The sequence below is a fragment of the Ruegeria sp. CF2 genome (assembly GCF_056537385.1).
Genome location: NZ_JBQFRL010000007.1, coordinates 1 through 55286, shown reverse-complemented (window position 1 = coordinate 55286; position 55286 = coordinate 1). Strand labels below are relative to the sequence as shown.

Below are 55286 nucleotides of genomic sequence, written 5' to 3'. Positions count from 1 at the left end.
AGCCGAAGCCGAAGCCGAAGCCGAAGCCGAAGCCGAAGCCGAAGCCGAAGCCGAAGCCGAAGCCGAAGCCGAAGCCGAAGCCGAAGCCGAACGGGCTACGGCAACCGATCAGCAACATGAGGCCAAGCGAAGCGGGTTCATGCCTGCGCTGATTGGTGGCGTCATCGCGGCGGCGCTGGGGTTCGCCGCCGGGCGCAGCGACCTGCTGTGGCCCGCGGGGTCGGATCCGTCCGAGGCGATTGCAGCGCTTGAGACCAAGGTGTCCGGCCAGGCTCAGCAACTGGCTGACCTAAGCAAACAATTGTCTGAAGTTACCGATCCGTCCGCTGAAATCGCGGCGCTGAGCGCCAAGCTGACACCGATCGAAAGCGATCTTGGCGTGCTCAAATCCAATGTCGACGATCTGTCCGGCAAGCTCGACCCCTTGACGCAACGCGTCGCACAGCTTGAGGCACGTCCGTTGACCGACGCCGCCTCGCCCGAAACCGTTGCGGCCGTCGAGGCCGAGCTGAAGAAGCTGCAGGAGTCGCTGGCCGCCCAGCGTGCCGAAGTCGAAAAGATGGTCGCCGAAGCGCAAACCCTGGACGCGCAGGCCCAAGCCCGGGCACAGGCGGCAGAGAACCTGGCCGTGCTGTCCAAGGTTCAGGGTCAATTGGATGCCGGCGCACCCTATGCTGATCTGGTGGCCCAGTTGCAGACCGGCGGCGTGCAGGTGCCGGAAGCCCTGTCCGCTCCGGCCGGCGAAGGTGTGCCGACACTGACGGATCTGCGCGAGAGTTTTGCGCCTGCCGCCCGAACTGCGCTGGCAGATGCGCGCGAAGCCGACAAGGGAACGGGCCTTGTCGCCTTTCTTCAGCGGCAGACCGGTGCCCGGTCCGTCTCGCCAAAAGACGGCAATGATCCCGACGCCATCCTGTCACGAGCGGAGGCCGCGTTGGGCAAAGGTGACATCGGCACGGCCTTGACCGAGCTGGGCGCGCTACCGGAAGCGGCGCAGCCAGCCATGGCCGAATGGATCACGGCTGCCAAAACCCGCCAATCCGCGGTCGAAGCCGCCAATGCGCTTGTGACAAGCGTGAACTCGAACTGAGGGGCCTGCCATGCTCTGGTCATTGTTGAAGATCCTGGTTTTTGTCGCGATCGTCGGCCTTCTGGCCATGGGGGCAGGCGTTCTGATGGAAACCAGCGGTGGCATCCAGATCACCGCGATGGGAACCGAGGTCACGCTCAGCCCGCTGCAGTCGGTGATCGCGCTGGGCCTGCTGGTTCTGGCGGTTTGGCTGTTCTTCAAGCTGCTCAACCTGCTGATTGCGACCCTGAAATTTCTCAACGGTGATGAAACTGCCCTTTCGCGCTATTTCGACCGCAGCCGCGAGAAACGGGGCTATCAGGCGCTGGCTGACGGGTTGATGGCGCTGGCCTCGGGCGAGGGGCGGACGGCCATGACGATGGCGCACAAGGCAGAACGGCTGCTGAACAAGCCGGAACTGACGAACCTGCTGGTGGCCCAAGCGGCCGAAATGGTCGGTGACACCAGGAAGGCCTCGGAAACCTACAAGAATCTGGTGACGGATCAGGCCACACGTTTCGTCGGCGTGCGCGGAATCATGAAACAGAAGTTGGCCGAGGGAGACGATGAAACCGCGCGCAAACTCGCCGAAAAAGCACTGGCGCTGAAGCCGCGGCATCAGGAAACGCAGGATGTGCTTCTGAAACTGCAGACCAAGGCGCAGGACTGGGCCGGCGCACGGTCGACCCTGACCGCCAAGTTGAAGTCCGGCGCGCTGCCGCGTGATGTGTTCAAGCGACGCGACGCAGTTCTGGCCCTGTCCGAGGCCAAGGGAATTCTGGATGAAACCGCCAGTGTCGAACAGCAGGAGCGCGCGATCGAGGCGAACCGCCTCTCACCCGACCTGGTGCCGGCGGCAGCCATGGCCGCACGGGCCTACATCTCCAAGGGCAAGCCGCGCGCCGCGACAAAGATTCTCAAAAAGGCATGGGAAGCGCAGCCGCATCCGGATCTGGCCCATGCCTTTGCCGAGATCGTGCCCGACGAAACCGCCGAGGAGCGGGTCAAGCGCTTTACGGCATTGACGCGCATTCATCCCGAACATCTGGAAACCCGCTTGATCCTGGCCGAGCTGAACATTGTAGCCGAAGACTTTCCCGAGGCCCGCCGGGCGCTTGGAGATGTGGTCGAGAAAGGTGCCGATGCCCGAGCCTATACCCTGATGGCTGCCATCGAGCGCGGCGAAGGGGCCTCGGACGCGGTGGTTCAAGGCTGGCTGGCCAAAGCGTTGAATGCGCCGCGCGGGCCGCAATGGGTCTGCGACAACTGCCATGACATCCAGGCTGAATGGGCGCCGGTCTGCCCCAACTGTCACAGCTTTGACACGCTCAGCTGGCAGACCCCCAAAACCCCCGAGATCGCCACGGCGACGGGTGTTCACATGATGCCTCTGATCGTAGGGACTCTGGAAGACCAATCGGATATGGCCGAGGACGCCGAAATCGAGGATATCCCCGAGCCTGAGATTTTCGACGCCAGCATGGTAGACCAGGCCCCCGAAGAGCCTGAGACCGAAGACGCCGGACCAAAATCCGCCTAGCGGGCGGTTTCGACGTCAAACGCGTCGTTCCACAGTTTGAACAACTCTGCCCTGCGGTTCGGGTCGCTGGCCACCAGAAGGGCCGGCGACAAAGGGATGAACCGTCGTGCGCTGGGCGTCAGTCCGGTCTCGGCCGAGTCCATTCGGGACACAAGCCCCGAGGTTGCGAGCAAGTCCTGCGCCCGGGCAGAGAGCAGGAAATCCAGCAAACGGGCTGCGGCGGCACTGTTGCCTGCATTCTTCGGGATCAGAAAGGCGCGGGACAGGACGAGGGTGTAGTCCTCGGGCAGGATCACCCCAACTGCCGGGTCCTGTGCATTCGCGACATAAGAGCCAAGCACGTTGTAGGCGATCAGGAACCGGCCCTCGGCAACGTCGCGAATGATCTCGGCGGAACAACAGGTGGCGATGGCATCTATGCGCGCGAAACCTTCGATCAATGACCCGAAGGTGGTCGCCTCGAGACTGTCTCCATAGGCAAACAGATACCCCAGCCCCGAGGCTGCGATGTCATAGGTCGCCACCCGGCCGCGCAGCAGGTCGGGGCGGGTGCGCATCGCGTCCAGCAGGGCAAAGCGGCTGCGCGGCACCTCCAGATCGTCCAAACGGTCCTTGTTGTAGACGATGACCGCGGGTTCGGTGGTGATCCCCCACAGCTCGTCCCGCCAGCGCCGGGCCGGGGGCAGCGCCTGCGTCAGGGCCGAGCTGTAGCGATGGGCGCAAGCGGCATTGACCAACCAGACCATCTGCTGAACGGCCGAGGAAAACACCGCATCCGCCGGGCTGTCGCCGGTCTTGCAGGCCGTCTTGCTGTGCTGGAACAGCGCGTTCGAGCCCCATTGTTCATAGGTTATGGTCAGGTCTGGGTTCTGCGCCGCGAACTGTTCCATCACCGGGCGGATAATGCCGATATCCGTGGTCGAGCGCACCAGCAGTGGGTCGGGCCCGGTGCCGAATTCGGTGACTGCTTCCTGCGCCGCGGTGCTGGTACCCAACGTCAGCAGGCACAGGGCCAGCGGGATCAGAAACCGTATCATGCGCCTGTTCCTTCGGTGGCCGCCGGAAAGCTGAGCGATACGCGAAACCCGTCATCGGTGCGGGTCATCTCGACGGTGCCATCAAAGGCTTCGGCGGTGGATTTGACGATCGACAGGCCCAGCCCGCTGCTGTCCTCGCCCGAGCCTGTGTTGCGGTTGAACCGGTCACCCAGCCGGGCAGAGACCGACGTTTCCGGCCCCGGGCCGCTGTCTCGCACCCACAGCACGGCGCGGCCACCATCCAGGCTGGCGCCGATGCTGACCGGGGCCTTGCCATGGCGCAGCGCGTTGCCCAGCAGGTTCTTGGTGGCCTCGCCCAGCGAAAACGCATCGCCCCGCACCCAGACCGGGTCTTCCCCGATTTTCAGATGCACCTCGACGCCGGGGGCGATCACCTCGTGGTCGCTCTGCTCCAGCGCCTCGAGCGCCACTTCGCGCAGATCGACCGGCAGGCGCGGGGCGCTGTCGATGCGGTGGATGACCATCGCGCGCGACAACAGCTGATCCAGAAGTGTCCCGAGCGACCGCGTACGGTTCAGCAGCCGGTCCAGCGCGCGGTGGCGAGCCGGGGCATCCGGATCCGCCTGCGCGATTTCGGCCTGGACCCGGATCGCCGCGACCGGGGTGCGCAACTGATGCGCGGTGTCGGCGATCAGGTTGCGCATCGACAGAACCTGCCGGTCCAGCCGCCCCATGAACCGGTTCATCGCCGCGATCATGACCTGCAATTCGCGCGGCAGACCGTCGCTGGCCACGGGCGTCAGGTCATAGGGGTCACGGCGGATCAGGTCGTCCGACATCGCCTCGAGCGGGCGCAGCGCCGAACGGGTGACGAACCAGGACATGATCAGCAGCAATGCGCCCGCCACCGCCATCGGCAGCAGGGCATCCAGCATCAGCCCGGCGGTCATCGCGCGCCGCGCAAGCAAGGTCTGCCCGACCACGATTTCGACTTCGCCGGAAAAGTCGCGCTCGGCGAACAGGCGGGGCAAACGGACGAACCGGGCTGGTTCCCCGTTCAGGTCTGCCGCGAAATATTGGGCCGACTGGCTGACGGGCTGCGGGGGCGCGATCACCGTGTCCGGGTCCAGCCCGGTGATGAAGCGCCCGTCGGACCCGCGCACCGCGTAGTAGATCCGGTCATCCGGGGCCTGGGCCAGCAGTTCAAAGGCCGAAACCGGCAGGTCGACGATGGGCTGGCCGTCCTGGATGCGCAAGGATTCGGCGATGTCGCTGGCAGCGCCCAGCAGCAGCCGGTCATAGGCCTGACGGGCCGCCAGCCGGCCGTTGGCCCAGATCGACAGGCCGACCAGCGCGCCGCCCAGAACAAGGATCAGCATCACCGCGCTCAGCACCCGGGCGGTCAGGCTGTGGGGCAGGGGCGGCTTAACCATGCAGGCCGATCCGGTACCCGACCCCGCGCTGGGTTGTGATGGTCACACCGCTGCCCGAGAATTTCTTGCGCAGCCGGGCGATATACAGCTCGATCGCGTTCACGCCCACATCGGCATCCTCGAACCCGTAAAGCGAGTCGTACAGCCGCGCCTTGGACAGGAACTGCCCCTCGTGCCGGATCAGAGCGTCCAGCACGGCGGCCTCGCGCGCGGTCAGGTTCAGGCGTTTGCCGCCCAGCGTGGCGCTGCGGTCTTTGGGGGCATAGACCAGCGGGCCCAGCGTGATCTGTTCGCTTTTACGGTCGGCATCTCGGCGCACCAGCGCGCGCAGCCGCGCCTCGAGCTCGCGCTGGTCGAAGGGTTTGCCCAAGTAGTCGTCGGCCCCTTTGTCCAGCGCGGCGACTCGGTCCTCGACCGCAGTCAGTGCGGTCAGCATCAAGACCGGAATGCGGTCACCCCCGCCACGGATTTCGTCCAGAAAGCCCAGGCCCGACCCGTCGGGCAGGTTGATGTCCAGCAGGATCGCGTCATAGCCCTGGACCGCGCGGAAATCGCGCGCGGCCTCGACCGAGGTCGCCAGATCGCAAACGACACCGGACCGGCCCAGATGGGCCACGACGCCCTCGGCCAGATCCTCGGCATCCTCGATCATCAATACGCGCATTGTCCCCCCGAACGCCCGTCGCAACATGACAGGTTCGTGACAGCATTATTCGTTAAAGAAAATCAACCTGCAAGGAAGGGCTGCGCGCCCGACTCCCTGCAGGGACCGGTTTCGTCTGCGTAACAGCAGGCCAAGAAGACACTAGGAGGAGAACCAAATGAAACTGTTTGGAACCGGCGGCGTCGTAGCCGCTGCCGTATTCGCCCTGACCGGCTTTGCCGCCAGCGCTCAGGAATGTATTGCACCGGCAAACCCCGGTGGTGGTTGGGACTTTACCTGCCGTCAGGTGGGCAAGTCGCTGCAGGATCTGGGCCTGATCGACCAGACCATGCAGGTCGTGAACCTGGCCGGTGGCGGCGGTGGCGTGGCCTTTGCCGAGGTGGTGAACAAGCGCAATGACGACAACAACCTGATTGTCGCCGCAAGTGCCGCAACTGCAACCCGTCTGGCCCAGGGCGCCTATCCGGGCAACACCATGGATCAAGTCCGCTGGCTGGCCGCGATCGGCGCCGATTATGGCGTGATCGCCGTGGCTGCCGATAGCCCCGTCAACACCCTGCCCGAGCTGCTGGACCAGATCAAAGCCGACCCGGCTTCGGTTTCGGTTGCTGGCGGTTCGGCCGTGGGCGGCTGGGACCACCTGAAGGTGCTGATCGCGGCCAACGCCTATGGCATCGACGATGTCCGCTCGGTCAAGTACATCGCCTTTGACGGCGGTGGCGAGGCGGTGACCCAGCTGCTGGCCGGCTCGGTCCAGGCCTTTACCGGTGACATTTCCGAAGCCAAGGGTTTCGTGGATTCCGGCGACATCAAAGTGATCGCGGTTCTGGCGCCCGAGCGTTTGCCCGGTGAATTCGCTGACTTCCCGACCGCCAAGGAGCAGGGTGTGGATGCCATCGGCGCCAACTGGCGCGGTTTCTATGCACCGGGCGGCATGTCGGACGAGGCCTACAACGACTGGGTCGCAAAAATCGGTGACCTGTATGCGTCGGACGAGTGGAAAGAAGTGATGGCCGCCAACGGTCTGGCTCCGCTGGACCTGCAGGGCGAGGACTTCCAGAACTTCGTTGCCGAGTCCGTCGGTCAGATCCAGACCATCTCGAAAGAGATCGGGATCATCAAGTAACCGCACCACTCACGTGCAGGCGGGTGCCGCGACAGCGTGGCGCCCGCACTGTTTCTACCCGAACAACAGGAGACACCGATGAGTGACCGCATCTTCGGGGTTGTCGGACTTCTTCTTGCCATTGGTTTCGCGATATCCGCGCTGGCGATCGAAGAAAGCTTTCTGTCCGATGCCGTTGGGCCCAAGGCCTTTCCTTTGATCATCGCCGCCATTCTGGGCGTGTCCAGCGCGGTGATCGCCCTTCGCCCGGACGCCGAGCCGGAATGGCCGGCCCTTGGCCGTCTGGTCGAGATCGCCGCCGCGGTGGTGGTCATGATCCTGTATGCCGAATTGCTGCCCGAGTTGGGCTTCGTCATCGCCACGGCCTTTGCCGCGGCCTACCTGGCCTGGCGATTGGGGTCCGGTCCGATCGAAAGCGTTCTGGTCGGCGTGGGCACCTCGGTTGGGATCTACGTCATTTTCCACCTGGTTCTGGGCCTGTCGCTGGCCAAAGGGCCGCTGGGTTTCTAGGGGGCGATCATGGAAACTTTTGCATCCTTGGCCGATGGGTTCGCCATCGCGCTGACTTGGCAGAACCTGATGCTGGCCCTGTTGGGCTGCTTTCTGGGCACGGTCATGGGCGCGCTGCCGGGCCTTGGCCCGTCGAACGGCGTGGCCATCCTGATCCCGCTGGCCTTCACGCTGGGGCTGGGCGCGACGCCGTCGCTGATCCTGCTGACCAGTGTCTATTACGGGGCGATGTACGGGGGGCGGATCTCGTCGATCCTGCTGAACATCCCCGGTGACGAGCCTGCGATGATGACCTGTCTGGATGGGCATCCCATGGCCAAAAAAGGCCTGGCGGGTGAAGCTCTTTCGCTGTCGGGTATCGCCTCATTCGTCGGCGCGTTCCTGGCGACCTGGGGCCTGATCCTGCTGGCGCCTCAGCTGGTCAAAGTGGCATTGCTGTTCGGCCCGGCCGAATATTTTGCCCTTTTTGCGCTGGCGTTCATGACGCTGGGCGGTGTGTCGTCGACCAACCAGGCCAAATCGGCTTTTGCCGCCGCGCTGGGGCTTGGGCTGGCGACCATCGGCGTTGATACCCAAACGGGCGTGCCGCGCTTTACCTATGGCGAAGTGCATCTGTACGACGGGATCGATTTCCTGGTGGCCATCGTCGGCCTGTTTGCCCTGTCCGAGGTGTTCATTTTCCTCGAACACCGGCATGGCGGGTCTGACGCCGAGGGCAGCAAGCTGAAAATCGGCAAGCTCTACCCTCCGATGTCGATGATCAAGAGCTGCACGCCGACGATGCTGCGCACCTCGTTCCTGGGCTTCATCGCCGGGGTTCTTCCCGGGGCCGGGGCATCACTGGGGTCGTTCATTTCGTACTCGATGGAAAAGCGGCTGGTGGACAAGAAAAACACCTTTGGCACCGGTGATCCGCGCGGCGTGGCCGCGCCCGAGGCTGGCAACAACGCCGCCGCCGGAGGCGCATTGGTACCGATGCTGGCGCTGGGCGTTCCGGGGTCGGGTACCACGGCGGTACTGCTGGCGGTGCTGCTGGCGCTGAACATCACGCCCGGGCCGCTGCTGTTCACCCAGAATCCGGATGTGGTTTGGGGCCTGATCGCGGCGCTGTTCATCGCCAACTTCATGCTGCTGGCCATGAACATCCCCATGGTGGGCCTGTTCACCCGCGTGCTGATGATCCCGTCGCGCATCCTGATGCCGATCGTGGCCATGGTCAGCTTTGTCGGCATCTATGGCATTTCCGGGTCCAGCTTTGACCTGCTGGTGATGATCGGGTTCGGCGTGATGGGCTGGGTCCTGCGCAAGCTGGACGTGCCGCTGGTGCCGATCATTCTGGGTACCCTGCTGGGCAACGCGATGGAGAACAACCTGCGTCGCGCCGTGACCATCGACAATGGCAACTGGTGGACCCTGATCGACAGCCCGCTGTCCATCGGGTTGTGGACAATCGCGATCATCGGCTTTGTCCTGCCCCTGATCGTGGGCGCCCGGGTCAAGGCCAAGATGCACCAGCGTCGTGACGAAGAAGGCGCGATCAGCGATTGATCTGCCTGTCCGCCGCCCGCCGAAATGGTCGGGCGGCGGATCGTTTGCCGGCCCGTGACCCGCAGGGTTCGGCTGAAGATTGTCCCAGACACCTCGCTTTGCTAACGTCACTCTCGCGTCGGGGAGGGCGTGCAAACCGAAATGCTGGATTACTCGCATAACGCTTGGCTCGTAGCGGCCTCGTTGGCCGTCGCACTCATGGCCGGTTTCACCGGCCTGTATCTGACGCATGGTGCTTCAAAGCTGGATGACCAGAGGCGGAAGTTCGTCGTCGCCCTGGCTGCGGTCATTCTGGGCGGCGGCATCTGGTCGATGCATTTCGTGGCCATGCTGGGCCTGCAACTGCCGATCCTGTTTTACTATGACGCGTTGATCACCCTGATCTCAGCCCTGGTTGCCATTCTGATGGTCGGGCTGGCGCTGCTGCTGTTGCATTTTCGCGCGCGTAGCCCGGGCACGATTGTCGGCGCGGGCGTGATCGTGGGTCTTGGTATTGTGGTGATGCACTATATCGGCATGGCCGGGATGGAGCTGTGCCGCCCCGTCTACACCGCATCAGACGTTGCGATCGCCACCTTGGCTTCGGTGGTGCTGTCAGTGCTGGCGATCTGGGTTGCCTACGACAATCGCACCCAGCGCAATATCCTGCTGGGCACTGTCTGTTTCGGCCTGGCTGTGTTCACCATGCACTTTGTCGCCACGGGCCTGACCGATTTTACCGCCAGCGACAATGCAGGTGGCGCGGGCCCAGCTTTGAACAATCAGGTTCTTGCGATGGGGGTGACCGTTGCGGTGTTCCTGATTTGCGGGGCATTTCTGCTGACCGGGATCACCTTTATCGGGCCCGAGCCGGCGGTCGAAGCGCCGCAGCCGGAACCGGCTCTGCGCGCCGGCGTCCCGTTCGAGCGCGAGGGCCAGACCTTTTTCACCGAACCAGCGCGCGTCGCCGCCATTCGGGCCGAGGGGCACTACACCGTTTTGTACATGGGCGCCGAGAAACTGTTCTGCCCTTGGTCGATCACCGAGGCCGAAACCCGCCTGAAACCAGACGGCTTTTTGCGGGCCCACCGAAGTTACCTTGTGAACCCCAGACACGTTTCCCGGTTTGAGCGGCACAAGGACAACGGCACCTGTTATTTCGACCAGGTCGATGCGCTCAGCAAGGTGCCGGTCAGCCGATCCCGCCTGACGGACATCCGCGAGGCGCTGGGCCTCTGATCGCAACTCGTGCAGCCCAATCGCATTTCGTGAAACAACCCGCGCCCCCCGTTCCTGCGCGATAGCCTGCGCACGCCCTCAGGACTTTGCTTGATCCCAAGGCCCCGACGTGAACGGGCCAAGGGAGGAAAACATGATACCAGCCGGTTTCGAGTATCACCGGCCAGGCGACATCGCCTCGGCCATCGGCATTCTGCAGGAACACGGGGACGAAGCGCGCGTGATCGCAGGCGGGCACAGCCTGATCCCGATGATGAAGCTGCGCATGGCCGAGATGGGCCATCTGGTCGACCTGCAGGCCATCGAGGAACTCAAAGGCATTGAGGTCGGGTCCGATACTGTGACCCTGGGCGCGATGGTCACGCAGCACGAGTTGATCACCCACGACGGTCTGGCCGACGCGATCCCGCTGATCCGCGAAGCGGCGCTGCAGATCGCGGATCCGCAGGTGCGATACATGGGTACGGTCGGCGGGAACGTGGCCAACGGGGATCCGGGCAATGACATGCCGGGTCTGATGCAGTGCCTGAACGCGTCGTTCGAACTGTCCGGCCCAGACGGCACCCGCAACGTCCCGGCCCGCGATTTCTACGAGGCGGCCTATTTTACCGCCCGCGAGGACGAGGAGATCCTGACACGGATTTCCATCCCTGTTCCCGGCCCCGGTATCGGGCAGGCCTATGAAAAGCAGAAACGCAAGATCGGCGACTATGCAACCGCGGCCGCCGCAGTGATGGTTGGAAACGGTCAGGCATCTGTGGCGATGACCAACCTGTCCGACACGCCCGTCTGGTCTGACGCGGCCAGTGCGGCAATGGCTTCGGGCGATGTCGACGGCTGCGTGGCCGCGATGCTCGAGGCGATCGACCCGGTGGCCGACAACCGCGGCCCCGTCGAATTCAAGAAACACGTGGCCGCCGTGATGCTGCGCCGCGCCATCGACCGTGCGCAGAGCCGCGCGGGCTGAGGGGAGGAACACAGATGTCGAAGATGCATGTCAAACTCACCGTGAACGGCAAGCAGGTCGAGGGCCTGGCCGAGCCGCGCACGTTGTTGATCCACTTCCTGCGGGAAGATCTGAAAATCACCGGCCCGCATATCGGTTGCGAAACCAGCCACTGCGGAGCCTGCACCGTGGATATCGATGGCAAGTCCGTCAAATCCTGCACGACCTTCGTGGCGCAGGTGAACGGGGCTGATATCACCACCGTCGAAGGGCTGACCAATGACGACGGCAGCCTTGGTGTGCTGCAGGAAATGTTCCGCGAGCATCACGGGCTTCAGTGCGGTTTCTGCACGCCGGGCATGATCACCCGCGCGCATCGCCTGCTGCAGGAAAACCCCAACCCGACCGAAGAAGAAATCCGCTTTGGCATGGCCGGCAATCTCTGCCGCTGCACCGGGTACCAGAACATCGTCAAGGCGATCTCGGCCTCGGCTGACATGCTGAACGCGCAGAAGGAGGCCGCGGAATGAACGACCAGACCATGACCCCCGAAGAACGCGCCGCCAACCTCAAGGGGATGGGCAGTTCTCGCAAACGCGTCGAGGACGTGCGCTTTACCCAAGGCAAGGGCAACTACGTCGATGACATCAAGCTGGACGGAATGCTGTTCGGCGCCTTTGTCCGTTCACCCTATGCCCATGCCCGCGTTGTCAGCGTCAACAAAGAGGCCGCTCTGGCCGTGCCTGGTGTTGTGGCCGTTCTGACGGCCGAGGACTTGGCGCCGCTGGGTCTGCACTGGATGCCCACGCTTGCTGGCGACAAGCAGATGGTGCTGGCGGACGGCAAGGTCCTGTTCCAGGGCCAGGAGGTGGCCTATGTGGTTGCCGAAGACCGCTATGTCGCGGCGGATGCCGTCGAACTGGTCGAAGTCGAATACGAGGAACTTCCGGTTCTGACCGACCCGTTCGAGGCGCTGAAGTCCGACGTGGTGCTGCGTGAGGATCTCGAGGGTCAGACAGAAGGCGCCCACGGGCCGCGCAAGCATCACAACCACATCTTCACCTGGGAACAGGGCGACAAGGACGCGACCGAAGCCGTTCTGGCCGAAGCCGATGTGGTGGCCGAGGAAATGGTCTACTACCACCGCACCCACCCCTGTCCGCTTGAGACCTGCGGCTGCGTGGCCAGCATGGACAAGGTGACCGGCAAGCTGACGCTGTACGGCACCTTCCAGGCGCCGCATGCGATCCGCACCGTCGTGTCCCTGATTTCGGGCCTGGCCGAGCACAATATCCGGGTGATCAGCCCCGATATCGGTGGCGGTTTCGGCAACAAGGTGGGCGCTTATGCGGGTTATGTCTGTTCGGTCGTGGCCTCGATCGTCACCGGTCAGCCGGTGAAATGGGTCGAGAACCGGATGGAAAACCTGATGTCCACCGCCTTTGCCCGCGACTACTGGATGCAGGGCAAGATCGCCGCCACCAAAGACGGCAAGATCACGGGCCTGTGGTGTCATACAACCGCGGACCACGGTGGGTTCGACGCCTGCGCCGACCCGACCAAGTTCCCGGCCGGGTTCATGAACATCTGCACCGGGTCCTACGACATCCCGACCGCCTATCTGGCCGTGGACGGCGTCTACACCAACAAGGCTCCGGGGGGTGTGGCCTATCGCTGTTCCTTCCGCGTGACCGAGGCCGCCTATTTCATCGAGCGGATGATCGAGGTTCTGGCCATCAAGTTGAACATGGACGCGGCCGAGCTGCGCCGGATCAATTTCATCAAGGCCGACCAGTTCCCCTATCAGTCCGCGCTGGGATGGGAATATGACTCGGGCGATTACCACACCGCCTGGGACAAGGCGCTGGCTGCGGTTGGATACGAGGATCTGCGTGCCGAACAGGCACAGCGGGTCGAGGACTTCAAGGCCGGCAAGACGCGCAAGCTTCTGGGGATTGGTCTGACGCATTTTACCGAAATCGTCGGGGCAGGGCCTGTGAAGAACTGCGATATTCTGGGCTTGGGGATGTTCGACAGCTGCGAAATCCGCATCCACCCGACCGGGTCAGCCATCGCGCGGCTGGGGACGATCTCACAGGGCCAGGGTCACGCCACGACCTTTGCCCAGATCATCGCCAGCGAGATCGGTCTTCCAGCCGACGACATCACGCTGGAGGAAGGAGACACCGACACCGCGCCCTATGGCTTGGGCACCTATGGTTCTCGGTCCACGCCGGTTGCGGGGGCTGCAACGGCCATGGCTGCACGCAAGATCCGCGCCAAGGCGCAGATGATCGCGGCCTACCTGCTTGAGGTTCACGACGACGATGTCGAATGGGACGTGGACCGGTTCGCGGTCAAAGGCGCGCCCGAGCGGTTCAAGACGATGAAAGAGATCGCCTTTGCCGCCTACAACCAGGCCATCCCGGGGTTGGAGCCGGGTCTGGAGGCCGTCAGCTACTATGACCCGCCCAACATGACCTATCCGTTCGGCGCTTATGTCTGTGTCATGGAGATTGATGTCGATACCGGCGAATGGGAAGTCCGGCAGTTCTATGCGCTGGACGATTGCGGAACCCGGATCAACCCGATGATCATCGAAGGTCAGGTTCATGGCGGTGTGACCGAGGCGCTGGCCATCGCGATGGGTCAAGAGATTTCCTATGATGAGATGGGCAACGTCAAGACCGGCACGCTGATGGACTTCTTCCTGCCAACCGCGTGGGAAACGCCCAACTATACGACCGATCACACGGTGACCCCCTCGCCGCATCATCCGATCGGCGCGAAGGGTGTCGGCGAAAGCCCGAATGTGGGTGGCGTGCCGGCGTTCTCGAATGCGGTGCACGATGCGTTCCGGCCCTTTGGCCTGGTTCAGAGCCACATGCCGCATGACCATTGGCGGATCTGGAAGATCGCCAACGGTTTGGGGATGCACGGGTAGTCGGTTTCGGACCGGCGAGGCCCGGTCCGACCGAACGGAGGGGGCGCTGACCCCCTCCAACCCCCTCGGGATATTTTGGTCAAACGAAGATTGGACCCTGGTGTGACACTGAGTGACGTTCAGAACGGTTTAGCCCAGCAGGGCTATGTTGCCGACGACCGGTTGGCGATGGCGTTGCATTTGGCCCAGACCCTAGGACGACCGCTGCTGCTGGAGGGTCCGGCCGGCGTCGGCAAGACCGAAGTGGCCAAGGCACTGGCGGCGTGGCGAGACGCCCGTTTGATCCGCTTGCAGTGTTACGAAGGGTTGGACGCCAGTCACGCGATCTATGAGTGGAACTACCAGCGGCAGCTGCTGGCCATCCGAGCCTCCGAGGCGCGCGGCGGAACCAGCGAGGCCCAACTGTTTTCCGACGACTATCTGCTGAAGCGGCCGTTGTTGGAGGCGATCAGCGCCGATGATCCGCCCGTTCTGCTGATCGATGAGATTGACCGGGCCGATGAAGAATTTGAGGCCTATCTGCTTGAAATCCTGTCGGACTTTCAGATCACGATCCCGGAACTGGGGACAATTTACGCCAAAACGCGACCCATCGTCATTCTGACCGCAAACGGCACGCGCGATCTTTCGGACGCGCTGCGGCGGCGGTGTCTTTACAGCTTTTTGAACTATCCGTCTGGCGAGGCCGAAATGGCCATACTGCGGGCACGGATGCCCGAAGTCGAAGAGCTGTTGGCGCGCCAGATCATCGGAGTGGTTCAGAACCTGCGCAAGGAAGATCTGGAAAAGACACCCGGCATTGCCGAAATGCTCGACTGGGCCGCGGCCCTGTCGGGTCTTGGCGTCAACGATCTGTCCCAATCGCCCGAGGCCGTACAGGCCACACTGGTTTGTCTGCTGAAGACCGCTGCGGATTACGACGCCGTTCCACCCGAGGTGATGGATCGCCTGATCGGAAAGGTCGCGTGATGCAGGTGACACGGTTTCCATCGCGGGCGCATGGATTGGCCGATCGGATGGCGGGATTCGTGGCGCATCTGCGCGGGAACGGTTTGCGGGTCGGACCGCGTGAGACCGGAGATGCGCTGGCCGCATTGGCTTCGGTCGAGGCCACCGATGTCGGGCAGGCGCGGGATGCCTTGTGTGCCCTGATGTCCGGGGATGCCGAGGATTGGCGGCGCTTTGACGATTTGTTCGATGCCTATTGGTTCAACTCGGGCAAGCAGCGGAGCGGTGTCGCACAGAACACCCATGTCAGGGTCCAGTCGGCCAAGCCGATGATCTGGCAGACCGAAGATCGCGGAGATGCCGCTGACGATTCCCACGATGCGCAGGATGCCAGCACCCCGGATTCCGGGGATGGACAGGCCGAAGGAACGGACGGGAAGCTGATCGCAACCCGGACCGACAACCTGTCACGCCGGGATCTGCGCGAGTTGATAGATGAGCAATCCCTGCGCCGGGCCGAAGCCGCGGCCCTCGCCCTGGCGCGGGCGATCCGGGATCGACGTTCGCGCAGGCGCAAACAGGCGCGGCGGGGTCCGGCGCTGGACATGCGTCGCATCCAGCGGGCAAGCCTTGCGCGCGGGGGCGAGCCTTTGGAGCTGTTTCGCCGTGCCCGACCGCCACGCCCGATGCGGATCGTCGCGCTGTGCGATGTCAGCGGGTCCATGACCGTCTATTCGCGTGTATTTCTAGCTTTTCTCAAGGGCCTTGTGGCCAGCGGCACGGATGCGGATGCCTATCTGTTTCACACGCGGTTGATGCGGGTCACCGATGCGTTGCGGGACCACGACACCTTGCGCGCCGCTGGCCGGTTGTCACTGATGGCCGAAGGTTTCGGTGGCGGCACGGACATCTCCGGCAGTCTCGAAAGGTTTCTGGACGGATACAGTGCGCGGGCGCTGAATGGGCGCACCATCGTGCTGATCCTTTCGGATGGCTATTGCAGCTCTGACCCGCAGGCGCTGGGCGCGGCTTTGTCGAGGATCCGGCGCAAGGCGCGCCGGATCGTCTGGCTGAACCCCCTAAAAGGTTGGGAGAATTATCAGCCCGTCGCCGCCGCCATGCAGGCTGCTTTGCCCCATCTGGATGCGCACCTTCCGGCAAACACGCTCGACGCGCTGGCCGCGTTGGAGCCCGAGTTTCAAAAGTTGTGAGAGGAACCGATCATGCCTGGTTTCGACATTTTCGACACGATTGACCAGTTGCGCAGCAGCGGCGAGGCGTTCTGCGTCGCAACGGTGGTGCGGACGGCAGATGCGACCTCGGCCAAGGCGGGCGCCAAGGCGGCGATTACCCGGGACGGCCGGATCCTCGGCCATCTGGGCGGAGCCTGTGTCCAGCGTGCGGTGCGCGCCTCGGCACAGGAAGCGCTGGCCAGCGGTGCGTCGCGGATGATCCGCGTGAAACCCTCGGACAAGGTGGTGGCAATGACCGATCCGGATGGCGTTCAGACCTTCAAGAGTGGCTGCCCATCCGGCGGTACGGTCGACCTGCTTGTCGAGCCCTATCAACACGCGCCCCGCCTAGTGATCTTTGGCGACACCCCGATTGCCCATGCTTTGTCGGCTCATGCGGCATTGGCCGGGTTGCGCGTGTTCGTATCGTTTGAGACCAGAGACGCGGCTGCGCAATCATGTTTCGACCCAGACAACGTGGATGCGTTGGGGGTTGAGCCCCGCGATTTTGTGGTCGTCGCCTCGCAAGGCCAGAACGACAGGGCCGCGTTGGCCTCGGCGCTGGGTACGCCGGCAAGGCGGGTGTCGATGGTGGCCAGCCAGCGCAAGGCAAAGGTGCTGTCGGCCAGGTTGGTATCGCAGGGCATGGACACCGAGAAGGTTGCGCGCCTGAAGTCGCCTGCCGGGCTGGATATCGGGGCCATTGATCCGCATGAAATCGCCTTGTCGATCCTGGCCGAGATCGTGCGCTGGCGAAATGCGGACACCGCCGAGGAGACAACTCATGATGAAAAACTTGCGTAGCTGGGTGGCGCGGCTATGGCCGCCCCGGCCCGCTCAAACCCCCGAGGATGCCGCGGAACAGGCGCTGCGCGTCTTTCCCAGATGTTGCTGAGCAGAGGAATACCCAATGGAACTGACTGACGAAATTCGCATTGCGGCCCCCCGGGACGCGGTTTATCGCGCGCTGAACGATCCCGAGGTTCTGCGTGAATGCATCCCCGGCTGCGAAGAGCTGACCCAGACCGCCCCCAACGAGCTTGAGGCCAAGGTGGTTCTGAAAATCGGTCCGGTGAAGGCGCGGTTCGCTGGCGAGGTGACGCTGGACCAGACCAACGCCCCCGACGGGTTTTCGCTGGTGGGCGAGGGCAAGGGCGGAGCCGCAGGTTTTGCCAAGGGTGGTGCGGACGTCACGCTGACCGAAGATGGTGACGAGACCGTTCTGACCTATACCGCCAAGGTTGATGTCGGGGGCAAGATCGCCCAGTTGGGCAGTCGTCTGATTGCCGGAACGGCCAAGAAGCTCTCGGGCAAGTTCTTCACCCGGTTCGGCGAGGTCGTTGCCGCGCAAACCGCTGCCTGACGCAGGCGCCCGGCGCCGTTCCGGTTGACGAATTGCGTGAGGGGGGTATGCACCTGCATAGCGTTTGGCGATGATGCAGCAGGAGACAGTGGTGCCCCACACCTCGAAAATTGCCGAACTTGAGAATTGGCTGGTGATGAAGCCCGCTGACCTCAAGTCGATTCGTCAGCTGGTCACACGGCTGGAACATGCGCCCAAGGCTCCGGGTTCGGCCGGGCGTTTCTCTGCGGCACAAGCGGACATCGTTACCTCGCTGGGCGCCGATTGGCAGGCGGATCTTTTTGAGCCCGAGCACATGGTCAAACAGTACCGCGCATGGTTGGCTGCATTGCGAAGCCGCGGAGTTTCGCAAGCGGTGCCGATCGGGCAGGTCTTTTCCGGGCGCGTCCTCAAGGTACGCGGGCAGAACGCCTATTGCGGCGTTTTTCTGGACTTCTTCAAAGAGACCGGCGCTATCCCGGCTCTTTGCAATGACTGCTACAAGGTACAGATTTTGCCGCATGACCTGCGTGCGATGTTCCAGACCTATGCCCTGTTGCTTAAGCTGGATCTACCCAATGATAACGCCCGCAAATGCATGATCGAGCTGCGCGACGGGATCAAGTTTCCGTACAAGGCCTATATCTATTGCGACACCGTTGATGACGTGCGCGCCTGCCTGCAGGCGTTCCGCGATCTTCAGGCCAAGCATGGGATTGAAGGAATCAGCAGCAAGATCTCGCACGGATGTTCGGAATACGGGCAGAAGTATCCAGCATTCAAATTTCCGGAAACCGATGACGCGCCCGAGTTCGTTCCCGATCCGCAATGGCCCGCTATCGAAAAGGCCTATTTCAGGTCGATCAAGCTTCTGGCACAGGCCCGGGACAGCAACACCCGTGAGCATGTGAGCCTGCGCGATGTCTTCGCCTTCTGCACATGGGTCAAATACGCCGACCTGATCGGCGACCCGACCAGCGAGGCCTACGCGGCGCTGCGCGGACCGGACCTTCCCCAGCAATTCATCAAGCGGGTGCGGTCTCAGGCAAAGATCCGTCGCCGCGAGATGGAGGAATTGCAGAAGACGGAATGAGAGCCGACCACCCGTTCGAGGGTGGTTTGCGCGGTCGTCAAATCTTTTCGGGGATATGGTGCCCAGGAGAGGACTCGAACCTCCACGTCCATACGGACACTAGCACCTGAAGCTAGCGCGTCTACCAATTCCGCCACCTGGGCAGGTGTCGTGGAGGGGCGTTTAAGCCTACTCGCCGAGGGCGTCAACAGGATTCGAACGGAATTTCGAAAGTTTTTTTTCGGCCACCTTCCCACGGCGCGATCCCGTCGGTTCCGGCAGTGTTTTTTGCCTGATGCGCGGCGTTATTGCGCCTTGTTTGCCGGGCTTTGGAGCGGTAGATCGGAACAAGACCTACACAGCAGGAGCCCAACCATGTCCAAACTGGTCACGATTTACGGTGGATCGGGATTCGTCGGCCGCTACATCGCGCGACGCATGGCGAACGAAGGGTGGCGTGTACGGGTGGCGGTCCGCCGTCCGAACGAAGCGATCTTCGTCAAGACCTATGGCGTCGTGGGCCAGGTCGAGCCAATTCTGTGCAATATCCGCGACGATGCCTCGGTGGCCAGTGCGATGCATGGCGCCGATGCGGTCGTCAACTGCGTGGGCGTTCTGAACGAACTGGGAAAGAATGGATTTGGCGCCGTGCAAGCCGAAGGCGCGGGCCGCATCGCCCGTCTGGCGGCCGAGCAAGGTATTTCCCGCATGGTCCACATTTCGGCCATCGGTGCTGACGCGAATTCCGACAGCGAATACGCCCGCACCAAGGCCGCAGGTGAGGCTGCTGTGCTGACCCACATGCCCGATGCCGTGATCCTGCGACCCTCGGTGATCTTCGGGACCGAAGATCAGTTCTTCAACCGTTTCGCCGGCATGACCCGTATCTCGCCCCTCCTTCCGATCTTTGGCGCCGACACCCGGTTCCAGCCGGTGTTTGTGGATGACGTGGCGCAGGCCGCGGTCAAGGGCGTGCTGGGTCAGGCCGCACCGGGCGTCTACGAATTGGGTGGGCCCGAGGCCAAGACCTTCCGCGAGCTGATGCAGCAGATGCTCGAGGTGATTCACCGCCGCCGCATCATCATCGGTCTGCCGTTCTGGGTTGGGCGGATCATGGCCGGGGTTCTGGACATGCTGAAATTCATCAGCTTCCAGCTGTTTCCGAACAACATCCTGACCCGCGACCAGTTGAAGAACCTGCGCCGTGACAATGTGGTGTCCGAAGGAGCGAAAGGTTTCGCCGATCTGGGGATCGAGCCTGCCTCGCTGGAATCGGTTCTGCCGGAATACCTGTGGAAATTCCGCCCGTCGGGTCAGTACGACGACATCCAGAACTCGGCCCGGAACCTGCGCATCTGATCAGCTGTAAGCGACAATCAGCAGGATCGTACCCAGGATCACGCGATAGATCACATATGGCGTGAAGCTGACGCTACGCAGCAGACGCATCATCAGGCTCAGCGCCAACAGGGCCGAAACAAAGGCGAACACGGCTGCAATGGCGCTGTCCTTGGCCAGCTGAGCGTTGGCCTGCCCGATCACGTCCAGCGACAGCAGCGCGCCCGAGGCGATGATTGTAGGGATCGACATCAGCATCGCGATGCGCGCGCCGTCCTCGCGGGTATACCCCAAGTGCCGCGCGCCAGTGATGCAGATCCCCGACCGCGAGGTGCCGGGAATCAGCGCCAGGACCTGCCACAGACCCAAAATAATCGCGTCATGCAGCCCCCAGTCGGCGGCCTCTTTAGTCTGGGGGCCCTTCTTGTCCATCCAATACAGCAGCAATCCGAAGCCCAGCATCGTCCACCCGATCACCGCCACGGACCGCATCGCACTGCTGAGGCCGGTCAGGTGCAGGATTGCGCCGACGATGACGGTCGGGATGGTGGCTACGATCAAGGCCAGGGCCAGTCGGGACTGTGGGGTGTCGATGCGCCCGCGCAAAGCACGTGGCAGGCCCGCAAGGGCCAGTTTCACGTCGCTCCAGAAATACAGAACCACCGCGCCCAATGTGCCCACATGCACCGCGACGTCGATGGCCAGGCCCTGGTCTTCCATTCCGGTGAGGCTGGGCAGCAGGATCAGGTGGCCTGATGACGAAATCGGCAGAAACTCGGTGATCCCCTGGATGATCGCCACCAGAATCAGCTGAAAAAGACTCATCTGCCCGCCCGTGTTTGCGCCTGCTTTCGTTGCATTCAAGGCGTATAAGCGTGATCGGCAAAAGGAAAGTCAGGATTTAGGTCCGAAGTGGACCCAAAAATGAACAGAAAGTCGCCGAAAGAGATCGATCTTTCCGATTTTTTCCAATTTAGGTCAGTACAATTGACTTTTCATCCGAATTGGCTTCGCATAAAGAAATCCGACCAAGCCAATTCATGGAGTCTGACCGTGGCCAAGCAACCGATGCTGAAATTTGTGCAGATCGATCGTGACATGCCTGAAAAGCGCGCCGCAACCGATCGCAGAGCGGACTTCCATGAAATCTATGCCGAGTACGCTGCCGAAAAAGCCGCCGAGCAGGCCAGCCGTTGCAGCCAGTGCGGTGTGCCGTACTGTCAGTCGCACTGCCCGCTGCACAACAACATCCCGGACTGGCTGCGCTTGACCGCTACCGGACGGCTGGAAGAAGCCTATCAGACAAGCCAGGCCACCAACACCTTCCCCGAAATCTGCGGCCGCATCTGCCCACAGGACCGCCTGTGCGAAGGCAACTGCGTGATCGAGCAATCGGGCCATGGCACCGTCACCATCGGTGCGGTCGAGAAATACATCACCGACACCGCGTGGGAGGAAGGCTGGGTCAAACCTGTCGCTCCAACCGCCGAACGTCCCGAAAGCGTGGGCATCATCGGGGGCGGTCCCGGTGGTCTGGCGGCAGCGGACATGCTGCGCCGGGCCGGAATCCAGGTCACGGTCTATGACCGCTATGACCGCGCGGGTGGGCTGCTGATGTACGGCATTCCGGGCTTCAAGCTGGAAAAGGACGTGGTTCAACGCCGCAACGACCTGCTGGCCGAGGGCGGCGTGACTTTCGAGCTGAACTGTGACGTCGACGCTGCCAAGTTCGCCGAGATCCACGCAAAACATGACGCCGTGATCATTGCGACGGGTGTCTACAAGTCGCGGGATCTGTCCATGCCTGGCAGCGGCCTGCCCGGTATCGAAAAGGCTATCGATTTCCTGACTGCCTCGAACCGCAAAAGCTTTGGTGACGAGGTTCCCGAGTTCGACGATGGCCGCCTGAACGCCAAGGGCAAGAAGGTGGTCGTGATCGGTGGCGGTGATACGGCGATGGATTGCGTCCGCACCTCGATCCGTCAGGGTGCGACCTCGGTCAAATGCCTGTATCGCCGCGACCGGGCGAACATGCCGGGTTCACAGCGCGAAACCCAGAACGCTGAGGAAGAGGGCGTGATTTTCGAATGGCTCAGCGCGCCCAAGGGGTTTGTTGGCGACGAGCGTGTTACCGGCGTGATGGTGCAGAAGATGCGCTTGGGTCAACCCGACGCCACCGGCCGTCAGGCCCCCGAAGTGATCGAAGGCGCGGATTACGTCGAAGAGGCCGACCTGGTCATCAAGGCGCTGGGCTTCGAGCCCGAGGACCTGCCCACCCTGTTCGGCCAGCCCGACCTGCCCGTGACCCGCTGGGGCACCATCAAGGCCGCGTTCGAAACCGGCGAGACCGAGATGGACGGCGTCTATGCCATCGGTGACATCGTGCGCGGTGCCTCGCTGGTGGTCTGGGCGATCCGCGACGGCCGCGACTGCGCGCAGGCCATCATCGACCGGTTCAACGGCAAGGCCGCGCTTGCGGCCGAATGATCCCGCAGCCCAGCGACAGGAGGGACAGGATGCCCGAATTGCAAGGCCAATGCATGTGCGGCGCAGTCACCGTGACCGCGACCCCCGCCCGCGACGCGCTGGGCGCCTGCCATTGCGACATGTGCCGCCGCTGGACCAGCAGCGCGCTGGTCACCTTTCCGGCGCAGCCGGGCTATGCGGCGCTGGGGCCGGTCAAGACCTTCACATCGTCGGACTGGGCCGAACGCGCCTTCTGCGAAGAATGCGGATCGGCCCTGTGGTACCGGATCACCCTGCCGGGCGAGATGCACGGCCAGACACAGATCGCGGCCGGCCTGTTCGACAACGCGGCCGGCAACACGCTGAAACTTGAACTCTACATCGACAAAAAGCCCGAGGGTTACGCGTTCGCAGGTGAACGCCGCCAGATGACCGAAGCCGAGGTCATGGCCATGTACGCCCCGTCGGAAGAAGGAGACAGCCAATGACGAAATTTGATGCCGATTGGGTTCGGGCCGAGGAAGCCAAACGCAAGTGGATGGCAGAAAATGGCCTGTATTCCGAGCAGGAAGAGCATTCCTCGTGCGGCGTCGGCCTGGTGGTTTCGGTCGACGGCAAGAAAAGCCGCAAGGTGGTCGAGGCCGGGATCAATGCGCTCAAGGCGATCTGGCACCGCGGCGCGGTGGACGCCGACGGCAAGACCGGCGACGGCGCGGGCATCCATGTGCAGATCCCGGCCCCCTTCTTCTATGACCAGATCCGCCGCACAGGGCACGAGCCCAAGATGGACGAGTTGATCGCCGTAGGGCAGGTGTTCCTGCCGCGCACCGATTTCGGCGCGCAGGAGCGCTGCCGGACCATCGTGGAGACCGAAGTTCTGCGGATGGGTTACTACATCTATGGCTGGCGCCACGTGCCGGTGGATGTCACCTGCCTGGGCGAAAAGGCCAACGCAACCCGGCCCGAGATCGAGCAGATCCTGATCTCGAACTCCAAGGGCGTTGACGAGGACACGTTCGAGCGCGAGCTGTACGTCATCCGCCGCCGGATCGAGAAAGCCGCCGCCGCCGCGGGGATTTCGGGTCTGTACCTGGCCTCGCTCAGCTGCCGGTCGATCATCTACAAGGGCATGATGCTGGCCGAGCAGGTCGCCGTGTTCTACCCCGATCTGATGGACGAGCGTTTCGAGTCGGCCTTTGCGATCTATCACCAGCGCTATTCCACCAACACCTTCCCGCAATGGTGGCTGGCGCAGCCGTTCCGCATGCTGGCCCACAACGGCGAGATCAACACGCTGAAGGGCAACATCAACTGGATGAAAAGCCACGAGATCCGCATGGCCTCGGCGACCTTCGGCGACTATGCCGAAGACATCAAACCGATCATTGCGGGCGGATCGTCGGATTCGGCGGCGCTGGATTCGGTGTTCGAGGTTCTGGTGCGCGCGGGTCGCTCGGCCCCGATGGCCAAGACGATGCTGGTGCCGGAAAGCTGGTCGAAACAGGCGGTGGAACTGCCGCAGGCCTGGCGCGACATGTATTCCTACTGCAACTCGGTGATGGAGCCGTGGGACGGCCCTGCCGCGCTGGCCATGACGGATGGGCGCTGGGTCTGCGCCGGGCTGGACCGCAACGGCCTGCGCCCGATGCGCTATGTCGTCACCGGCGACGGTCTGGTGATCGCCGGGTCCGAGGCAGGCATGGTCCCGATCGACGAGGCCAGCGTTAAGGAAAAAGGTGCGCTGGGTCCGGGCCAGATGCTGGCCGTCGACATGAAGAAGGGCAAGCTGTACCGCGACAAGCAGATCAAGGACAAGCTGGCCGCGGCCCTGCCGTTCGGCGAATGGGTCAGCAAGATCAACGATCTGGACGAAAAGCTGGCGGAGGTCGCCGAAAAGCCGCTGTTCACCGGTGAGGAACTGCGCAAGCGCCAGATCGCGGCGGGCTACACGGTCGAGGAACTGGAGCAGATCCTTGCACCGATGGCCGAGGATGGCAAAGAGGCGATTGCCTCGATGGGCGACGACACGCCCTCGGCGGTTCTGTCCAAACAGTACCGGCCGCTCAGCCATTTCTTCCGCCAGAATTTCAGCCAGGTGACCAACCCGCCCATCGACAGCCTGCGCGAATACCGTGTGATGTCGCTGAAGACGCGGTTCGGCAACCTCAAGAACGTGCTGGATGAGGACAGCAGCCAGACCGAGATCGTGGTGCTGGAAAGCCCCTTTGTCGGCAACGCCCAGTGGGAAGAACTGGTGGCGAATTTCGATGCGCCGCTGGCCGAGATCGACTGCACCTTCGAATCCGGCACCGGCGCGCTGAGTGCCGCGTTGGCCCGCATCCGCGCCGAGGCGGAGGAGGCCGTGCGTTCGGGCGCGGGTCACCTGGTGCTGACCGACCAGTTTTCCGGCCCCGGCAAAGTGGCGATGCCGATGATCCTGGCCACCAGCGCGGTGCATTCGCACTTGATCCGTCAGGGTCTGCGGACCTTCTGCTCGCTCAACGTGCGCTCGGCGGAATGCATCGACCCGCATTATTTCGCGGTGCTGATCGGCTGTGGCGCGACCGTGGTGAACGCCTATCTGGCCGAGGATTCGCTGGCCGACCGGATCGAACGCGGGTTGCTGGAAGGCAGCCTGACTGAAAACGTCGCGCGTTACCGCGAGGCGATCGACCAGGGCCTGCTGAAGATCATGGCCAAGATGGGCATCTCGGTGATCTCGTCCTATCGCGGCGGCCTGAATTTCGAAGCCGTGGGCCTGAGCCGCGCCATGGTGGCCGAATATTTCCCCGGCATGACCAGCCGGATTTCCGGCATCGGCGTCACCGGCATTCAGTCCAAGGCTGAAGGAATCCACGCCAAAGGCTGGGAGAGTGGCCTGGATGTTCTGCCTATCGGTGGCTTCTACAAGGCCCGCAAATCGGGTGAGACCCATGCGTGGGAAGCGACCTCGATGCACATGATGCAGATGGCCTGCAACCGCGCCTCGTACGAGCTGTGGAAGCAGTACTCGGCCAAGATGCAGGCCAACCCGCCGATCCATCTGCGCGATCTGATGGATTTCAAACCGCTGGGCAAGCCGATCCCGATCGAGGAGGTCGAGTCGATCACTTCGATCCGCAAGCGCTTTGTCACCCCGGGCATGTCGCTGGGTGCGCTCAGCCCCGAGGCGCACAAGACGCTGAACGTGGCGATGAACCGGATCGGTGCGAAATCCGACTCGGGTGAAGGTGGGGAAGATCCCGCTCACTTCGTGCCCGAGCCGAATGGCGACAACCCCTCGGCCAAGATCAAGCAGGTGGCCTCGGGCCGGTTCGGCGTGACCGCCGAATACCTCAACCAGTGCGAAGAGCTGGAAATCAAGGTGGCCCAGGGTGCCAAGCCCGGCGAGGGCGGCCAGTTGCCCGGCATGAAGGTCACCGATCTGATCGCGCGCCTGCGCCACTCGACCAAGGGCGTGACGCTGATCTCGCCGCCTCCGCACCACGACATCTACTCGATCGAGGATCTGGCGCAGCTGATCTATGACCTCAAGCAGATCAACCCGCGCGCCAAGGTGACGGTGAAACTGGTGGCGTCCTCGGGCGTGGGCACGATCGCCGCCGGGGTGGCCAAGGCCAAGGCCGACATCATCCTGATCTCGGGCCACAATGGCGGCACCGGGGCATCCCCCGCGACCAGCATCAAATATGCCGGCCTGCCGTGGGAAATGGGCCTGACCGAGGCGCATCAGGTTCTGGCGATGAACAACCTGCGCGACCGGGTAACCCTGCGGACCGATGGCGGCTTGCGCACCGGGCGCGACATCGTCATGGCGGCGATGATGGGGGCCGAGGAGTACGGCATCGGCACCGCCGCCCTGATCGCGATGGGTTGCATCATGGTGCGCCAGTGCCAGTCAAATACCTGCCCGGTGGGCGTATGTACGCAGGATGAATCCCTGCGCGCCAAGTTCACCGGCAATGCCGACAAGGTGGTGAACCTGATCACCTTCTACGCACAGGAAGTGCGCGAGATCCTGGCCAGCCTCGGCGCACGGTCGGTCGACGAAATCATCGGCCGGGCCGATCTGCTGGCGCAGGTCAGCCGCGGGTCGGCGCATCTGGACGATCTGGACCTGAATCCGCTGCTGATCACCGTCGATGGCGCGCAAAACATCGTCTATGACCGTGACAAGCCCCGCAACGCGGTGCCTGATACGCTGGACTCTGAAATCGTGCGCGACGCTGCGCGGTTCCTGAAGGATGGCGAGAAGATGCAGCTGTCTTATGCCGTGCAGAACACGCACCGGACGGTGGGCACCCGCGTGTCCAGCCACATCGTGCAGAACTTTGGCATGCGCAACACGTTCCAGCCGGACCACCTGCATGTGAAACTGCAAGGCTCGGCCGGCCAGTCGTTGGGCGCCTTCGCCGCGCCGGGGCTCAAACTGGAAGTGTCGGGTGACGCCAACGACTATGTGGGCAAGGGCCTTTCGGGCGGCACCATCGTCGTGCGTCCGCCGCAGGTCAGCCCGTTGCAGGCCGACCGGAATACGATCATCGGCAACACGGTCCTGTACGGCGCGACCGACGGGTACCTGTTCGCGGCTGGCCGTGCTGGGGAACGCTTTGCCGTGCGCAACTCGGGTGCCACCGTGGTGGTCGAGGGCTGCGGCTCCAACGGGTGTGAGTACATGACCGGCGGCGTTGCGGTGATTCTTGGTGACATCGGTGCGAACTTTGGCGCGGGGATGACGGGCGGCATGGCCTATCTGTACGACCCCGAAGGCAAGGCGCAGTTGCTGATGAACATGGAAACCCTGGTGACCTGCCCCGTAACGGTCGAGCATTGGGAGACCCAGCTGAAGTCGCTGATCGAGCGTCACGCCGCAGAAACCGGCAGCCGCAAGGCCGCCGATATCCTGCAGCACTGGGATGTCGAGCTGTCGAACTTCCTGCAGGTCTGCCCGAAGGAAATGCTGAACAAACTCAGCCACCCGCTGAGCCACGAGGCAGCGGCGGTTCCGGCCGAGTAAGGCCGCCTGTGAAACCTGCCCCGCGTGTTTGAAAAGACACGCGGGGTTTTCGTTTTGTGCCCTCCCGTTTCCGGATTTCTTGAAAAAACATTGCGTGTCGCTAGGCCTGTACACGGAAAGTTTGGAAATTTCGCCAATGCTTCCGCTTGCCGCCAATTTCGCCAGGGAGTCGTCGCATGCCCACGACCTATCTTGACCAGTTCTTTGCCATGGATCCGGCCAGCCCGCCGGCAACGGGGACCCTTCTGACGGTTGAGAAGTACAATCTGGTCGACCAGAACGACGATGGCGACATCGACAGTTCCGACAATGACTCGGTCAACGGCATTGATGTCACCCGATCCTGGCCGGGCGACACGGTGACGATCAACGTGTCCGGTGTGGGAAACGTCACCTACACGGGAATCACCTTCTATCTGGCTGATGGCAGCCGCGTGTTCACCCCGACGGACGGTCAGGTGCTGCAAGAGGGGACGCTAGTCTCGACGACTTTCGTCAATACCGAAGGTCCCTTGGTGGTTCCGGGTGAGCTTGGGCCGCCGTGTTTTTCTGCCGGAACAATGATAAAGACACCCGATGGATTGCGCCGCGTCGAGGATCTGCAGGCCGGTGACCTGGTCACGACGGTTGACAATGGTGCGCGGGCCCTGATCTGGGTCGGCAGAACCACCGTCGCGGCCGAGGGCAACGCCGCACCGATCCGCTTTGCCGCAGGGGTTCTGGGGCTGGACCGTGACACTCTGTTCTCGCCGCAACACCGGATGCTGATCGACGATTGGCGCGCGGCTTATTTCTACGGCCACCCCGAGGTTTTGGTTGCCGCACATTCCCTGGTCAACGGCACGACGGTGACCAGGGTCGAAGGCGGCGAGATCGAGTATTTCCACCTGTTGTTCGACCAGCATGAGATCGTGATCGCCAATGGCGCCAAAAGCGAAAGCTACTATCCCGGCCACGCCGTTACGCGGTCTGACCGGGAAACCCAGGCCGAGCTGTTGCGCCTGTTCCCGCAGTTGGCAGCGGCGGAAGATGGTGGTCCGAAAACCGCCCGTCCGGTGGTGCGCCCGCGCGAAGGGCGGCTGATCGCGTCATAATTCCGTTCCAAATACCGGTGCTGCGGCGTATAGCAGGAACATGGCGAAGAAAGCAGCGCGCAAATCCCGCGGTAAGTCCAAAAAGGCAACCCAGTCTCGGAAAACGGAATCGCTCATCGTTCGGATTCGGCGGTGGGTACTGCGTGTCATCGGTGCCCTGGCCGCGGCGTTCGTGGCGCTTGTTTTGCTTTACACCGTGGTCAACCCGCCGATCACCCATACGATCTGGTCCGAGTGGCGCCGCCTCGGCAAGGTGGACCGGGAATGGGTCGCGATCGAGGATATGTCTCCGGTCATGGCCCGGTCGGTCGTTGCGGCCGAGGATGCGAATTTCTGCCTGCATTGGGGCTTTGACGTGAACGCGATCCGCGATGCGCTTGAGGATGGTGGCAACCGCGGGGCGTCGACCATTTCTCAGCAGGTGGTCAAGAATGTCTTTCTGTGGCAGGGGCGCAGTTGGGTGCGCAAGGCGCTTGAGACCTCCATGACCCCGGTCGTCGAAATCTTCTGGAGCAAAAAGCGCATACTCGAGGTGTATCTGAACGTGGCAGAGACCGGTGAGGGACTGTTCGGGATCGAGGCGGCCGCCCGCAAGAATTTTGGTGTCAGTTCCGCCCAGCTCAGCCCGGTGCAGGCGGCGCGGCTGGCGGCAATCCTTCCGTCACCGCGAAACCGTTCGGTCACGGACCCGTCGGTTTACACCCGCAGACGAGCCGCCGCGATCCGCGATGGAGCGGCCACCATCCGCGCAGATGGTCGCGCAGATTGCTTCGAGGATTGAAACTTCTGCCCGTCAGCGGCTATTGCTGAGCGGTACTCAATTGGTTCGAATGGATCCACATGGCGCGTTTGTTTCACGTTCCCCTGTCCCCCTTTTGTCGAAAAGTCCGCCTGTCACTGGCGGAAAAGAAGATCGAAGTCGAATTGGTCGAGGAAAAGTACTGGGAAAAAACCCCGGACTTCTTGCGCAGAAACCCTGCGGCCAAGGTCCCGGTTCTGCGGCTGGATGGCCGGGTTATGTCAGAAAGCGCGGCGATCTGCGAATATATCGAAGAGACGCGGCCGGAACCGGCTTTGATGCCGAAAACTCCGGAAGCCCGGTTCGAGGTGCGCCGTCTAGTCAGTTGGTTTGATGACAAATTCCACCATGAGGTGACATCCAAGCTGCTGTACGAGCGGGTGAACAAGAAAGTGACCGGGCAGGGCTATCCCGACAGCAAGAACGTCAAGGAAGGCGCGCGGGCGATCAAGTTCCACCTGGACTACATGGCTTGGCTGCTGGATCAGCGGCGCTGGCTGGCCGGAGATCAGATGACATTGGCCGATTTCGCGGCTGCCGCGCACTTGTCGTCGCTGGATTACATTTCGGATGTGGATTGGAACCGCAGCCAGGTGGTCAAGGACTGGTACGCCAAGATCAAGTCACGTCCGGCCTTCCGGTCGATCCTGGCGGATCAGGTGCCCGGCTTCCGCCCGCCCGCCCATTACGCCGACCTGGATTTCTGATAGGTTGGGGCAGGGGCTGTCTGCCCCCTCTTGGCCCGTTGGGCCAATTCACCCCCGAGGATATTTTGGGCCAGATGAACAGCGCGACGGCATTGAAGGACAGGTTGGTGGCGCAGGCCCGGGCCGAGGGGTTCGTGTCGTGCCGGATCTGCCGACCCTGGGACGTGCCGGAAGTGCCTGCGCGGTTGGCCGCCTTTCTGGCGGCGGGCTATCACGGGCAGATGAGTTGGATGGCCGAGCGGACCCATTGGCGGGGGGATCCGGCGGAGCTGTGGCCCGAGGCGCGCTCTGTCATCATGCTGGCCGAGAGTTACACGCCGGATCATGATCCGACCGAGGTTCTGGGGCGACCCGATCGCGGGGCGATATCGGTCTATGCGCAGAACCGGGATTACCACGATCTGGTCAAGAAGCGGCTGAAGCGGCTGGCCCGGTGGCTGATTGCCGAGGCCGGAGGCGAGGTGAAGGTGTTCGTTGATACCGCGCCGGTGCCCGAGAAGGCCTTGGGCCATGCGGCCGGGTTGGGCTGGCAGGGCAAACACACCAATCTGGTCAGCCGGGAGTGGGGCAATTGGGCCTTTTTAGGGTCTGTTTTTACCACTCTGGACCTGCCGACGGACCCGCCGGAAGTCGATCATTGCGGGTCGTGTCGGGCCTGTCTGGATGCCTGCCCCACGGATGCTTTCCCGGCGCCCTATCAGTTGGATGCGCGGCGTTGCATTTCCTATCTGACCATCGAGCACAAGGGGCCGGTGGATCAGGAGTTGCGGGGCAAGCTGGGCAACCGCATCTACGGTTGTGATGATTGCCTGGCCGCCTGCCCGTGGAACAAGTTCGCGGTGGCGGCCAGCGACATCCGCTATGCCGCGCGCCAAGACCTGATGGCGCCGCCGCTGGCGGAACTGGCCGGGTTGGACGATGCGGCGTTCCGGACCAGATTCTCGGGTTCTCCGATCAAGCGGATCGGGCGCGACCGGTTCGTGCGCAACGTATTGTACGCCATCGGCAATTCCGGGTCGGCGGAGTTGATTTCGGTCGCGCAGGCGCTGACCGAGGATCCCGACCCTACGGTGGCGGACGCGGCGCGCTGGGCGGTCGAACAACTGTCGTGAATGCCGCAAACAGGCTGGACGCGTCGGTTCAAACCGCTACACCCGTGACTGCGAACAGGATGGAGATCCCGATGGCGTTGGCTTTGGGCGTGGATACCGGTGGAACCTACACCGATGCGGTGCTGATCCGGGACGAGGAAGAGGTGATCGCCTCGGCCAAGTCCCTGACCACACGCGAGGATCTGGCGATCGGCGTCGGGCGGGCGATCCGGGCGGTGCTGGACCAGGCGCAGGTCGCGCCCGTTCAGATCTCGATGGCGTCGCTGTCGACGACGCTGGCCACGAACGCGCTGGTCGAGGGGCAGGGCGGGCGCGTTGCGCTGATCTATGTCGGGTTTCGGGACGGCGATCTGGACAGGCATGGGCTGCGCGATGCGCTGAAGGGTGACCCGGCGCTGGTGATCTCGGGTGGGCACAGCCATGCCGGGGCTGAGGCCGCGCCTTTGGATACAGGGGCGTTGACCGAATTTCTGGACCAGCAGTCCGGGATTTCCGGGTTCGCGGTTGCGGCCCAGTTTGCCACGCGCAATCCCGCGCATGAGCTTGAGGTCGCGCGGATCATCACTGAGAAAACCGGCGCGCCGGTGACCTGCTCGCATCAGTTGTCGGCCAAGCTGAATGGGCCGAAACGTGCGGTGACGGCGGTGCTGAATGCACGTCTGATCGGAATGATCGACCGTCTGATCGGCCGGGCGCAGGATGTTCTGCTCGAGCTGGGCGTCGACGCGCCGATGATGGTGGTGCGCGGGGATGGCGCCTTGATGAGCGCCGAGCAGGCGCGGGAGCGGCCGATCGAAACGATTCTCAGCGGTCCGGCGGCCTCGATCGTGGGGGCGCGCTGGCTGACCGGAGTTCAGGACGCACTGGTATCGGATATCGGAGGGACGACGACCGATGTGGCGCTGATCCGCGATGGAAAGCCGGCGATCGACCCGGCGGGCGCCCGGGTTGGCGGGTTCCGCACCATGGTCGAGGCGGTGGCGATGCGCACCCATGGTCTGGGCGGTGACAGCCAGGTGCATGTGGTGACGGAGGGCCTGCGCGGCGGTGTGTTCCTGGGTCCGCGCCGGGTGCTGCCGGTGTCGCTGATCGCGGCTGAGGCGCCCGGGGTGGTCCATGCCGCGCTGGACGAGCAGTTGCGCGCGACCACGGTGGGCGAGCACGACACCCGTTTCGCCCGCCGCGTGCCCGGCATCCACGCCGAGGGTCTGGGCCCGCGCGAGGCGGGGCTGCTGGAGCGGCTGGGGGACAAGGTTATGTCCCTGAGCGCCCTGTTGCGCACCCGGATGGAAAACGGTGCTCTGACCCGGCTGGTGGATCGCGGGATCGTTCAGGTTTCGGGGGTGACGCCGTCGGATGCCAGCCACGTTTTGGGGCGCCTGTCCGATTGGGATGCCGATGCCGCGCGCAAGGCGCTAGAGTTGATTGCGCGCCGTCGTGTGGGGTCGGGCGACCGGCTGGCGGGCTCGGCCGATGAGCTGGCCGGGATGATCGTGGATCAGTTGACCGAGCAGACCGTTTTAACCTTGTTAGAGACTGCTTTTGCGGAAGAGGCCGAGGCGTTCGGCCTGCCGCCCGAGGATCTGGCGCGCCATGTGCTGACGCGGCGGGGCTTGCGCGGGCATCGCGGTCTGCTGGCGTTGGACACGAGGCTGAACGTGGATGTGGTCGGGCTGGGAGCCTCGGCGCCGAGCTATTACCCGGCGGTCGGCGAGCGGCTGCGCTGCACCATGGTGCTGCCCGACCATGCCGGGGTGGCCAACGCGATCGGGGCCGTCGTGGGGCGGCTGACCATGCGGCGGGCGGGCACGGTGACCGCCCCGTCCGGAGGCCGGTACCGCGTGCATCTGAACGACGGGCCGCAGGATTTCCCCGAACCCGAACCCGCGTTGGACCTGCTGGAGGCCGAACTGCGGCGCGAAACCGAAAGCGCCGTGCGCGAAGCCGGGGCCGAGGATATCCGCGTGATCGTCAACCGTGACATCCGCACCGCCCGGATCGAAGGCAAGGATGTCTTCGTCGAGGCGATGCTGACCGTCGAAGCCAGCGGCCGCCCGCGGGTGGCCGTCGGCTGACCTTTATTCGGCGGCGCTGCTGCGTTTGGGCAGAACCCAGTCCGGGCGCGGGAAGTGGCAGGTATAGCCGTTGGGGATACGCTGAAGGTAGTCCTGATGCTCGGGCTCGGCCTCCCAGAAATTGCCGACGGGTTCGACCTCGGTCACGACCTTGCCGGGCCACAGCCCGCTGGCATCCACATCGGCGATCGTGTCCAGCGCGATCTGTTTCTGCGTCTCGTCGCAGTAATAGATGGCCGAGCGATAGCTCATGCCGATGTCATTGCCCTGGCGGTTCACGGTGGTCGGGTCGTGGATCTGGAAGAAGAACTCGAGCAGATCGCGATAGGTGATCTGCGCGGGGTCGAACCAGATCTCGATCCCTTCGGCATGGGTGCCGTGGTTGCGATAGGTCGCGTTGGGCACGTCACCGCCGGTATATCCGACGCGGGTGCGCAAAACGCCGGGCAGCTTGCGGATCAGGTCCTGCATGCCCCAGAAGCAGCCTCCGGCCAGAACGGCGCGGTGTTCGGTCATTTCGGGTCCTCCACTTGATCGAGGTATTCGCCATAGCCCTCGGCCTCCATGTCGTCACGATGGACGAACCGCAGCGCGGCGGAGTTGATGCAGTAACGTAGCCCACCCTGATCCAGCGGACCATCGGGAAACACATGGCCCAGGTGGCTGTCGCCGTGTTTCGAGCGGACCTCGGTCCGGATCATGCCCAGCGAGCGGTCCTCCAGCTCGGTGACGTGGTCATGCACGATGGGTTTGGTGAAGCTGGGCCAGCCGCAGCCCGATTCGTATTTGTGGGTCGAGGCGAATAGCGGCTCGCCCGATACGATATCCACGTAGATGCCGGGTTCCTTGTTGTTCAGGTGTTTTCCGGTGCCGGGGCGTTCGGTCCCGTTGCGCTGGGTGACGTGGAATTCCTCGGGCGACAGGGCCGCGACAACCGATGGATCTTTGGTATATTTGGGCATGGGTCCTCCGGCATTGCATACGTTGCCGAGATATTTGGGGTGCGCCGCGACAAAAGCAAAGCCCTGTTTCACCCGGCTCGCGCGATCGTGCGGGTGATCTGCCGCCGTAGTTCGAGCGTATCAATATCAAAGAGGAGGTCACGCCATGTTCAGAATGTTGCTGTTGTCTGCCTTGTTGTTGATCGGTCGAACGGTGCAGGCCGCGCCCGTGTCCGGAGAGTTCCCTTCGATCGATGGCGGCACGCTGTCGCTGTCGGACTGGCGCGGCCAGCCGGTTCTGGTGGTCAACACGGCCTCGCAATGCGGGTTTACCGGGCAGTATTCCGGGCTGCAAAAGCTGCAGGACACCTATGGACCCGAAGGTTTGGTGGTTCTGGCGGTCCCGTCGGATTCCTTCAATCAGGAATTGGAAACCGCCAGTGAGGTCAAGGAGTTCTGTGAGTTGAACTATGACCTGACCCTGCCCATGACCGACATCACCCCCGTGACCGGCCCGCAGGCCCACCCGTTCTACAAGGCGGTCGCGGCCGAAACCGGGTTTGTGCCGGGCTGGAATTTCAACAAGATCCTGCTGAGCCCCGATGGCGAGGTCGTGGCGACCTTTGGGTCGACGACCCGGCCGGACTCTCGCAAGCTGCGCAGTCAGGTCGAGGCGCTGCTGCGCTGAACTGGCTGGCGTGACAACTGCACGGCCAGAATGCCCAGCGTGATAACCGCAACACCAACGGCGTCCATTGCGCCCAACCGTTCACCCAGCAGAATCGCGGCGATTGTGACCCCGAACACCGGGTTGAGGAAATGGAAGGTGGCCGCGCGGATCGGCCCGATCCGGTTTAGCAGCAAGAACCAGATCAACGTGGCCAGCAGGCCGGGGAACAGGGTCGTGTAGGTGAAGGCCAGCGCCAGCGGCCAGGTTGGACGGACATAGATCGTCTCGAACAACGGGGCGGCGACAAACAGAACCGCCGAGCCGACGAACATCTGCAAACCGACGACCATCATGAAATTCCCGCCCGAGGTCGCCCCGCGCACGGCCAGCGTGGCGAAGGTCAGCGCCAGCGCGCCCAGCCCGCAGAGGGCAACGCCAAACAGGTCGATCCCTGCGCTGATCCGGCTGCTCATGATCAGGGCCACGCCAGCGAACCCGGCCAGCAGACCCACGACACCCAGCGGACGCAACCGTTCCCCGAACAGCAGCCAGCCGGCCAGCGCCACCAAGAGCGGCATGGTTGAGGCGATGATCGCCGCGGCCGAGGCCTCGACCGTTTGCATCGCATAGAAATTCAGACCCAAATACAGGGCATTCTGGCAGATTCCGAACAGGATGGTCGCATGCCATTGCGACCGCGTCAGGTGCCAGCTCTGGCCCATGGCCGCGGCGATGGCGACACCCAGGAGGCCGGAAATCAGGAAGCGAACCGCCAGTGAAAACAGCGGCGAGGCATCCGCGACGATGATCCGCGCCGAGGTAAAGGCCGACGACCAGATGAAGGCAAAGGCCAGCCCCATGGCGATGGCGCGCAGATCCATGACCGCTCCTGTTTGAATGTGCGGCGACTGTTTCCGATTTTCTCTCGGGCCACAAGCGCCCGAGCGTCAAAAAAGACACATGGTGCGGGCAAGTTTTCCCTGGGTGCCGGTTTTATTGATTGACTGACCAATTAAAGATATCCGCTCGGTGATCTGACATCTAAAGGGAGGTTTGTCGGTGCTATTGGAATACATCCTGTCATTCGGGGTCCTGCTTGCTCTTGGGCTGGTAGCGTTCTTCGTCGTGAAATGGTGGAACCTGCGGTGCGTGGGCGTGACACCTGTACATCTGTTCACTTTCATCGCGATCCTGTTCACATCCGGCCTGGATGTCGGGCTGATCATGTTCCCGCTCACCGAATTCGGCGGCTATGCCGAAGATCCGGCCTATGCGTTCGCAAACCCGCTGGCGATCGAGTTCGGGTTCTGGGGTTTTCTGATATGGGCCTTCTATTTCCTGACGGCCTTCTATTTCTGCGTCATCGAGCCCCGAGTACAGTTCTTTGAAATCCCGGTGGTCAAGCTGATCAACAATGTGGTGATCATCGGGACCTGCGCTTTCACCGCCAGCCTGTTCCTGATCTACCTGCCCGGATACCTGCCCGAAGTTGGCGATGGCGAGTCCGTGGTGACCACGTTTTACATCATCGTATTTGTCGTCATTCTGGCCGCGGCCTATTCCTCGACTGACCTGAAATACGTGCGGATTCTTTCCGTCGGCTCGACGTTTCTGTTTCTGGCGCTGATCCTTGGCATGTGGGCCGCGGCCGGTATGGGCGTTGCGGGTTTCGTGGAAACCAGCAGCAATATCGGGGCGTATTTCGCCAATATCCACAAGTTCATACTGCCTCTGACCGACTATCACGCCTTCTACCTGTTCTGGTGGTTTGCCTGGTCGATCATGATCGGTCAGTTCACCTCGCGCTTTGTCGGCGGGCTGACCACCTGGCAATTGCTGGCGGCGCTGCTGATCTTTCCGTCGATCCCCTTGGCGATCTGGTTCAGCGTGCTTTACTACTATCACCTGAACGGCATCAGCACCGCAGGCATCACCAACATCGCGATGGTGATCGTAGGCGTGACCTTCGTGATCAACTCACTGGACTCGCTGATCAGGCTCTATACCGACAACCTGAACATGACGGTCGAACGCTTCGGCAAGGCGGCCTATGTTGCCGGCAATGTGGTGCTTCTGTTTGTGTTGACGCTTCTGTTCCAGAGCCAGTGGCTGCAGATTCAGTGGATCGGCGCCGTTGTGGTTGGCCTCTACCTCGCCTGCGTGGTCTACATCATGATCGCCAAGCGCAAAGCGGTGATGTGCATCGACTCGATGCCTGAAGATCGGGATCTGGATTTCCACAAGGTCGAGACTGTTCACTGACCTCGACCAACGACAACACCGGGTTCGGCTCGCCGGACCCAGTAAAACAAATACCAAAGAAAAAGGGCCGCGAAATCGCGGCCCTTGATCGTTTTCCCTAAGGCGTGGATCAGCTGTTGACGCTGTCCTTCAGGGCCTTGGCGATGGTCATCTTCACAACCTTGTCGGCTTCTTTGGTGAAGGTCTCACCAGTGGCCGGGTTGCGAACCTGACGCTCGGGGCGCTCGCGGCAGTAGATCTTGCCGACGCCCGGCAGGGTCACAGCGCCACCGGCCGAAACTTCGCGGGTGATCAGGCCAGTGATCGCCTCCAGCGCCGCGTTCGCGGATTTCTTGTCGGTTCCCATTTCCTCAGCGAGAGCAGCAACCAGCTGAGTCTTCGTCATAGGCTTTGCCATTTCTTGGTCTCCTTAACGTGCCCGATCTATTGGGCCTCACCGCGTAACTGTAACGGGATATTGTGGGCGAACACAACGAATAGTAGCACCGAAACCCCAAAAAATATGGGGATTTCGTTGCTTTTTTGCGTCAGAGGAAGGCCGTTTCGTCGAACGAGCGCAATTTCCGGCTGTGCAAACGTTCCAGTGGCATGCCTCGCAGGTGTTCCATCGCGCGGATTCCGATCGCCAGATGGCGGCTGACCTGGGTTGTATAGAACTCGGACGCCATGCCGGGCAACTTCAATTCTCCATGCAGGGGCTTGTCGGACACGCACAGCAAAGTGCCGTAGGGCACACGGAACCGATAGCCGTTTGCGGCGATCGTGGCGCTTTCCATATCCAGCGCGATGGCGCGCGACTGGCTCAGCCGTTGCACCGGGCCGGATTGGTCGCGCAGTTCCCAGTTGCGGTTGTCGACCGAAGCCACCGTGCCGGTGCGCATGATCCGCTTCAGCTCATAGCCTTCCAGCTCGGTCACTTCGGCCACGGCGCGTTCCAGCGCGACCTGAACTTCGGCCAGCGGCGGGATCGGCACCCAGACGGGCAGATCGTCATCCAGCACCTTGTCTTCGCGCAGATAGGCATGGGCCAGCACGAAATCCCCCAAGGCCTGCGTGTTGCGCAGCCCCGCACAGTGGCCGACCATCAGCCAGGCATGTGGGCGCAGCACCGCGATGTGGTCGGTGGCGGTTTTGGCGTTCGATGGCCCGACGCCGATATTGACCAGCGTGATCCCCGACCCGTCGGCGCGTTTCAGGTGATAGGTCGGCATTTGCGGCAGTTTCAGCGGCTGTTCCAGCGGCGCGTCGGGGTCGGTGATCTCGACATTCCCGGTCGAGACGAAACTGGTATAGCCGCTGTTCGGGTCGGCCAGTTGCGCGCGGGCGTAGTTCTCGAATTCCGAGACATAGAACTGGTAGTTGGTGAACAGAACGTGGTTCTGGAAATGGTCCGGATCGGTGGCGGTATAGTGGGCTAGCCGGGCCAGCGAATAGTCGATGCGCTGCGCGGTGAACAAGGCCAGCGGGCCGACGCCATCCTGCGGTTCGTGCACACCGTTGACGATGTCGTCATTGGTGGTGGTCAGGTCGGGCACGTCGAACACGTCGCGCAGGGTGAACCCCGCCGCACCCTGATGCGGCACCACCAGATCGGGGTTGCCGGCCACGGCGAAATGCACCGGCATCGGCGTGGTCGAGGGGCCGATGGTCACCGGCTGGTTGTGATTCTTGATCAGCAGCGCGATCTGTTGCGTGAGGTAGGACCGGAACAGATCCGGCCGGGTCACCGTGGTGGCATGAACCCCCGGCTCGGACACGTGACCAAAGCTCAGGCGGCTGTCCACATGCGCGTAGGACGCCGTACGGATACGAATTTCCGGGTAATAGGCTCTGTAACGGACCTTGGGCGCGCCGCTTTCCATCGCCTCGGCAAAGCTTTCGCACAGAAAGGCGGTGGCCTCGTTATACAGCTCTTCCAGCCGGGCAACGGCTGCGGCGGCATCGGTGAAAATCTCGGGGTCCCGTGGGTCGGGAGTTGTTATTTTTGTCATGCGAGGGGTTCCAGAAGGTCAATTTTTTCGAATGTTCGGACATCCACCAGTCCCAGATCGGATATCCGCAGTTCGGGGATGACGACAAGGGCCAGCAGCGAGTGCTGCATATAGGCGTTGTTCAACTGACAGCCGCAGGCCTGCATCGCCTCGACCATCTTCTGCGCCTTGGCCGCGACGTCCGCGGCCGGGCTGTCGGACATCAGGCCCGCAATGGGCAGTTCGACCAGCGCCAGCTCTTCGCCATCACGGAAGATGGTGATGCCGCCGCCTACTTCGGCCAGGCGATTGGCGGCCAGCGCCATCTGCTCGCGGTCGGTGCCGACCACGATCATGTGGTGGCTGTCATGCGCCACGGTCGAAGCCATGGCCATCCGGCCCTGATAGCCAAAGCCCGACACGAAGGCGTTGGTGACGCCGCCCGTGGCCCGGTGCCGTTCGACCAGCGCGATCTGGCAGACATCGCCTTCGCCCTCGACCAGCCCGCCGATGATGGGTAGCTCGGCCTTCAGCGCCTGGGTGGGGGCCTGGTTCTCGACCACGCCGATCACGTTGGCGCGGACGCGGTTGGCGCCTTCGGGGGCGGGGATCTCGAAATCAGCGGCGGTCAGGGCATGGCCCAGATGCACCGTGTTGCGCGCCCGGTCGGGCCAGTCGTAATGCGGGCAATCCACCTTGATCGCGCCATTCTCGGCTACCACCTGTCCGCGTGCGATGACCATCTCGATCGGCAAGTCGGTCAGGTTCGAACTGAGGATCACGTCCGCCCGGCGGCCCGGCGTGATCGAGCCGATCTCGCGCTCAAGCCCGAAATGGGTGGCGGTGTTGATCGTGGCCATCTGCAACGCGATCAACGGGTCGCAGCCACAGGCGATGGCATGGCGCACGACGCGGTTCATGTGACCCTCGTTCACCAGCGTGCCCGAGTGGCAGTCATCGGTGCACAGGATGAAGTTGCGCGGGTCCAGCCCCTTTTCGGTGACGGCGGTGATCTGGCTTTCCACGTCATACCAGGCCGAGCCCAGCCGCATCATCGACCGCATCCCCTGCCGCACGCGGGCAATGGCGTCGGCCTCGCAGGTGCCTTCGTGGTCATCCGCCGGGCCGCCGGCGACATAGGCTGCAAAATCAGGCCCTAAATCAGGGGATGCATAGTGTCCGCCCACCGTCTTTCCCGCGCGCTGGGTGGCGGCGATTTCGGCCAGCATCTTGGGATCGGAGTTGATCACACCGGGAAAGTTCATCATCTCGCCCAGCCCGATGATGCCGGGCCAGGTCATCGCCTCGGCCACGTCTTCGGCGGTGATCTCGTAGCCCGTGGTTTCCAGCCCGGGCGCCGAGGGCGCGCAGGACGGCATCTGGGTGAAGATGTTGACCGGCTGCATCAGCGCCTCGTCATGCATCATCCGCACGCCGTCCAGCCCCAGCACATTGGCGATCTCATGCGGGTCGGTGAACATCGAGGTGGTGCCATGCGGGATCACCGCGCGGGCGAACTCGGCCGGGGTCAGCATACCGGACTCGATGTGCATATGCGCGTCGCACAGGCCGGGGATCATGTAACGGCCTTTGGCCTCGATGATCTGGGTGTCGGGGCCGATGCAATGGCTGGCGTCAGGGCCGACATAGGCCACACGTCCGGCGGCGATGGCGATGGCGTGATCGGGCAGCGCCTCGCGGCTGTGCACGTTGATCCAGATCCCGCCGCGAATGACCATGTCGGCGGCTTCGCGGCCAGCGGCAACGGCGATCAGGCGGGGGGCGACGTCGGGCCAAGAGGGGAAGGGTGCGTATTCCATGGCACAGCTTTCCCGAATGCATCGGAAGGTGCAACCCCTGCCGTGCCACCTTCATGAAACCGTCATCCGACCGGGCGCGGGGCAGCAAATGCTTGATCCGCGCCGCGATGCGGGGTCTGGTAGGGACATGGATTATGAAACCATCGATGCGGACAGTTTCGGCCGCAGCCTGCGCGGGATCGGGCTGAACCTGCTGGTGCGCGACGTTCCAGCGGAATGCGCCTTCTTAGAGACTGTTTTCGGCTTGAAGTCCCATCAGGTGACGGCGGATTTTGCCATCGTCACTTATGGCGATCAGGTGTTTCAGTTGCATTCGGACGGCACCTATCATTCCAACCCGCTGCTGGGGCTGGTTCCCGAAACGCCCCCACGCGGTGGCGGGATCGAGATTCACCTGTACGACACCGACCCGGACGAGGCGGCGGAGCGCGCCAGGTCCGCAGGCGCGGTCGTGCTGCAGGAGCCGACCGACAAGCCCCATGGCCTGCGCGAGACCTATATCCTGTGCGAGAACGGCTTTGCCTGGGTCGCCAGCCGCCCCAAAGACGGCTGAAGTCAGGCGCGGTGTTGCTCGGCCGCGATTTCCGCCCTGATCCATTCGGCAAAGGCCACGGCACCCGGGGTCTCCTCGGCTTGGGGCGACAGCAGCAGGTAATAGGCTTCTGGCATCGGCGCGCGATGCTCGAACGGCGCGATCAGACGGCCTTCGTCCAGCAGGCGTTTTGCGATGGTGTCATGGGCCAGGCACAGCCCGCCGCCGGCCATCGCGACGGACAGGCCGACCATATAGGTCGTGGCATAGGTAATCGGCGAATTTTTCCAGTTTAGACCCTGATCTTCGGCCCAGCTGGCCCAGTTCGACAGCAGGTTTGAGCAATCATACAGCGGTTGCTGCTGAAGGGTTTCCAGCGTGACCGGATAGTCGGGGGCACAGACGGGGTAGTAGTGATCGCTGCGCAAAAGTTCGGTTCGGACCGTGTCGGCCGGGCGCAGGGAATAGCGGATTTCCACCGCCGCGCCTTCGGCCATCTCGCGCGGCTCCCACAACTCGGTGAAGATGTTCAGGCGGACATCGGGGTGCAGCACGCGGAAGGCGGGCAGGCGGGGGGCCAGCCAGTTGACCGAGAAGGTGATGTTGCACTGCACCTGAACGGTGTTTTCCTGTTGGCCGGTCACGGCCTGGGTGCCACGCACCAGCGTCCGGAACGCCTCGCGCACCACGGGCAGATAGGTGATTCCCGCCTCGGTCAGTTCCAATGCGCGGGGGCGCCGGTGAAACAGGGGCTGGCCCAGATAGCCCTCGAGCGATTTGATCTGCTGGCTGACGGCGCTTTGCGTCATGTTCAGATCGCGCGCCGCGCCGGTGAACGATAGGTGGCGGGCCGCGGCCTCGAACGTGCGCAGCCAGCCAAGCGGGGGAAGAGGGTTCCGGGGTCTCATAATCCAATCATAAGCTCAGCTAATGCTAAAGCGCCATTTTTTTCGTTGGTCAATTGCTCCACGGCCCGGCACGGTTTGTATCAGCCCTCTGCCAAAGCCGAATGGAGCCCCCGGATGAGCGTCACCAATCTGAAGCCGAATATCGACCATTGGCAGGAGCGCGTGGACATGGCCGCCGCCTTCCGCTGGACCGAGAGGTCGAACATGCACGAAGCGGTCGCCAATCACTTCAGCCTTGCCGTGAACGAGGATGGCACGCAGTTCCTGATGAACCCGAACCAGATGCATTTCGCGCGCATCCGCGCCTCGGACCTGCTGCTGCTGGACGCCAACGATCCCGACACGATGAGCAAGCCGGGCGCACCGGACCCCACCGCATGGGGTCTGCATGGATCGATTCACCGGAGATGCCCGCATGCGCGTTGCGTGATGCATGTGCATTCAATCTTTGCCACCGTCCTGGCCTCCTTGGCCGACAGCAACCTGCCGCCGATCGACCAGAACACTGCAACCTTTTTCAACCGCTATGTCATCGACGAGGAATTCGGCGGTTTGGCTTTTGAAAGCGAGGGTGAGCGTTGCGCGACAATGCTCCAAGCCCCGAAAAAGAAGGTCATGATCATGGGCAACCACGGTGTGCTGGTGATCGGCAGCGACGCTGCAGATGCCTTTAATAGACTCTATTATTTCGAGCGTGCCGCCGAGACCTATATTCGGGCCCTTCAGACGGGCCAGCCATTGCGGGTGCTGTCAGACGAGATCGCCGAAAAGACCGCGCAGGAACTGGACGACTATCCCGATCAGGCCGCTGCCCATCTGCGCGAGATCAAGGCCGTTCTGGATGCCGAAGGCTCGGACTACGCCACCTAGAGGGTTTTGTCATGACCGATGCCTCGCATGATCCCGAAGCCGCCCGCTGGCACTACCGGCCGTCCGAGCAGGTCGCGCTGAACCCTTTGTTCAGCTGGCCGCCCAGACCGATCGCGGTTGTGCAATGGTACAGTGGAGCGTGGTTGCAGATCACAGCGCTGACCCTGTGCCTTGTGCTGGCGCTGACGGCTTATGTGCTGTTCCTGCCGCCGCTCGAGGCGATGCAGAGCTTTGCGCCCGGCTGGATGCTCCGAATCTGGCTGCTGAACATGGTGCCTCAGATCCTTGTTGCGGGTGGGCTGCATTGGTGGCTTTACATGCGCAAGGGGCAGGGTATGTACAAAAAGTTCGATCGCCGCGACCTGACCCGCGACAACGGAACCTTCACCTTCCGCAATCAGGTCTGGGACAACATCTGGTGGACCCTGGGCAGCGCCATGACGGTGGCGACGGTTTATCAATGGGGTATCTACTGGGCGATGGCCAACGGGTATGCGCCAACGGTCACTTGGGCCAGCGCGCCGGTCTGGTGCGTGGTCTGGATGCTGTTCATTCCGATGTGGTCGGGTCTGCATTTCTATTGGGTGCACCGGCTGGAGCATCACCCGAAACTGTACAAGCATGTGCACGCCGTTCATCACCGCAACGTCAATGTTGGGCCGTGGTCGGGCATCTCGAACCACTGGTACGAGAATCTGCTGTATTTCACGACCTATTTCATCCACCTGATCGTGCCCTCAAACCCGTTGCATCTGCTGTTTCATGTCTATTTCCAGCAGATCAGCCCGGTCCTGTCCCATTCGGGGTTCGAAAAGCTGAAAGCAGGGGACACGGATGCCGCGCGGGCAGGCGATTTCTTTCACCAGCTGCACCACCGGTATTTCGAGTGCAACTACGGCACGTCCGAGATCCCGTTCGACAAGTGGTTCGGCACCTACCACGACGGGTCGGCCGAGGCGACGACGCGGACGCGGGCCTACAAGAAACAGATGTATACCTAGCGGGCCCGGCTGCGCAGGGCTCGTGGACTGAGACCGAACTCGGCCCGAAAGGCGCGGGTCAGCGCGCTGGGGTCCTCATAACCCGCGCGCAGAGCAATCTCGGCGACGCTCAGGTCGGTTTCCGCGGCCAGCTTGCGCGCAAGGTTCAGCCGCATCCGACGATAGACCTTGGCCGGCCCGGCCCCCAGGTCCGCCCGCATCCGGGACTCCAGCGCTTTTTGCGACCGTCCCACGCGCCGGGCGATCTCGGGGATCGGCAGAGGGGTCTCGAGATTTTCCTGCATCAGTGCCAGCGCCTTGTTGACATGCGAACTGGCCGAGCCTGCGCCGCCGGAATGTGACCGGGCGGAGTCGCGCGTCATGAACAGCTGCGCGACTTCCAGTGCCAGCGCCTGACCGTGATCCTGCCCGATCAGGTGCATCACCAGATCAAAGGCGGCCATCGCGCCCGAGCAGGTGATGCGGTCACCGTCGATGACATAGCGCTCGCGGCAGGTCTCGACTTCGGGGAAACGCTCGGTGAACGCGGTCAGCTCCTCCCAATGGATCGTGGCGCGGTGGCCGTTCAGCAATCCGGCCTGGGCCAGCAACCAACTGCCGGTGTCCAGCCCGGCGAGGGTGCGAAAGCGCCGCGTCGCCGCACGCAACCCCGCCTGGGTGCGCCAACCACCATGTGCTTGAAACCCGTAGGAGGGCATCACCAGCAGCATATCCCCATCCGCATCCGTAAGCGCCGCATGGGTTGCCACCTGCAACCCTGAGGACGACGTGACCGGCCTCGGATCCAGTGACAGGAATTGCCAGTCATACAGTCGCTGCCCTGACAACGTGTTGGCCGCGCGCAGCGGCTCGACCGCATTGGCCAGACAATGGTTCGAGAACCCGTCGAACAGAAGTACCCCGAATCGCTGCGGTGCGGCGGGTGATTTGGTCCATTTCTGCATGATCAAAGTCTAGTTCTGCATTATTGCGACCTCAAGCCGCGTCAGGATTATCGCACGCCCAGAAACCGGAGACCCGCGATGCAATATGGCCTGACCGACGAGCAGGAGATGATCGTCTCGACTGTCCGCAGCTTTGTGGAGAATGAGATCTATCCCCACGAAGAGCTGGTCGAGCGCTCCGGCGATGTACCGAAAGAGATCGCCGACGAGATCAAGCGCAAGACGATCGAACTCGGCTTCTACGCCTGCAACTTTCCCGAAAGCGTCGGCTGCGCGGGGCTGAACCATCTGGAATTCGCGCTGGTCGAACGCGAGTTGGGGCGCGGGTCGATGGCGTTGAACCATTTCTTCGGGCGGCCGCAGAACATCCTGATGGCCTGTCAGGGCGATCAGGTCGAGCGCTATCTGATGCCCACCGTGCGCGGCGAGAAAATGGACGCGCTGGCGATGACCGAACCGGGCGCGGGTTCGGATGTGCGGGGCATGAAATGCTCGGCCGTGCGTGACGGTGGCGATTGGGTCGTGAACGGCACCAAGCATTTCATCTCGGGCGCGGAACATGCCGATTTCATCATCGTCTTCATCGCCACGGGCGAGGATCAGACGCCGAAAGGTCCCAAGAAGCGCATCACCGCCTTTCTGGTCGATCGCGGCACGCCGGGCTTCACCATCCGCGACGGCTACAAATCGGTCAGTCATCGCGGTTACAAGAACATGGTGCTGGATTTCGACGACTGCCGCCTGCCCGACGCGCAGGTGCTGGGCGAGGTCGATGGCGGGTTCGAGGTGATGAACACCTGGCTGTATGCCACTCGCATCACCGTGGCGGCCATGTGCGTGGGCCGCGCCCGCCGGGCCTTCGACTATGCGCTGGACTATGCCGCCACCCGCGAACAGTTTGGCCAGAAGATCGGCAAGTTTCAGGGCGTCAGCTTTCAGATCGCCGACATGATCACCGAGATCGACGCCGCCGACCTGCTGACCCTGGCCGCCGCCGACCGGCTGGACAAGGGCCTGCCCGCCAATCGCGAGATCGCCTCGGCCAAGCTCTATGCCTCGGAAATGCTGGCGCGGGTGACCGATGCGGCGATCCAGGTGCATGGCGGGATGGGCCTGATGGACGACTATCCGCTGGAACGCTTCTGGCGCGATGCCCGGGTCGAGCGGATCTGGGACGGCACCAGCGAGATCCAGCGCCACATCATCAGCCGCGATCTTCTGCGCGCGTTGGGGGCGTGAACATGACGCCGGGCCTGAGCGGCGCGGCGGGTGCGCTCGCGCCGGGAAAGCTCGCCGCGCTGAGGCGGATGCTAGGGTTCCGCTCGCTGGCGGTGATTGGCGGGGGCGCATGGTCCGCCGAGGTCATCCGGCAGGTGCGGAAACTGGGTTTCACCGGCCCGGTCTGGCCGGTGCATCCCAAGGCCGACGAGGTGGCGGGCGAGCGCGTCTTTGCCACGATCGAGGACCTGCCCCAAGCGCCCGACGCGGCCTTTGTCGGCATCAATCGCCGCGCCACCATCGAGGCGGTCGAGGTTCTGTCCCGCATCGGCGCGGGCGGGGCGGTGTGTTTCGCCTCGGGCTTTACCGAGGCGCAGGCCGAGGACGCCGATGGGGCCGACTTGCAGGTGCAGCTTGTAACTGCAGCGGGGGACATGCCGATCCTCGGACCCAACTGTTACGGCTTCGTCAACGGTCTGGACCGGGTGGCGATCTGGCCCGACCAGCACGGGATGCGCCCGATGGACCGGGGCGTCGCGATCCTGACGCAAAGCTCGAACATCGCCATCAACATGACCATGCAGCGCCGGGCGCTGCCGCTGGCCTTTATGCTAACCTGCGGGAATCAAGCGCAGACCCATCAGGCCGAAATCGCCATGGCGCTGCTGGAGGATGACCGGATCACCGCCATCGGCGTGCATGTCGAAGGCTTTGGCGACCTGCGCAAGTGGGAGGCGCTGGCCGCCAAGGCGCATGACCGTGGCGTGCCGATCGTGGCGCTCAAGGTGGGGCGGTCGGAACACGCGCAGGCGGCGACCATTTCGCACACCGCCTCGCTGGCGGGGGGCGATGCCGGGGCGCAGGCGTTTCTGGACCGGCTGGGAATCGCGCGGCTGAACGACGTGCCCGAGTTTCTGGAAACACTGAAACTGTTGCATGTCACCGGGCCGCTGGACGGGACCGGAGTGGCGACGATCAGCTGTTCCGGTGGCGAGGCCAGCTTGGCCGCCGACATGGCCGAAGGATCCGGCCTGCACTTTCCGCCGCTGACCGCGGATCAGGTCTCGGGCCTGCGCGCGGCGCTGGGGCCGATGGTGGCGCTGGCCAATCCGCTGGACTACCACACCTATGTCTGGCGCGACGCTGACGCGATGGCACGGGCGTGGTCGGCGATGACGGGGCCGCATGTGGCGATGACGATCTCGATCGTTGACTACCCTCACACCGATGCCGCCGATTGGGACTGCGCCACCCGTGCGGCGTTGACCTGCGCAAGCGAAACCGGTCGTCCCTTTGCCGTGGCCGCGACCTTGCCGGAACTGATGCCCGAGGACGTAGCCGAGCGGTTGATGGCGGGCGGTGTCGTGCCCTTTGCCGGGCTGCGTGAGGCGCTGGCGGCGACACGCGCTGCGGCCCGCCCGCATCCCCAACCGCAGGAGCCGGTTCTGCTGCCCGCCGCCAATGCGGCCACAACCGCTCTGACCGAGGCCCAGGCCAAGGCCGAACTGGCCGCTTGCGGCGTGCCGATTCCCCGCTCGGTCGTCGCGCGGGCGGATCGGGCGGAAAAGGCGATGGACGGTCTGAGCGGGTCCTTTGCGGTGAAAGGCGTTGGCCTGGCGCACAAATCCGAACATGGCGCGGTGCGGCTGGGCGTTTCTGGACAAGATCTGCCCGAGGTCGCGAGATCAATCGGCACCGATGAGGTTCTGATCGAGGAAATGGCCCCGGCCGGGATTGTCGAGCTGTTGATCGGCGTCACCCGCGACCCGGCGCATGGCTATGTGCTGACCCTTGGGGCGGGTGGGGTTCTGACCGAGATCCTGCGCGACTCGACCTCGATCCTGATCCCGTCCACGCCGTCTGCGGTCCGCGACGCGCTGGGCAAGCTGGCCTGTGCGCCCGTGTTGAGCGGATATCGGGGCAAGCCCGGCGTGGATATCGATGCGGTCGTGCGGGTGGCCATGGCGGTGCAGAACTACGTCATTGCCAACGCGGCGGTCGTGGACGAAGTTGAAATCAACCCTCTCATCTGCGCGGCCGACAGTGTGGTCGCCGTTGATGCCCTGATCCGAAAGGCATGACCATGAACCCGATCAAAACCTACCGCGATGGTGCAATCCTTCAGGTCACGTTGGACCGGCCCAAGGCGAACGCGATCGACTTGGCGACCAGCCGTGTCATGGGCGAAGTGTTCCGCGACTTCCGCGATGATCCCGACCTGCGCGTGGCGATCCTGACGGGGGGCGGCGAGAAATTCTTCTGCCCCGGCTGGGACCTGAAGGCCGCCGCCGAGGGCGATGCGGTGGATGGGGATTACGGCGTCGGCGGTTTCGGTGGCCTGCAGGAGCTGCGCGACATGAACAAGCCGGTGATTGCCGCCGTGAACGGCATTGCCTGCGGCGGCGGGCTGGAACTGGCCCTGAGCGCCGACATGATCGTTGCCGCCGATCACGCCACCTTTGCCCTGCCGGAAATCCGCTCGGGCACGGTGGCGGATGCGGCCAGCGTCAAGCTGCCCAAGCGCATCCCCTATCACATTGCGATGGAACTGCTGCTGACCGGCCGTTGGTTCGACGCCGAGGAAGCGCACCGCTGGGGCTTGGTGAATGAGATCGTCCCGGCGGACCAGTTGATGGACCGGGCGTGGGAGCTGGCGCGCCTGCTGGCGAGCGGCCCGCCGTTGGTCTATGCCGCGATCAAGGAGATCGTCCGCGAGGCCGAGGATTCCAAGTTCCAGGACATCATGAACCGCATCACCAAACGCCAGCTGCGCACGGTCGATGTGCTCTATGGCTCCGATGACAATCTGGAAGGGGCTCGCGCCTTCGCCGAGAAACGCGACCCGGTCTGGAAGGGCCGCTGAGGCGGATCAGGATTTCTCGAACAGGGCGATCAGCGCGGTGTCGTCCTTGCTGGGGCCGGCGGCCAGATCGCCATAGATGCGAACCGGGGTCAGGGTCAGATGTTCGATCCGGCCCTCGGCCTGCAGCTTGTCGAAGGCGGTTGCGAATCCCAGCGCCTCGAAGTGTTTGGCGTTGATCGACAGGGCGAATTGCGCCCCGGGCCGGGCCACCCGCAGCAGGGCGGGCAGAACCTCGGGGCCCAGATGGCCGTGGGTGAAGGTGCCCGACGACACGATGCCCGAATAACTGTCGCGCGGAACGGGGATGCCCTCGTTCAGGTCGGCCTCGATCGCGTCGCGGTAGATGTCCTTGCGCATGGCCTTGTCCAGCATCTCGGCACTGATGTCAGTGGCGTCGATCGGCCCCACGCCCAGATCGGCCAGAACCGCGCCGCACAGGCCGGTTCCCGCGCCCACATCCAGCACCGGACCCTGTCCCCCGGCCCCGACAAAGGCGCGGGCGGTGTGGATGTGCAGCTGGTAATCCTCGCGCGCGGCGAATCCGCGATCGTAATCTCCGGCCCATTCGGCATAGAGCCGTTTGTTGTCTGCCGGAGTTTTCAGCGCATAGGCCGCGTGCAGGCTGGGTTTGTCATCACTCATGACACCATGAAGGCGCAGGCGGGGATTCGAATCAAGTGCGGTCATCCGGCGCTTGCATCCCGCCCGCGGCGCGATCATCAAGGGGCCATGACTGGAACGCTTTTTTCATTCGGGCACGGCTATACCGCCCGCGCCCTGTCGCGCCGGCTGGCCCCCAAGGGTTGGCGCATTGTCGGAACCACCCGCGATGCCGCCGAGAAGGACGCCATCCGCGCCGCCGGGGCCGAACCGCTGGTCTGGCCGGGCAAGGCCCCCGATCTGGACGGGGTCACGCATCTGCTGATTTCGACCGCGCCCACGGCCAAGGGAGATCCGGTTCTGGCCGCCCTGCGGGATGAGATTGCCGCCCGCGCCGGGCAGTTCGACTGGGTCGGGTACCTGTCGACCACCGCCGTATATGGCGACCACCAGGGGGACTGGGTCGATGAAACCACGCCGGCGACACCCACGGCCGAGCGCGGGCGCTGGCGGTTGCGGGCCGAGCAGGACTGGGCCGCGATCCCCGGCCTGCCGCTGCACATCTTTCGCCTTGCGGGCATCTACGGGCCGGGGCGGGGGCCGTTTTCCAAGCTGAAGAAAGGCGGGCTGCGGCGGATCATCAAGCCGGGGCAGGTGTTTTCGCGCATTCATGTGGATGACATCGCACAGGTGCTCGAGGCGTCGATGCGCCGTCCCGATCCGGGCGCGATCTACAATGTCTGCGATGACGAACCGGTGCCGCCGCAGGACGTGATCGGCTATGCCGCGCAGCTTCAGGGCCTGCCGCTGCCGCCGGCAGTGGATTTCGACACGGCCGACCTGACGCCGATGGCGCGCAGCTTCTACAACGAGAACAAGCGCGTTCGGAACGACCGGATCAAGACCGATCTGGGCGTGACGCTGAAATACCCCAACTACCGGGTGGGCCTTGAGGCGCTGCACGCGGATCAGACGCTGAACGGCGACTGATCAGACCACATCCGCCAGGATCATGTCGGCAGCCTTTTCCGCAATCATGATCGTGGGCGCGTTGGTGTTGCCCGAGACCAGCGTCGGCATGACCGAGGCATCGACCACCCGCAGCCCCTGCAGCCCCCGCACGCGCAGCTGCGGATCGACCACCGCCATGTCGTCCACCCCCATCTTGCAGGTGCCCACGGGGTGATAGATCGTATCGGCCCGCGCGCGGATATGGCCTTCCCAATCCGGGTCGGTCCGGGCGGTGTCGGTGCCGAACATTTCCTTGTGGCGGTATTTGGCGAGGGCCGGTGCCTCGAGGATTTCGCGCGTCATCCGCGCGCCCTTGATCATCGTGTCCAGATCGCGCGGGTCGGACAGAAAGGCCGGGTCGATCGCCGGGGCGGCAAAGGGGTCTGCGCTGTGCAGCGAGACGGTGCCGCGGCTTTCGGGGCGCAGTTTGCAGATATGGCAGCTGAACCCGTAGCCCAGGTGCAGTTTGCGCGCGTGGTCATCTACCAGCGCGATGGTGAAATGCAGTTGGATGTCGGGGCGGTCCAGATCGGGAGAGGTCTTCAGAAAGGCCGCGCCTTCCGCAAAGGGGGTGGCCGCCATCGACACACCGGTCTTGCGCCACCGCAAAAGGTGTTTGACCAGCCCCACCGTACCGGCGGCGCCGATGCCGAAATTGTCTGTGTCCTTTGTCTTGTAGGCCAGGATGAAATCCAGGTGATCTTGCAGGTTCTTGCCCACGCCCGGCAGCGCGTGGCGGACGGCGATTCCATGCGGGCTCAGGTCCTCGGGGTCGCCGATGCCCGACAGCTGCAGCAGTTGCGGCGATTTCAGCGCGCCGGAGCAGACCAGAACCTCGCGCGCGGCGGTGACAGTAAGGTCGGCGCCCTTGCCGCCCTGGCGATAGATCACGCCCGTGGCGCGGTGGCCGTCAAAGGTGATCTCGCGCGCCTGCGCCCCGGTGATGACCGTCAGGTTGGGCCGGTCCATGACTGGAAACAGATAGGCCGCGGCGGCCGAGCACCGCTCGCCGTTTTTGGCGGGGTCGTGGAACTGGGTGACCTGGTACAGCCCCGCGCCTTCGTTGTCGCCGCGATTGAAATCGTCGGTCACCTTGTGCTGCAACTGGGCGGCGGCCTCGACGAAAGCGCGCGTGATCGGGCGTTCTTCTTTCTGGTCTGACACCTGAAGCGGGCCGTCGGCGCCATGCAGGTCATCCGCGCCGCGTTCGTTGTTCTCGGACCGTTTGAAATAGGGCAGAACGCTGTCCCAGTCCCAGCCCTCGCAGCCCAAATCGGCCCAGCCGTCATAATCCTGCCGCTGCCCTCGTACATAGAGCATTGCGTTGATCGCGCTGGACCCGCCCAGGGCCCGGCCACGCGGCTGATAGCCCGTTCGCCCGTTCAACCCCGGTTGCGGCACCGTTTCAAAGGCCCAGTTGTTGATCTTGGGTCGCCCCGGTAGCATGGCAACCACAGCGGCAGGCATCCGCACCAGAATGCTGTTGCCGCCCCCGCCCGCCTCGAGCAGGCAGACCCGCGTGCCCGGATTGGCGCTCAGACGGTTGGCCAGCACGCATCCCGCGGACCCTCCGCCGACGATGACGTAGTCGAATTGCATGGCGATCCTCCCCTGTGGCCCGCGCGGTGTCGCGCGTCACGGCCCGCAGTTTGAAGCACCGGCGGCAAAACGCAATCGGGGCGGCGGGGAACGCCGCGTCATGTGAATGGGGATCGGTTTGAAAGATCATGGCAGAGCCATAATCAATAGCTATCAAATCAATCCGAAAACAAAATTTTTTCTCATGGCTGGGATTTGCTATGACTCGGTGTATTCAAGCGGACTGCGGTCCGCCCCTTTTTCACGTGCCATACGCACGGTTGCCTCGCAAACAGACAGACACCAGCCAGGATCGGAGATTGAGATGGACGGAAGCGACAACCCCAACACGGGCAAATGCCCCATCATGCACGGCGCCGGAACCCGATCGAACCGGGACTGGTGGCCCAACCAGCTGAACCTGGCGATCCTGCACCAGCACCAGCCGGCCGGGAATCCGCTGGGGGCCGATTTCAACTATGCCGACGCGTTCAAGAAGATCGACTATGACGCGTTGAAACAGGACTTGTATGACCTGATGACGGATTCGCAGGATTGGTGGCCGGCGGATTACGGCCATTATGGCGGTCTGTTCATCCGCATGGCCTGGCACAGCGCCGGCACCTACCGGACGGCTGACGGGCGGGGCGGCGCCTCGACCGGGAACCAGCGGTTCGCGCCGCTCAACAGCTGGCCGGACAACGGCAACCTCGACAAGGCCCGTCGTCTGCTGTGGCCGATCAAGCAGAAATACGGCAACCAGATTTCGTGGGCCGACCTGATGATTCTGGCCGGCAACTGCGCCATTGAATCGATGGGCGGCAAGACCTTCGGCTTTGCCGGCGGCCGGGAAGATATCTGGGCGCCCGAGGAGGACATCTATTGGGGTGCCGAGACCGAATGGCTGGCCCCGACCGAAAACCCGCACAGCCGCTACTCGGGCGAGCGCGATCTGGAAGATCCGCTGGCCGCCGTGCAGATGGGCCTGATCTATGTGAACCCCGAAGGCCCGGACGGAGAGCCGGACGTGCTGGCCTCGGGCCGTGACATTCGCGACACCTTTGCCCGGATGGCAATGAACGATGAAGAGACCGTCGCATTGGTTGCCGGTGGCCACACATTCGGCAAGGCGCATGGTGCAGGGGACCCGGCGCTGGTCGGCCCCGAACCCGAGGCCGCGCCGATCGAAGAGATGGGCTTTGGCTGGATCAACAAGTTCGGCACAGGCAAGGGTGACGACACCACGACCAGCGGAATCGAGGGCGCCTGGACCGCGAACCCGATCAAGTGGGACAATGGCTATTTCGACCTTCTGTTCGGTTATGACTGGAACCTGACCAAAAGCCCTGCGGGAGCGTGGATCTGGGAGCCGGTCGGCGTCAAGGAAGAGGACATGGCACCAGCTGCGCATGATCCGTCGAAAAAGGTCAAGACGATGATGACCACCGCCGACATGGCGATGCGCATGGATCCGATCTATGGGCCGATCTCGAAGCGGTTCCACGAAAACCCCGACGAGTTCGCCGACGCCTTCGCGCGCGCTTGGTTCAAGCTGACCCATCGCGATATAGGGCCAAAGGGGCGCTACATCGGCCCCGAGGCGCCGGCCGAAGAGCTCATCTGGCAGGACAACGTGCCGGCGGTGGACCATGATCTGATCGATGCCGCAGACGTGGCCGACCTAAAAGCCCGGCTGCTGGCTTGTGGCCTGTCGGTGTCGGAACTGGTCGCGACGGCATGGGCCTCGGCTTCGACCTTCCGCGGCTCGGACAAGCGCGGTGGCGCCAACGGTGCCCGCATCCGGCTAGCGCCCCAGAAGGACTGGGACGTCAACGAGCCCGAGAAACTGTCCAAGGCGCTGGATGCTTTGACGGCGGTGCAAGCCGAGTTCAATGCCGCGCAGTCCGGCAACAAGAAGGTTTCGCTTGCGGATGTAATCGTGCTGGGCGGCGTTGCGGCGATCGAAAAGGCCGCCAAGGCTGCTGGGCATGACATCGATGTTCCGTTTGCACCCGGCCGTACGGATGCCACGCAGGACCAGACCGATGCCGAATCCTTCGCCCCGCTTGAACCGATCGCGGATGGGTTCCGGAATTACCAGCGCAAGGAGTACAGCGTGTCTCCTGAAGAGTTGCTGGTGGACAAGGCGCAACTGTTGACTCTGTCGGCACCCGAAATGACCGTCCTGGTCTGCGGTATGCGCGTTCTCGGTGCGAATTTCGGTGGCACGACGCATGGCGTCCTGACAGACCGGGTCGGGGTTCTGAGCAATGACTTCTTTGTCAATCTGCTGGACATGCGCACCGAATGGAAGCCGGCGGCAGACGCCAAAGGAGTGTATGAAGGCCGTGATCGGGCTTCGGGTGAAGTGAAGTGGACCGGAACCCGGGTGGACCTGGTATTCGGTTCCAATTCACAACTCCGGGCTCTGGCCGAGGTTTACGGCCAGAAAGATGCCGACGCTAAATTCGTTGGTGACTTCGTGTCGGCGTGGACCAAGGTGATGAACGCGGACCGCTTCGACCTGACTTGAGGGCGGAGCAGCTCCCATGATCAACGCCGCCACGGGAAACCGTGGCGGCGTTTGTCGTGCCCGAGTCCTGGTCTTGCCAAGACGCGCGGCGACGATTCCATCCACACCGCGTAGAGGGACCCTGAAAAATGGACGGCGCATACCGCAAAAATGGGGAATACCGTGGGAATTTTTAATCTAACCTATTGTTTTTATTAACACAGGAAAGATTCCGCCGAGAATTGCGAAGTTTTTTCAAAATGGGGGTTGCAGGTCCCGGACCTAATCCGTAAATACCCCTTCACCGGCGCTGCTGAGGCGGTGTTGGTTGGTCGGAGTGACGGCCTGACGGACTGGAAAGACGGTTGAGACGCCTGGGAGAGACCGG

Annotated in this window: 47 protein-coding genes and 1 tRNA gene; 33 read left to right on the top strand and 15 right to left on the bottom strand. The window is 63.3% G+C overall.

Annotation, left to right across the window (positions count from 1 at the left end; genetic code table 11):
• Both ACR0IR_RS18660 and ACR0IR_RS18655 read left to right on the top strand, forming a co-directional pair.
• A partial coding sequence (locus ACR0IR_RS18660) for a COG4223 family protein (protein ID WP_480779159.1) occupies window positions 1-1090 on the top strand: 1090 nt, incomplete at its 5' end.
• Window positions 1091-1100: 10 nt separating this feature from the next.
• Complete coding sequence (locus ACR0IR_RS18655) at window positions 1101-2609, top strand: heme biosynthesis protein HemY (RefSeq protein ID WP_170363926.1); 1509 nt, start codon at window positions 1101-1103, stop codon at window positions 2607-2609.
• Here ACR0IR_RS18655 and ACR0IR_RS18650 read toward each other — a convergent pair.
• The 3 genes from ACR0IR_RS18650 to ACR0IR_RS18640 are packed head-to-tail and all read right to left on the bottom strand — an operon-like array spanning window position 2606 to window position 5704.
• Window positions 2606-3646 (bottom strand): ABC transporter substrate-binding protein, encoded by a 1041-nt coding sequence (locus tag ACR0IR_RS18650; protein ID WP_170363925.1) that lies wholly within the window; start codon window positions 3644-3646, stop codon window positions 2606-2608. The genes ACR0IR_RS18655 and ACR0IR_RS18650 overlap by 4 nt on opposite strands.
• Window positions 3643-5040, bottom strand: a complete 1398-nt coding sequence (locus ACR0IR_RS18645) for a sensor histidine kinase (protein WP_170363924.1) — start codon at window positions 5038-5040, stop codon at window positions 3643-3645. The genes ACR0IR_RS18650 and ACR0IR_RS18645 overlap by 4 nt, the downstream gene beginning before the upstream one ends.
• The gene (locus ACR0IR_RS18640) at window positions 5033-5704 is read right to left on the bottom strand and encodes a response regulator transcription factor (protein WP_170340612.1); all 672 of its coding nucleotides are present in this window, start codon (window positions 5702-5704) and stop codon (window positions 5033-5035) included. The genes ACR0IR_RS18645 and ACR0IR_RS18640 overlap by 8 nt, the downstream gene beginning before the upstream one ends.
• A 157-nt stretch (window positions 5705-5861) precedes the next feature.
• Between ACR0IR_RS18640 and ACR0IR_RS18635 the strand changes: the two genes are divergently transcribed.
• The 12 genes from ACR0IR_RS18635 to ACR0IR_RS18580 all read left to right on the top strand — a co-directional run bounded on the left by ACR0IR_RS18635 (window position 5862) and on the right by ACR0IR_RS18580 (window position 18611).
• Window positions 5862-6830 (top strand): Bug family tripartite tricarboxylate transporter substrate binding protein, encoded by a 969-nt coding sequence (locus tag ACR0IR_RS18635; RefSeq protein WP_170361035.1) that lies wholly within the window; start codon window positions 5862-5864, stop codon window positions 6828-6830.
• A gap of 78 nt (window positions 6831-6908) precedes the next feature.
• A complete protein-coding gene (locus ACR0IR_RS18630) occupies window positions 6909-7340 on the top strand; it encodes a tripartite tricarboxylate transporter TctB family protein (RefSeq protein WP_170340610.1) in 432 nt (143 codons plus the stop codon).
• A 9-nt stretch (window positions 7341-7349) separates the two neighbouring features.
• The gene (locus ACR0IR_RS18625) at window positions 7350-8888 is read left to right on the top strand and encodes a tripartite tricarboxylate transporter permease (RefSeq protein WP_093963852.1); all 1539 of its coding nucleotides are present in this window, start codon (window positions 7350-7352) and stop codon (window positions 8886-8888) included.
• 141 nt (window positions 8889-9029) lie between these two features.
• Window positions 9030-10106, top strand: coding sequence for an MHYT domain-containing protein (locus ACR0IR_RS18620; protein ID WP_170364381.1), 1077 nt, complete (start codon window positions 9030-9032; stop codon window positions 10104-10106).
• Between the two features lie 133 nt (window positions 10107-10239).
• Window positions 10240-11073, top strand: a complete 834-nt coding sequence (locus ACR0IR_RS18615) for an FAD binding domain-containing protein (RefSeq protein ID WP_480779158.1) — start codon at window positions 10240-10242, stop codon at window positions 11071-11073.
• A 14-nt stretch (window positions 11074-11087) separates the two neighbouring features.
• Window positions 11088-11582, top strand: a complete 495-nt coding sequence (locus ACR0IR_RS18610; protein WP_093963851.1) for a (2Fe-2S)-binding protein — start codon at window positions 11088-11090, stop codon at window positions 11580-11582.
• Window positions 11579-13996, top strand: coding sequence for an aerobic carbon-monoxide dehydrogenase large subunit (locus ACR0IR_RS18605; protein ID WP_170361027.1), 2418 nt, complete (start codon window positions 11579-11581; stop codon window positions 13994-13996). Before ACR0IR_RS18610 ends, ACR0IR_RS18605 begins: the two co-directional genes overlap by 4 nt.
• 168 nt (window positions 13997-14164) lie before the next feature.
• Window positions 14165-14965, top strand: coding sequence for an AAA family ATPase (locus ACR0IR_RS18600; protein ID WP_254441564.1), 801 nt, complete (start codon window positions 14165-14167; stop codon window positions 14963-14965).
• On the top strand, window positions 14965-16155 hold the full coding sequence (locus ACR0IR_RS18595) for a vWA domain-containing protein (RefSeq protein ID WP_170364379.1): 1191 nt from the start codon (window positions 14965-14967) through the stop codon (window positions 16153-16155). Before ACR0IR_RS18600 ends, ACR0IR_RS18595 begins: the two co-directional genes overlap by 1 nt.
• Window positions 16156-16167: 12 nt before the next feature.
• Complete coding sequence (locus ACR0IR_RS18590) at window positions 16168-16980, top strand: XdhC family protein (protein ID WP_170363920.1); 813 nt, start codon at window positions 16168-16170, stop codon at window positions 16978-16980.
• Between the two features lie 106 nt (window positions 16981-17086).
• Window positions 17087-17539, top strand: a complete 453-nt coding sequence (locus tag ACR0IR_RS18585; protein WP_093963846.1) for an SRPBCC family protein — start codon at window positions 17087-17089, stop codon at window positions 17537-17539.
• 91 nt (window positions 17540-17630) lie between these two features.
• Window positions 17631-18611, top strand: a complete 981-nt coding sequence (locus tag ACR0IR_RS18580) for a hypothetical protein (RefSeq protein ID WP_217357099.1) — start codon at window positions 17631-17633, stop codon at window positions 18609-18611.
• A 56-nt stretch (window positions 18612-18667) separates the two neighbouring features.
• Here the strand turns inward: ACR0IR_RS18580 and ACR0IR_RS18575 are convergent.
• A tRNA-Leu gene (locus tag ACR0IR_RS18575) sits at window positions 18668-18754 on the bottom strand.
• A 211-nt stretch (window positions 18755-18965) separates the two neighbouring features.
• Here ACR0IR_RS18575 and ACR0IR_RS18570 point away from each other — a divergent pair.
• Window positions 18966-19949, top strand: coding sequence for a complex I NDUFA9 subunit family protein (locus ACR0IR_RS18570; protein WP_170363911.1), 984 nt, complete (start codon window positions 18966-18968; stop codon window positions 19947-19949).
• Here the strand turns inward: ACR0IR_RS18570 and ACR0IR_RS18565 are convergent, their stop codons facing one another.
• Window positions 19950-20753: an undecaprenyl-diphosphate phosphatase gene (locus ACR0IR_RS18565; protein WP_170363910.1), complete on the bottom strand. Its 804-nt coding sequence runs from the start codon at window positions 20751-20753 to the stop codon at window positions 19950-19952.
• A gap of 228 nt (window positions 20754-20981) precedes the next feature.
• Between ACR0IR_RS18565 and ACR0IR_RS18560 the strand changes: the two genes are divergently transcribed.
• From ACR0IR_RS18560 to ACR0IR_RS18525, 8 genes are all read left to right on the top strand, one after another.
• Complete coding sequence (locus tag ACR0IR_RS18560) at window positions 20982-22415, top strand: NAD(P)-dependent oxidoreductase (protein WP_170363909.1); 1434 nt, start codon at window positions 20982-20984, stop codon at window positions 22413-22415.
• A gap of 29 nt (window positions 22416-22444) precedes the next feature.
• Window positions 22445-22882, top strand: a complete 438-nt coding sequence (locus ACR0IR_RS18555; RefSeq protein ID WP_005979708.1) for a GFA family protein — start codon at window positions 22445-22447, stop codon at window positions 22880-22882.
• Window positions 22879-27411 carry a glutamate synthase large subunit gene (gltB, locus tag ACR0IR_RS18550; protein WP_170363908.1) on the top strand — a complete coding sequence of 1511 codons (4533 nt, stop codon included), beginning with the start codon at window positions 22879-22881 and terminating at the stop codon, window positions 27409-27411. The genes ACR0IR_RS18555 and gltB overlap by 4 nt, the downstream gene beginning before the upstream one ends.
• 176 nt (window positions 27412-27587) lie before the next feature.
• A complete protein-coding gene (locus ACR0IR_RS18545; RefSeq protein WP_170363907.1) occupies window positions 27588-28505 on the top strand; it encodes a Hint domain-containing protein in 918 nt (305 codons plus the stop codon).
• Window positions 28506-28545: 40 nt separating this feature from the next.
• Complete coding sequence (gene mtgA / locus ACR0IR_RS18540; protein WP_170363906.1) at window positions 28546-29286, top strand: monofunctional biosynthetic peptidoglycan transglycosylase; 741 nt, start codon at window positions 28546-28548, stop codon at window positions 29284-29286.
• A 59-nt stretch (window positions 29287-29345) separates the two neighbouring features.
• A complete protein-coding gene (fzlA, locus tag ACR0IR_RS18535; RefSeq protein WP_170363905.1) occupies window positions 29346-30011 on the top strand; it encodes an FtsZ-binding protein FzlA in 666 nt (221 codons plus the stop codon).
• A 74-nt stretch (window positions 30012-30085) separates the two neighbouring features.
• Window positions 30086-31123: a tRNA epoxyqueuosine(34) reductase QueG gene (gene queG / locus ACR0IR_RS18530; protein WP_170363904.1), complete on the top strand. Its 1038-nt coding sequence runs from the start codon at window positions 30086-30088 to the stop codon at window positions 31121-31123.
• 71 nt (window positions 31124-31194) lie between these two features.
• Window positions 31195-33198: a hydantoinase/oxoprolinase family protein gene (locus ACR0IR_RS18525; protein ID WP_170363903.1), complete on the top strand. Its 2004-nt coding sequence runs from the start codon at window positions 31195-31197 to the stop codon at window positions 33196-33198.
• 3 nt (window positions 33199-33201) lie between these two features.
• On the opposite strand, the gene msrA is transcribed toward ACR0IR_RS18525, so the two are convergent.
• Complete coding sequence (msrA, locus tag ACR0IR_RS18520; protein ID WP_170363902.1) at window positions 33202-33714, bottom strand: peptide-methionine (S)-S-oxide reductase MsrA; 513 nt, start codon at window positions 33712-33714, stop codon at window positions 33202-33204.
• Window positions 33711-34160 carry a peptide-methionine (R)-S-oxide reductase MsrB gene (msrB, locus tag ACR0IR_RS18515; RefSeq protein ID WP_170360999.1) on the bottom strand — a complete coding sequence of 150 codons (450 nt, stop codon included), beginning with the start codon at window positions 34158-34160 and terminating at the stop codon, window positions 33711-33713. Before msrB ends, msrA begins: the two co-directional genes overlap by 4 nt.
• A gap of 145 nt (window positions 34161-34305) precedes the next feature.
• Here msrB and ACR0IR_RS18510 point away from each other — a divergent pair, with 145 nt between their 5' ends.
• Window positions 34306-34827 (top strand): glutathione peroxidase, encoded by a 522-nt coding sequence (locus tag ACR0IR_RS18510; RefSeq protein ID WP_170363901.1) that lies wholly within the window; start codon window positions 34306-34308, stop codon window positions 34825-34827.
• Here ACR0IR_RS18510 and ACR0IR_RS18505 read toward each other — a convergent pair.
• Entirely contained in the window at window positions 34803-35690 is an 888-nt protein-coding gene (locus ACR0IR_RS18505) for a DMT family transporter (RefSeq protein WP_170360994.1), read from the bottom strand. The two genes, ACR0IR_RS18510 and ACR0IR_RS18505, sit on opposite strands and share 25 nt — an antisense overlap.
• 184 nt (window positions 35691-35874) lie before the next feature.
• Between ACR0IR_RS18505 and ACR0IR_RS18500 the strand changes: the two genes are divergently transcribed.
• Window positions 35875-37071, top strand: coding sequence for a BCCT family transporter (locus ACR0IR_RS18500; RefSeq protein WP_170364372.1), 1197 nt, complete (start codon window positions 35875-35877; stop codon window positions 37069-37071).
• Between the two features lie 109 nt (window positions 37072-37180).
• Here the strand turns inward: ACR0IR_RS18500 and ACR0IR_RS18495 are convergent, their stop codons facing one another.
• The 3 genes from ACR0IR_RS18495 to ade form a co-directional block, all read right to left on the bottom strand.
• Window positions 37181-37468, bottom strand: a complete 288-nt coding sequence (locus ACR0IR_RS18495) for an HU family DNA-binding protein (RefSeq protein ID WP_170340577.1) — start codon at window positions 37466-37468, stop codon at window positions 37181-37183.
• 130 nt (window positions 37469-37598) lie between these two features.
• Window positions 37599-39062: an AMP nucleosidase gene (locus ACR0IR_RS18490; protein ID WP_170340576.1), complete on the bottom strand. Its 1464-nt coding sequence runs from the start codon at window positions 39060-39062 to the stop codon at window positions 37599-37601.
• Window positions 39059-40861, bottom strand: a complete 1803-nt coding sequence (gene ade, locus ACR0IR_RS18485; RefSeq protein WP_480779157.1) for an adenine deaminase — start codon at window positions 40859-40861, stop codon at window positions 39059-39061. Before ade ends, ACR0IR_RS18490 begins: the two co-directional genes overlap by 4 nt.
• 127 nt (window positions 40862-40988) lie before the next feature.
• Between ade and ACR0IR_RS18480 the strand changes: the two genes are divergently transcribed.
• On the top strand, window positions 40989-41414 hold the full coding sequence (locus tag ACR0IR_RS18480; protein ID WP_170363898.1) for a VOC family protein: 426 nt from the start codon (window positions 40989-40991) through the stop codon (window positions 41412-41414).
• 2 nt (window positions 41415-41416) lie between these two features.
• On the opposite strand, the gene ACR0IR_RS18475 is transcribed toward ACR0IR_RS18480, so the two are convergent.
• Window positions 41417-42301 (bottom strand): LysR substrate-binding domain-containing protein, encoded by an 885-nt coding sequence (locus tag ACR0IR_RS18475; RefSeq protein WP_170363897.1) that lies wholly within the window; start codon window positions 42299-42301, stop codon window positions 41417-41419.
• A 114-nt stretch (window positions 42302-42415) separates the two neighbouring features.
• Here ACR0IR_RS18475 and ACR0IR_RS18470 point away from each other — a divergent pair, with 114 nt between their 5' ends.
• Together ACR0IR_RS18470 and ACR0IR_RS18465 are read left to right on the top strand one after the other, a co-directional pair.
• The gene (locus tag ACR0IR_RS18470) at window positions 42416-43171 is read left to right on the top strand and encodes a class II aldolase and adducin N-terminal domain-containing protein (RefSeq protein ID WP_170363896.1); all 756 of its coding nucleotides are present in this window, start codon (window positions 42416-42418) and stop codon (window positions 43169-43171) included.
• 11 nt (window positions 43172-43182) lie between these two features.
• Window positions 43183-44172 (top strand): sterol desaturase family protein, encoded by a 990-nt coding sequence (locus tag ACR0IR_RS18465; protein ID WP_170363895.1) that lies wholly within the window; start codon window positions 43183-43185, stop codon window positions 44170-44172.
• Here the strand turns inward: ACR0IR_RS18465 and ACR0IR_RS18460 are convergent.
• Complete coding sequence (locus ACR0IR_RS18460) at window positions 44169-45116, bottom strand: GlxA family transcriptional regulator (protein WP_170363894.1); 948 nt, start codon at window positions 45114-45116, stop codon at window positions 44169-44171. The two genes, ACR0IR_RS18465 and ACR0IR_RS18460, sit on opposite strands and share 4 nt — an antisense overlap.
• Before the next feature lie 78 nt (window positions 45117-45194).
• Between ACR0IR_RS18460 and ACR0IR_RS18455 the strand changes: the two genes are divergently transcribed.
• The 3 genes from ACR0IR_RS18455 to ACR0IR_RS18445 are packed head-to-tail and all read left to right on the top strand — an operon-like array spanning window position 45195 to window position 49197.
• Window positions 45195-46355, top strand: coding sequence for an acyl-CoA dehydrogenase family protein (locus ACR0IR_RS18455; RefSeq protein ID WP_170360981.1), 1161 nt, complete (start codon window positions 45195-45197; stop codon window positions 46353-46355).
• A 2-nt stretch (window positions 46356-46357) separates the two neighbouring features.
• Window positions 46358-48415, top strand: coding sequence for an acetate--CoA ligase family protein (locus ACR0IR_RS18450; protein WP_170363893.1), 2058 nt, complete (start codon window positions 46358-46360; stop codon window positions 48413-48415).
• Between the two features lie 2 nt (window positions 48416-48417).
• Window positions 48418-49197 carry a carnitinyl-CoA dehydratase gene (locus tag ACR0IR_RS18445; protein ID WP_437342610.1) on the top strand — a complete coding sequence of 260 codons (780 nt, stop codon included), beginning with the start codon at window positions 48418-48420 and terminating at the stop codon, window positions 49195-49197.
• A 6-nt stretch (window positions 49198-49203) separates the two neighbouring features.
• On the opposite strand, the gene ACR0IR_RS18440 is transcribed toward ACR0IR_RS18445, so the two are convergent.
• Complete coding sequence (locus ACR0IR_RS18440) at window positions 49204-49884, bottom strand: class I SAM-dependent DNA methyltransferase (protein WP_254441554.1); 681 nt, start codon at window positions 49882-49884, stop codon at window positions 49204-49206.
• A 42-nt stretch (window positions 49885-49926) separates the two neighbouring features.
• Between ACR0IR_RS18440 and ACR0IR_RS18435 the strand changes: the two genes are divergently transcribed.
• A complete protein-coding gene (locus ACR0IR_RS18435; RefSeq protein WP_170363890.1) occupies window positions 49927-50787 on the top strand; it encodes an SDR family oxidoreductase in 861 nt (286 codons plus the stop codon).
• Here the strand turns inward: ACR0IR_RS18435 and ACR0IR_RS18430 are convergent, their stop codons facing one another.
• Window positions 50788-52407 carry a GMC family oxidoreductase gene (locus ACR0IR_RS18430; protein WP_170363889.1) on the bottom strand — a complete coding sequence of 540 codons (1620 nt, stop codon included), beginning with the start codon at window positions 52405-52407 and terminating at the stop codon, window positions 50788-50790.
• A 304-nt stretch (window positions 52408-52711) separates the two neighbouring features.
• Between ACR0IR_RS18430 and katG the strand changes: the two genes are divergently transcribed.
• On the top strand, window positions 52712-54919 hold the full coding sequence (katG, locus tag ACR0IR_RS18425; RefSeq protein WP_170363888.1) for a catalase/peroxidase HPI: 2208 nt from the start codon (window positions 52712-52714) through the stop codon (window positions 54917-54919).
• The last annotated feature ends 367 nt before the right edge of the window (window positions 54920-55286 follow it).

Coding starts and splice junctions, on each gene's coding strand:
- ACR0IR_RS18655 (WP_170363926.1), top strand. CDS start 1,101: ATGCTCTGGTCATTGTTGAAGATCCTGGTTTTTGTCGCGATCGTCGGC.
- ACR0IR_RS18615 (WP_480779158.1), top strand. CDS start 10,240: ATGATACCAGCCGGTTTCGAGTATCACCGGCCAGGCGACATCGCCTCG.
- queG (WP_170363904.1), top strand. CDS start 30,086: ATGAACAGCGCGACGGCATTGAAGGACAGGTTGGTGGCGCAGGCCCGG.
- msrB (WP_170360999.1), bottom strand. CDS start 34,160: ATGCCCAAATATACCAAAGATCCATCGGTTGTCGCGGCCCTGTCGCCC.
- ACR0IR_RS18610 (WP_093963851.1), top strand. CDS start 11,088: ATGTCGAAGATGCATGTCAAACTCACCGTGAACGGCAAGCAGGTCGAG.
- ACR0IR_RS18435 (WP_170363890.1), top strand. CDS start 49,927: ATGACTGGAACGCTTTTTTCATTCGGGCACGGCTATACCGCCCGCGCC.
- ACR0IR_RS18545 (WP_170363907.1), top strand. CDS start 27,588: ATGCCCACGACCTATCTTGACCAGTTCTTTGCCATGGATCCGGCCAGC.
- ACR0IR_RS18565 (WP_170363910.1), bottom strand. CDS start 20,753: ATGAGTCTTTTTCAGCTGATTCTGGTGGCGATCATCCAGGGGATCACC.
- ACR0IR_RS18640 (WP_170340612.1), bottom strand. CDS start 5,704: ATGCGCGTATTGATGATCGAGGATGCCGAGGATCTGGCCGAGGGCGTC.
- ACR0IR_RS18490 (WP_170340576.1), bottom strand. CDS start 39,062: ATGACAAAAATAACAACTCCCGACCCACGGGACCCCGAGATTTTCACC.
- ACR0IR_RS18525 (WP_170363903.1), top strand. CDS start 31,195: ATGGCGTTGGCTTTGGGCGTGGATACCGGTGGAACCTACACCGATGCG.
- ACR0IR_RS18555 (WP_005979708.1), top strand. CDS start 22,445: ATGCCCGAATTGCAAGGCCAATGCATGTGCGGCGCAGTCACCGTGACC.
- ACR0IR_RS18470 (WP_170363896.1), top strand. CDS start 42,416: ATGAGCGTCACCAATCTGAAGCCGAATATCGACCATTGGCAGGAGCGC.
- ACR0IR_RS18650 (WP_170363925.1), bottom strand. CDS start 3,646: ATGATACGGTTTCTGATCCCGCTGGCCCTGTGCCTGCTGACGTTGGGT.
- ACR0IR_RS18600 (WP_254441564.1), top strand. CDS start 14,165: ATGGCGTTGCATTTGGCCCAGACCCTAGGACGACCGCTGCTGCTGGAG.
- ACR0IR_RS18510 (WP_170363901.1), top strand. CDS start 34,306: ATGTTCAGAATGTTGCTGTTGTCTGCCTTGTTGTTGATCGGTCGAACG.
- ACR0IR_RS18455 (WP_170360981.1), top strand. CDS start 45,195: ATGCAATATGGCCTGACCGACGAGCAGGAGATGATCGTCTCGACTGTC.
- ACR0IR_RS18495 (WP_170340577.1), bottom strand. CDS start 37,468: ATGGCAAAGCCTATGACGAAGACTCAGCTGGTTGCTGCTCTCGCTGAG.
- ACR0IR_RS18620 (WP_170364381.1), top strand. CDS start 9,030: ATGCTGGATTACTCGCATAACGCTTGGCTCGTAGCGGCCTCGTTGGCC.
- mtgA (WP_170363906.1), top strand. CDS start 28,546: ATGGCGAAGAAAGCAGCGCGCAAATCCCGCGGTAAGTCCAAAAAGGCA.
- katG (WP_170363888.1), top strand. CDS start 52,712: ATGGACGGAAGCGACAACCCCAACACGGGCAAATGCCCCATCATGCAC.
- ACR0IR_RS18505 (WP_170360994.1), bottom strand. CDS start 35,690: ATGGATCTGCGCGCCATCGCCATGGGGCTGGCCTTTGCCTTCATCTGG.
- ACR0IR_RS18480 (WP_170363898.1), top strand. CDS start 40,989: ATGGATTATGAAACCATCGATGCGGACAGTTTCGGCCGCAGCCTGCGC.
- ACR0IR_RS18430 (WP_170363889.1), bottom strand. CDS start 52,407: ATGCAATTCGACTACGTCATCGTCGGCGGAGGGTCCGCGGGATGCGTG.
- ACR0IR_RS18475 (WP_170363897.1), bottom strand. CDS start 42,301: ATGAGACCCCGGAACCCTCTTCCCCCGCTTGGCTGGCTGCGCACGTTC.
- ACR0IR_RS18635 (WP_170361035.1), top strand. CDS start 5,862: ATGAAACTGTTTGGAACCGGCGGCGTCGTAGCCGCTGCCGTATTCGCC.
- ACR0IR_RS18605 (WP_170361027.1), top strand. CDS start 11,579: ATGAACGACCAGACCATGACCCCCGAAGAACGCGCCGCCAACCTCAAG.
- ACR0IR_RS18630 (WP_170340610.1), top strand. CDS start 6,909: ATGAGTGACCGCATCTTCGGGGTTGTCGGACTTCTTCTTGCCATTGGT.
- ACR0IR_RS18645 (WP_170363924.1), bottom strand. CDS start 5,040: ATGGTTAAGCCGCCCCTGCCCCACAGCCTGACCGCCCGGGTGCTGAGC.
- ACR0IR_RS18595 (WP_170364379.1), top strand. CDS start 14,965: ATGCAGGTGACACGGTTTCCATCGCGGGCGCATGGATTGGCCGATCGG.
- msrA (WP_170363902.1), bottom strand. CDS start 33,714: ATGACCGAACACCGCGCCGTTCTGGCCGGAGGCTGCTTCTGGGGCATG.
- ACR0IR_RS18450 (WP_170363893.1), top strand. CDS start 46,358: ATGACGCCGGGCCTGAGCGGCGCGGCGGGTGCGCTCGCGCCGGGAAAG.
- ACR0IR_RS18440 (WP_254441554.1), bottom strand. CDS start 49,884: ATGACCGCACTTGATTCGAATCCCCGCCTGCGCCTTCATGGTGTCATG.
- ade (WP_480779157.1), bottom strand. CDS start 40,861: ATGGAATACGCACCCTTCCCCTCTTGGCCCGACGTCGCCCCCCGCCTG.
- ACR0IR_RS18460 (WP_170363894.1), bottom strand. CDS start 45,116: ATGCAGAAATGGACCAAATCACCCGCCGCACCGCAGCGATTCGGGGTA.
- fzlA (WP_170363905.1), top strand. CDS start 29,346: ATGGCGCGTTTGTTTCACGTTCCCCTGTCCCCCTTTTGTCGAAAAGTC.
- ACR0IR_RS18590 (WP_170363920.1), top strand. CDS start 16,168: ATGCCTGGTTTCGACATTTTCGACACGATTGACCAGTTGCGCAGCAGC.
- ACR0IR_RS18445 (WP_437342610.1), top strand. CDS start 48,418: ATGAACCCGATCAAAACCTACCGCGATGGTGCAATCCTTCAGGTCACG.
- ACR0IR_RS18570 (WP_170363911.1), top strand. CDS start 18,966: ATGTCCAAACTGGTCACGATTTACGGTGGATCGGGATTCGTCGGCCGC.
- gltB (WP_170363908.1), top strand. CDS start 22,879: ATGACGAAATTTGATGCCGATTGGGTTCGGGCCGAGGAAGCCAAACGC.
- ACR0IR_RS18465 (WP_170363895.1), top strand. CDS start 43,183: ATGACCGATGCCTCGCATGATCCCGAAGCCGCCCGCTGGCACTACCGG.
- ACR0IR_RS18625 (WP_093963852.1), top strand. CDS start 7,350: ATGGAAACTTTTGCATCCTTGGCCGATGGGTTCGCCATCGCGCTGACT.
- ACR0IR_RS18585 (WP_093963846.1), top strand. CDS start 17,087: ATGGAACTGACTGACGAAATTCGCATTGCGGCCCCCCGGGACGCGGTT.